Here is a 57,479-nt window from a genome sequence, read left to right as displayed (position 1 = left end):
CTGGTTGTCTAGGCAAACGCACATCCTTTGCCACTTAGCATGGATTTGGGGGCCTTAGCGGGCGGTCTGGGCTGTTTCCCTTTCGAACACACAGCTTAGCCCACATGTTCTGACTCCCGGACTCTGGACCGGCGGTATTCGGAGTTTGATTGGAGTTGGTAGGCGGTGAGGCCCCCGCGTCCATTCAGTGCTCTACCCCCGCAGGTAAACGTCCGAGGCTAGCCCTAAAGCTATTTCGGGGAGAACGAGATATCTCCGGGTTTGATAGGCCTTTCACTCCTATCCACAGGTCATCCCCCCAGTTTTCAACCTAGGTGGGTTCGGCCCTCCACGGGGTCTTACCCCCGCTTCAGCCTGCCCATGGATAGCTCACCCGGCTTCGCGTCTACGGCGCGCGACTGCTCGCCCCATTCGGACTCGCTTTCGCTGCGGCTCGCTTCGTGGCTTAACCTCGCCACGCGCCGTAACTCGCTGGCTCATTCTACAAAAGGCACGCCGTCACGGGCACGAGGCCCGCTCCGACTGCTTGTAGGCAGACGGTTTCAGGTACTATTTCACTCCCCTCCCGGGGTGCTTTTCACCTTTCCCTCACGGTACTGGTCCACTATCGGTCACAGGAGAGTATTTAGGATTGGAGGGTGGACCCCCCAGCTTCCCACCGGGTTTCACGTGTCCGGCGGTACTCAGGGACCACACGGCAGTCCTCGCGGATTCGCGTACGGGGCTCTAACCCTGTCCCGCCGGCCTTCCCATGCCGTTCCGCTTCCGCGCGGTTTTGTAACTGCGCGATGTGTGGCCCTACAACCCCGGCGGCGCCGAAGCGGCCGCCGGTTTGTCCTAGGTCCCCGTTCGCTCGCCACTACTAGGGGAATCTCGATTGATTTCTCTTCCTCGGGGTACTTAGATGTTTCAGTTCCCCCGGTTGCCCCCGCACGGCCTATGTGTTCGGCCGCCGGTGACGGGAAATGACTCCCGCCGGGTTTTCCCATTCGGAGATCCGCGGGTCGAGCGGGCAAGTGCCCCTAACCGCGGCTTATCGCAGCTTGTCGCGTCCTTCGTCGGCTTCCTGTGCCAAGGCATCCACCGTCTGCCCTTACCATCTTCTCTTCGATGGCTCGAACATACTTATCGTATAGATGCGATCTTGAAGAAGAATCTTCGTCACGCTATGCAGCTCTCAAGGTACGGCGGGGGAGTCCCCCGGGGACCGGACACTGCGCGCCTCGCGGCGCGACGAAGAGGCTCAGCGGGAACGGACGGGACGTCCGCCTGTCATCTGTTCTCTCTGGAAGAGGCTTCTCCCTAGAAAGGAGGTGATCCAGCCGCACCTTCCGGTACGGCTACCTTGTTACGACTTCACCCCCCTTACCAACCACACCTTCGGCGCCTCCCTCACGAGGTTGGGCCGACGACTTCGGGTGCAATCGACTCGGGTGGTGTGACGGGCGGTGTGTACAAGGCCCGGGAACATATTCACCGCGGCGTGCTGATCCGCGATTACTAGCAACTCCGACTTCACGGAGGCGGGTTGCAGCCTCCGATCCGAACTGGGACCGGCTTTGGGGATTCGCTCCTGCTCGCGCAGTGGCAGCCCATTGTGCCGGCCATTGTAGCACGTGTGCAGCCCAGGACATAAGGGGCATGATGACTTGACGTCATCCCCACCTTCCTCCGGCTTGACGCCGGCGGTCTCGCATGGGTGCCCGGCCGAACCGCTGGCAACATGCGACGAGGGTTGCGCTCGTTGCGGGACTTAACCCAACATCTCACGACACGAGCTGACGACAGCCATGCACCACCTGTCTAGGCTCCTCTCGGCCACGGCGTTTCCGCCGCTTCACCTAGATGTCAAGCCCTGGTAAGGTTCTTCGCGTTGCTTCGAATTAAGCCACATGCTCCGCTGCTTGTGCGGGCCCCCGTCAATTCCTTTGAGTTTTAGCCTTGCGGCCGTACTCCCCAGGCGGGACACTTAATGCGTTAGCTGCGGCACGGAGGGAGGGTCCCCCCACACCTAGTGTCCATCGTTTACGGCTAGGACTACCAGGGTATCTAATCCTGTTCGCTCCCCTAGCTTTCGCTCCTCAGCGTCAGTTGTGGCCCAGAAGGCCGCCTTCGCCACCGGTGTTCTTCCAAATATCTGCGCATTCCACCGCTACACTTGGAATTCCGCCTTCCCCTACCAAACTCAAGTCCGCCGGTATCGGGAGCGGGCGGGGGTTGAGCCCCCGGATTTGACTCCCGACCTAACGGACCGCCTACGAGCGCTTTACGCCCAATGAATCCGGATAACGCTCGCCCCCTACGTATTACCGCGGCTGCTGGCACGTAGTTAGCCGGGGCTTCTTCTGCAGGTACCGTCAGGTTGCCCCCTCGTCCCTGCTGAAAGCGGTTTACGACCCGAAGGCCTTCGTCCCGCACGCGGCGTCGCTGCGTCAGGCTTTCGCCCATTGCGCAAGATTCCCCACTGCTGCCTCCCGTAGGAGTCTGGGCCGTGTCTCAGTCCCAATCTGGCTGGTCGGTCTCTCAACCCAGCTACCCATAATCGCCTTGGTGGGCCGTTGCCCCACCAACTAGCTAACAGGCCGCGGGCCCATCCCTCGCCGTCTGGGCTTTCCCGCCTCCCCCATGCGGGGGCTGCGGAGTATCCGGTATTACCCACGGTTTCCCGAGGCTGTCCCGGAGCGAGGGGCAGGTTGCCCACGTGTTACTCAGCCGTTCGCCACTTTATGCACACCCGGAGGTGCTTTAACCGTTCGACTTGCATGTGTTAGGCGCGCCGCCAGCGTTCATCCTGAGCCAGGATCGAACTCTCCGTTCAAATCGGGCCGGCGTGAGCCGGCGCTCAATCGATTCTCTCGGCGGTCCGTCCAGACCGAAGATCCCGCTGATCTCGGATTCGCTGAAATTGACGTCTCTGACATGTGTCAGGTCTCGAATTTCGCTAGTCTGTCTTCGTCGATCTTTCGATCGCAGTATCCGGTTCTCAAGGTACTCCCGCGCAGGTCGCGGAGGTCGTCCGCTCCGGCGCGCGGGGAATAACTATACGCTCCCGCCGCGACGGCGGGGCCGGGAATCGGGGCCTACACGATTCCTACACAAACGGGGCTGGGGGCGCTCTCCAGGAACATAGACTACAAAACTGCGGGACGAGGGGAAGCGGCGACGACTATTCCAGTCGACGCTCGCTCCGCATCTGTAGTGCCAACGTGGTCATGCGCTCCCACACCCGATCCGCTTCGTGGCTGCCTGCTCTTTGGGCAGCGCATGTAGCTCAAGCCCCCGCTTAAACAAATGTGTTGGGTTCTGTAGCTATGATTTACGGGCCTTCCCGTGACGACAGCACGCATCCCAAGTACGACATAACGGTCTCAACAGGATGTCAGCTGTTCGAGCATATGGTTCTGCATCAAGGGCTACGCCGCGCCCTTTGCCCAGCCATGAGAGGACATGTGCCTAAATCCAAGCAATGCCTAGTTGCAAACGCCGGAACCGGCCCCCACGCTTACCCTCGTGAAAATGCAATTTCCCACAACCGAGACTGGATGCGGAAGCAAGCCTCCTGGAGCATGGCACCGAGCTTCCCGAGAGTCGCAAGTCCGCTCGATCGCCCCGCTAAATCAATTAGCGCAATCACAGCCAAAAGGACCACACCGAACCGGGACCTCGTGGCCCCAACCAGCAACGAAGCACGGAAGCGGTTCGTATCAAGCAAACAGAGAAGCAATTTGGATAGACACAAGGTCATGCGTCAGGGCCAACTAAAGGAAAACCGGAACAGGATAAAAGCATCATCGGTGCAATAAGTCATATGAGCGACTCAGCGTTAATAAATAATCCGGCCCCGCGCCCCCGACGCGAAAATGCCCCTTGTTGGTCAGCGACGTCCTGCTCTCCCACGGACTACTCCGCAGTACCATCGGCGCTCGGGGGCTTAACTTCCGGGTTCGGAATGGGACCGGGTGTGCCTCCCCTGCCATGGTCGCTGACCAACAAGGGGCATTCTGCTGTCGGGGGCGCGTCGCCGTGCCCTCAGGGCCGCACAGCGTGACGTCGACCTCCCCCAGGACCGCCTCGAGCGCCTGAAAGGAAGAGAAGAGCTCGGCCGATTAGTACCGCTCGGCTCAACCCCTCGCGGGGCTTGCACCTGCGGCCTATCGAACTCGTAGTCTACGAGTGGCCTTACCGAAGGGAGAACTCATCTCGGGACTGGCTTCCCGCTTAGATGCTTTCAGCGGTTATCCGAACCGGACTCAGCTACCGGGCGGTGCCGTTGGTCGACAACCCGTACACCGGAGGTCCGTCCACCCCGGTCCTCTCGTACTAGGGGCAGCCTCCCTCAGTTCTCCTGCGCCCACGGAGGATAGGGACCGAACTGTCTCACGACGTTCTGAACCCAGCTCGCGTACCGCTTTAAATGGCGAACAGCCATACCCTTGGGACCTGCTCCAGCCCCAGGATGCGATGAGCCGACATCGAGGTGCCAAACCTTCCCGTCGATGTGGACTCTTGGGGAAGATCAGCCTGTTATCCCCGGAGTACCTTTTATCCGTTGAGCGACGGCCATACCACGCTGAGCCGCCGGATCACTAGAACCTGGTTTCCCATCTGCTCGACCTGTCCGTCTCGCAGTCAAGCCTGCTTATGCTCTTGCACTCAAAGGGACAGTTGCCGACCGTCCTGAGCAGACCTTACGTGCGCCTCCGTGACTCTTTAGGAGGCGACCGCCCCAGTCAAACTACCCACCTGACACGGTCCCCGCGCCGGATAACGGTCGCGGGTTAGGATGCCAGAACGCCGAGGGTGGTATTCCAAGGGCGACTCCCCAGAGACTGGCGTCCCTGGTTCAGCGTCTCCCACCTATCCTCTACACGGCGAACCGGCAGCCAATGTCAAGCTGCAGTAAAGGTTCACGGGGTCTTTCCGTCCTTCCGCGGGTAAGTCGCATCTTCACGACTAGTGCAATTTCACCGGGTCCATGGTTGAGACAGCGCCCAAATCGTTACGCCTTTCGTGCAGGTCGGAACTTACCCGACAAGGAATTTCGCTACCTTAGGACCGTTATAGTTACGGCCGCCGTTTACCGGGGCTTGGATTCGCCGCTTCGCGCAAGCTGACGGCTCCTCGTGACCTTCCGGCACCGGGCAGGCGTCAGACCCTATACGTCGTCTTACGACTTCAGCAGAGTCCTGTGTTTTTGATAAACAGTCGCTTGGGCCTATTTACTGTGGCCGCCCTGGGCTCGGGGAGCGAGTCCCTCCACCCGAGGCGGCGCCCCTTCTCCCGAAGTTACGGGGCGATTTTGCCGAGTTCCTTAACCATGGTTCTCCCGATCGCCTTGGTATGCTCTACCCACCCACCTGTGTCGGTTTGCGGTACGGGCCCCTGCGGGCTCCCTAGGGGGTTTTCTTGGGAGCATGGGCTCACTGGCTTCGCTCAGTCGCTTCGTCCGGCACCTCAGCCTCCGCGGGCGGCGCGTTTCACTACCGCCCGGCCTACGTGCCATCGCGGGGACGTCCAGAACCCCGTCCAGCTACCCTTCTCCGTCGCCCCATCGGTGATGACGCCCGTTCGGGGGTGCAGGAATGTCAACCTGCTGTGCATCGGCTACGCCTTCCGGCCTCGCCTTAGCTCCCGACTGACCCTGGGAGGATTAGCCTCGCCCAGGAAACCTTGGGTTTACGGCGGCGGCGTTTCCCACGCCGCTCTCGTTACTCATGCCAGCATTCTCACTTCCGGCCGGTCCACCGCGGGTCGCCCCGCGGCTTCGCCCCAGACGGAAAGCTCCCCTACCACTAGTCAAAAGACTAGTCCGCCGCTTCGGCACCATGCTTAGCCCCGTGTATTGTCGGCGCATGTCCACTCGACCAGTGAGCTATTACGCACTCTTTAAATGAATGGCTGCTTCTAAGCCAACATCCTGGTTGTCTAGGCAAACGCACATCCTTTGCCACTTAGCATGGATTTGGGGGCCTTAGCGGGCGGTCTGGGCTGTTTCCCTTTCGAACACACAGCTTAGCCCACATGTTCTGACTCCCGGACTCTGGACCGGCGGTATTCGGAGTTTGATTGGAGTTGGTAGGCGGTGAGGCCCCCGCGTCCATTCAGTGCTCTACCCCCGCAGGTAAACGTCCGAGGCTAGCCCTAAAGCTATTTCGGGGAGAACGAGATATCTCCGGGTTTGATAGGCCTTTCACTCCTATCCACAGGTCATCCCCCCAGTTTTCAACCTAGGTGGGTTCGGCCCTCCACGGGGTCTTACCCCCGCTTCAGCCTGCCCATGGATAGCTCACCCGGCTTCGCGTCTACGGCGCGCGACTGCTCGCCCCATTCGGACTCGCTTTCGCTGCGGCTCGCTTCGTGGCTTAACCTCGCCACGCGCCGTAACTCGCTGGCTCATTCTACAAAAGGCACGCCGTCACGGGCACGAGGCCCGCTCCGACTGCTTGTAGGCAGACGGTTTCAGGTACTATTTCACTCCCCTCCCGGGGTGCTTTTCACCTTTCCCTCACGGTACTGGTCCACTATCGGTCACAGGAGAGTATTTAGGATTGGAGGGTGGACCCCCCAGCTTCCCACCGGGTTTCACGTGTCCGGCGGTACTCAGGGACCACACGGCAGTCCTCGCGGATTCGCGTACGGGGCTCTAACCCTGTCCCGCCGGCCTTCCCATGCCGTTCCGCTTCCGCGCGGTTTTGTAACTGCGCGATGTGTGGCCCTACAACCCCGGCGGCGCCGAAGCGGCCGCCGGTTTGTCCTAGGTCCCCGTTCGCTCGCCACTACTAGGGGAATCTCGATTGATTTCTCTTCCTCGGGGTACTTAGATGTTTCAGTTCCCCCGGTTGCCCCCGCACGGCCTATGTGTTCGGCCGCCGGTGACGGGAAATGACTCCCGCCGGGTTTTCCCATTCGGAGATCCGCGGGTCGAGCGGGCAAGTGCCCCTAACCGCGGCTTATCGCAGCTTGTCGCGTCCTTCGTCGGCTTCCTGTGCCAAGGCATCCACCGTCTGCCCTTACCATCTTCTCTTCGATGGCTCGAACATACTTATCGTATAGATGCGATCTTGAAGAAGAATCTTCGTCACGCTATGCAGCTCTCAAGGTACGGCGGGGGAGTCCCCCGGGGACCGGACACTGCGCGCCTCGCGGCGCGACGAAGAGGCTCAGCGGGAACGGACGGGACGTCCGCCTGTCATCTGTTCTCTCTGGAAGAGGCTTCTCCCTAGAAAGGAGGTGATCCAGCCGCACCTTCCGGTACGGCTACCTTGTTACGACTTCACCCCCCTTACCAACCACACCTTCGGCGCCTCCCTCACGAGGTTGGGCCGACGACTTCGGGTGCAATCGACTCGGGTGGTGTGACGGGCGGTGTGTACAAGGCCCGGGAACATATTCACCGCGGCGTGCTGATCCGCGATTACTAGCAACTCCGACTTCACGGAGGCGGGTTGCAGCCTCCGATCCGAACTGGGACCGGCTTTGGGGATTCGCTCCTGCTCGCGCAGTGGCAGCCCATTGTGCCGGCCATTGTAGCACGTGTGCAGCCCAGGACATAAGGGGCATGATGACTTGACGTCATCCCCACCTTCCTCCGGCTTGACGCCGGCGGTCTCGCATGGGTGCCCGGCCGAACCGCTGGCAACATGCGACGAGGGTTGCGCTCGTTGCGGGACTTAACCCAACATCTCACGACACGAGCTGACGACAGCCATGCACCACCTGTCTAGGCTCCTCTCGGCCACGGCGTTTCCGCCGCTTCACCTAGATGTCAAGCCCTGGTAAGGTTCTTCGCGTTGCTTCGAATTAAGCCACATGCTCCGCTGCTTGTGCGGGCCCCCGTCAATTCCTTTGAGTTTTAGCCTTGCGGCCGTACTCCCCAGGCGGGACACTTAATGCGTTAGCTGCGGCACGGAGGGAGGGTCCCCCCACACCTAGTGTCCATCGTTTACGGCTAGGACTACCAGGGTATCTAATCCTGTTCGCTCCCCTAGCTTTCGCTCCTCAGCGTCAGTTGTGGCCCAGAAGGCCGCCTTCGCCACCGGTGTTCTTCCAAATATCTGCGCATTCCACCGCTACACTTGGAATTCCGCCTTCCCCTACCAAACTCAAGTCCGCCGGTATCGGGAGCGGGCGGGGGTTGAGCCCCCGGATTTGACTCCCGACCTAACGGACCGCCTACGAGCGCTTTACGCCCAATGAATCCGGATAACGCTCGCCCCCTACGTATTACCGCGGCTGCTGGCACGTAGTTAGCCGGGGCTTCTTCTGCAGGTACCGTCAGGTTGCCCCCTCGTCCCTGCTGAAAGCGGTTTACGACCCGAAGGCCTTCGTCCCGCACGCGGCGTCGCTGCGTCAGGCTTTCGCCCATTGCGCAAGATTCCCCACTGCTGCCTCCCGTAGGAGTCTGGGCCGTGTCTCAGTCCCAATCTGGCTGGTCGGTCTCTCAACCCAGCTACCCATAATCGCCTTGGTGGGCCGTTGCCCCACCAACTAGCTAACAGGCCGCGGGCCCATCCCTCGCCGTCTGGGCTTTCCCGCCTCCCCCATGCGGGGGCTGCGGAGTATCCGGTATTACCCACGGTTTCCCGAGGCTGTCCCGGAGCGAGGGGCAGGTTGCCCACGTGTTACTCAGCCGTTCGCCACTTTATGCACACCCGGAGGTGCTTTAACCGTTCGACTTGCATGTGTTAGGCGCGCCGCCAGCGTTCATCCTGAGCCAGGATCGAACTCTCCGTTCAAATCGGGCCGGCGTGAGCCGGCGCTCAATCGATTCTCTCGGCGGTCCGTCCAGACCGAAGATCCCGCTGATCTCGGATTCGCTGAAATTGACGTCTCTGACATGTGTCAGGTCTCGAATTTCGCTAGTCTGTCTTCGTCGATCTTTCGATCGCAGTATCCGGTTCTCAAGGTACTCCCGCGCAGGTCGCGGAGGTCGTCCGCTCCGGCGCGCGGGGAATAACTATACGCTCCCGCCGCGACGGCGGGGCCGGGAATCGGGGCCTACACGATTCCTACACAAACGGGGCTGGGGGCTTTAGATACCGTGCCTTACCAACTCGCATGCAGCGCCAAGCAGTTGGTCGCGCTCACGCTCCGTGGGTGCCTCCGCATATACCCTCACCGCTAGACCGGTACGCGACGGCCTGATGAGCACCCACGAGTCGTCATCAAACTGAAGGCGCAGCCCATCGGCATGGGAGACCTCCACGGGAACCCTCCCGGCCAGGCTCGAGGGGTTCAGTCCCGGCAGCACGTTACGAAACGCCTGGTTTACCGCAGGCTCAAGACGTATGTCGCGCCGCGCATAGCGCATCGAGCCGATCTGGTCGATCAGGGACCTCACAATCCCCGACATCTTGCCGCCCCTCTGGCACAGACGCTCAACGGCCAGCAGGCCTACGAGCAGCCCGTCACGCTCTCTCAGGTGCGTGGGAACACAGATACCGCCATACTCCTCCACCCCCATGAGGACGTCCCCCTCAAGGAGCTCTCTATATATGCGGGGAAATCCCACGGGCACCACGGTGACGTCGCACCCGAGCCGCTCGGCCTGCCGTGTGACGCAGGCCGAGCAGGTCAGGGTCATCACAACTCGCCCGGACATGTCGTGACCCTCTACGAGCTGGCTCATGACCAACGGCGCAAGCTCGCGGGCAGGGACGATCTCCCCGAGCTCGTCGACAACCGCGGCACGGTCACCGTCACCGTCAAGCAGCAGCCCCAGCTGGGCACCATGCACCACGACGGCCTGCTCACAGGCGTCTGCCCACGGATCCCGCGGGTCAGGGTGAATCCCGCCAAAGTCCTCGCGGCGCTCCGCGTGGATTTCAACGACTTCACAGCCCGCCTTGCCGAGCAGGCGCGCAAGATGCTCCGCCCCCGCTCCGTACATGGCGTCAATGACGACCTTGGGCCTCATGGCCGCGATCGCCTCTTGGTCAACAAGCGCAAGCAGCGTGTCAAGGTAGGCTGAGACGAGGTCGCACGTCTCGAAGGCGCCACGCTCGGCCGTGGGGACGGGGGGTATAACCTGCTCTACCTCATCCAGAAACGCCCTAGACGCCGGCCCGCCGTCTGAGCCACGCACGAGCAGGCCTCCATACTCGCAGGAGCGCTCGCTTGCCGTAAGCATGACGACACCGGCGGCACGCTCGTCATGTGCGCACGACCATGCGACGGCGGGAGTTGGGCAGGCGCGGTCCGAGAGCATCACCCCAAGACCGTGCGCAGCAAGAATGCCGGCGGCGACCTGAGCAAACTCCTCCGACCCGTGACGGGTGTCAAAGCCGACATAGACCGTTGCGCCCGGCGAGTCCTCTGACCACAGGAGACCCAGCGCGTCCGCGACGCGCGCGACCCCCTCCTCGTCAAATCCATCCGCGAAACGAGCGTGCCAGCCGTCAACGCCAAAACGGATTATGTCGCCACGCTTATCCAACAAGGTCCGCGTTCTTCTCGCCAAGGGCCTCGCGGAAGGCCCCGACCTGATCGGGGTCGGACAGCGCGATGCGGGCGTTAGTTGCTGCCCAGGCGGCCGGGGTGCCGGTATCGCAGCCCTCGGCAGGGTCCACGACGAGGGCGTACATCTCCTCCTCGGCCAGCAGCCGCTCCATGGCGTCGGTCAGCTGGATCTCGTTGCCGGCACCGGGCCCCTGCGTGGCGAGAAGCTCCATGATGCGGGGGGAGAGCAGGTAGCGCCCAACGATGAACAGGTGCGAGGGCGCATACTCGGGGCGCGGCTTCTCCACGAGCCCCGTGACCTTCCAGACGGCGCCCTCCTGCTCGCCGGTCGCCTCGGCGCCGGGCAGGCTCCCGATGCACGTGCCGGCGATGATGCCGTAGCGGCTCACCTGGTCTGCCGGCACGGGGGCCACGGCAATGACGGACGCGCCGTCGTGCTCACGCGAAACCTCGGCCATGCGCACGCACATCTGACGATCCGGGACAAAGTAGTCGCCCAGGAGGACAAAGAACGGCTCGGAGCCGATCTCGTCGGCGGCCTGCAGCACCGCGTGGCCCAAGCCACGTGCCTCATCCTGGTAGACAAAGGAGACGGGCAGGGTCGAGGCCTCGTGCACCCGGGCGGCCTCGGCGGTCTTGCCGCGCTTGCGCAGCATGGACTCAAAGGCATGGTCAACGGAGAAATACTGCTCGATCTGCGGCTTCTCGTGCGAGTTGACAATGACGACGCCGTCGACGTCTGCCGGCTCAAGGGCCTCCTCCACCACATACTGGATGACCGGCTTGTCAAGCACGGGGAGAAGCTCCTTGGGCGTGCACTTGGTGGCCGGCAGGAAGCGCGTGCCGAGACCTGCGGCGGGGATGATTGCCTTCATGTGATCGGTTCCCTTCGGGTCGATTCGTTTTATGCCCCCGGGAGCCCGGCGGCACTCAAAACATACCCCATTGAGGGCTCCGGGATTCCCTCCCCTCTGCCAGCGGACGAAGAAGCGCGCCCTCCGTTACCCGAAGAGCGCGCTGTCACAGTCGCTACACATCCTTGTAAACTGCCTAAGCTGCCAAGCGCCGAGCCAAGGGGCACCCGTCCGAAACGCCCGACGCCGAGGCCCCTCTCGCCAGGCGCTAGTCGGGGACTGAGATGCCCTGCCGCTCCAGGTAGCCGATCAGCCGCTCCATGGTGTCCTCGGAGAGGACGTGCTCCATCAGACAGGCCTCGGAGTCGGCAACCTCCGGCTCCACGCCAAGATCGCGCTCGAGGAAGAGGCGCAGCGCGCGGTGGGAGCGCCACACCAGGGACGCATAACGGCGACCCTCACCGGTGAGCGTCACGCGCCCATACCGGCTCTGCTCCACCATGCCGCTCTCCTTGAGCGTGGAGAGCGCCTTGTTGACGCTGGCCTTGGAGACGCCCAGCTGCTCCGCCACGTCGACCGAGCGAACCGAGCCGTCACCGTCATCCTTGGTAGAAAGCCGGTAGATGGCCTCCAGATAGTCCTCCCCCGCCCGGCTCAGGGCGTGGTCCTCCTGATTCATGCGCATCGTGTCCTCCAGCCTACGTCACGGTCGCACTGACGGGCAAGCCGCCCTCCTGAGCGTCTGGGCCGCACTCGTTTCGGCCGCGCCATCCCCTCGGGACCGCGGGGAACTCGGCCGTGTCCATAGGAGCGAGAAGAGCCACGCGCTCCTACGCCCACGCGCCCTACGCATCCTCCTCGTCGGGGAGGGTCGTGCGACGAATGCGGGCGCCGAGGGACGCCAGCTTCTCGACGAAGCCCTCGTAGCCGCGGTCGATGTGGTGAATCTCCGAGACGGTGGTGATGCCGTCGGCCACGAGGCCCGCCATCACGAGCGCGGCGCCGCCGCGCAGGTCGGGCGACTTGACCTGGGTCCCCGAGAAGCCGTCGACGCCGTGCACGATGGCGTGGTGCCCCTCGATCACGATGTCGGCGCCCATGCGGGAGAGCTCGCTTGCGAACATGAAGCGGTTCTCGAAGACGTTCTCGGTGATGATGCAGCTCCCCTTGGCCAGCGCGAGCAGGCACATGGTCTGCGCCTGCATGTCCGTGGGGAAGCCCGGGAAGGGAAGCGTCTGGATGTCCGTGGGGACGAGCGGGCGGTCGCGCCAGACGGTGCAGGAGCGCGGCCCGCGCTCGACGGAGGCGCCCATCTGCTCGAACTTCTTGAGGACGAGCCCGAGGTGCTTGGGGTCGAAGCCCGTGACCGTCACGGGGTCTTGGGCAAGCGCGCCGATGGCCAGGAAGGTGCCGGCCTCGATGCGGTCCCCCACCACCTTGTGCGTGACGGGGTACAGCTCGGAGACGCCCTCGACCTCGATGACCGGCGACCCGGCGCCGGAGACCTTGGCCCCCATCTCGTTGAGGAGGTTGGCAAGGTCCACGATCTCCGGCTCGCGCGCGGCGTTGTCGATGGTGGTGGTGCCCTTGGCGAAGACCGAGGCCATCATGAGGTTCTCGGTGGCGCCCACGCTGGCAAACGAGAGGGTCACGGTGTCGCCCACAAGGCCGTGCGGGGCGATCGCGTGAATGTTGCCGTGATCGACCTTGAACTCGACGCCCAGGGCCTCGAGGCCGAGGATGTGCATGTCAATCTTGCGGGCGCCGATGTTGCAGCCGCCTGGCATGGCCACGACAGCCTTCCCGAAGCGGGAGAGGAGCGGTCCTAAAACGGCGGTTGAGGCGCGCATCTGCGCCACGAGGTGATAGGGGGTCTCCCAGGAGTCGACGGTAGAGGTGTCGATGCGCAGCTCATGCTCGTTGACGACCTCGATCGTGGCCCCGATGTTCTTGAGGACCTTGCCCATGACGTGCACGTCCGCGATGTTGGGGACGTTGGTGAGCGTGGTGACGCCCGGCGCCATGATGGTGGCTGCCATGAGCTTGAGCGCCGAGTTCTTGGCGCCCTCGACATGGACCTCACCCGTGACCCGGTGACCGCCCTCTACCTGGATGACATCCATCTGACCTCCGTCTTAACGGGAAGTCGCGGACGCGCTCCCCAATGCCTGCCTCAGCAGAAGATTACACCACTTGATCTTCTTCTCGAAATAGGCCGACCGGTAGTCCCCCTCAGCGATCTTGTCGAGCTCGTCGATGGCCTCGTCACGCGTGCGGCGCACGGTCTCGGGGTCGATGTCGTCGACGCGGCGGGCGTGGTCGGCCAGGATGATGACGCCGTCGTTGTCAATCTCGGCATAGCCGCCGGAGACGACCACGTCAAACTCCGCGCCACCGTCCTCGGGACGCTGGCGGATGCGCACCACGCCGTCACCAAGGGCCACGATCTCCGGCGCGTGGCCGGGCCAGACCCCGAGCTCGCCCGCATAGGTGACGAGCACGAGGTTGGCGACCGGCCCCTCGTAGAGGAGCCGGTCGGGTCGCACGAACTGGCAGTTGAGCTGCGCCATGGGCTACTCCTCCGCCGCCTTGCTCGCCTGCATCTCGTGGGCGCGACGACGCACGTCCTCGATGGTGCCGGCATAGCGGAAGGCCTGCTCGGGGAGGTCGTCGCACTTGCCGTCGACGATCTCGGCGAAGCTGCGGACCGTGTCCTCCACGGTGACGTAGACGCCGGGGTTGCCCGTGAACTTCTCGGCAACGTGGAAGGACTGCGAGAGGAACTGCTGAATCTTGCGGGCGCGCGCCACGACGCGCTGCTGCTCCTCGGAGAGCTCGTCCATGCCGAGGATGGCGATGATGTCCTGGAGGTCGGAGTACTCCTGGAGGGTCTCCTGGACGGCCATGGCCACGCGGTAGTGCTCCTCGCCCACAATCGAGGGGTCAAGGGCGGAGCTGGAGCTCGCCAGCGGGTCGACGGCCGGGTAGATGCCGAGGTCGGTGATGGAGCGGGACAGGACCGTGGTGGCGTCGAGGTGCGTGAACGTGGTGGCCGGCGCCGGGTCCGTGAGGTCGTCCGCGGGCACGTAGACGGCCTGGACCGAGGTGATCGACCCCTCCTTGGTGGAGGTGATGCGCTCCTGCAGCTCGCCCATCTCGGTGGCCAGCGTTGGCTGGTAGCCGACGGCGGAGGGCATGCGGCCGAGAAGGGCCGAGACCTCGGAGCCCGCCTGGGAGAAGCGGAAGATGTTGTCGATGAACAGCAGCACGTCCTGGCCCTGGTCACGGAAGTACTCCGCGGTGGTCAGGCCGGCCAGGGCGACGCGCATACGGGCTCCTGGCGGCTCGTTCATCTGCCCGTAGACCAGGCAGGTCTTGTCGATGACGCCAGACTCGGTCATCTCGAGGTAGAGGTCGGTGCCCTCGCGGGTGCGCTCGCCGACGCCGGTGAAGACCGAGGTGCCGCCGTGCTGCTGGGCGAGGTTGTTGATGAGCTCCTGGATGAGGACCGTCTTGCCGACGCCTGCGCCGCCGAAGAGGCCGGTCTTGCCGCCGCGGACGTAGGGCTCCAGGAGGTCGATGGCCTTGATGCCCGTCTCGAAGATCTCCGTGGTGGTGGTCAGCTCGTCAAAGGCGGGCGCCGGGTGGTGGATCGGGTAGTACTGCACGTCGTCCGGCATGGGCTTGCCGTCGACGGGCTGGCCCATGACGTTCCAGACGCGGCCGAGGGTGGAGGGGCCGACCGGCATCATCATGGGGTGGCCGGTGTCGCGCACCTTAAGGCCGCGCGTGAGGCCGTCGGTGGACGACATGGCGACGGTGCGCACCGTGCCGCCAGGCAGCTGCGACTCCACCTCGAGGATGGTACTCACGTGGCCGACCGGCGTGTCGCCCTCGACGACGAGCGCGGTGTAGATGCCGGGGACCTGGCCGTCGAACTTGACATCGACGACCGGGCCGACGACGCGCACGACCGTGCCGATGCCGACGGTCCGGTTGAGCTTGTGATACGCGGCCTCCTCGAGGGCGGTTCGCGTCTCGTGGTTCTTCTCTGCCATCAGTTGTCCTCCAATGCGGACGCGCCGCCGATGATCTCGTTGAGCTCGGTGGTGATGGAGCCCTGGCGAACGCGGTTGAACGTGCGCTCAAGCGTGCCCAGGACCTCACGGGCGTTGTCGGTCGCGGACTGCATGGCACGGCGGCGTGCGCCGTGCTCCGCGGCAGCCGAGTCGAGCAGCGCGTGGAAGATGACCGTCCTGAAGTAGGCCGGCATAAGGTGCCCCAGGACCTCCTCGGCCGAGGGGTCGAAGGCGAAGTCGGTGTAGGCGGGGCCCTTCACCTGGGAGAGCGCCTCGGGGTCGCGCGGCTTGTTGGGCATCGTGAGCTGCTCTCGCGTGATGGGGAGCAACTGCTCGACGACCTGGGTCTGCTCGACGCGGTTCTTGGCGTGCCAGTAGTAGAGCACCACGCGGTCGATCTCGCCGGAGACATAGCCCCGCATGACGTAGGACGCGATGCGGTCGGCCTGGTCCTGGTTGGGCTCGGACGAGATGCCGACGAACGACATCACCGGCGCGATCTTGCGGTAGGTGAAGTACTCCGTGGGCTTGCGGCCGCAGGTGATGACCGAGGAGTTGACGCCCCTGGCGTGCAGGCGACGCATCTCCGCCTCGACCGCGCGCTGCTGGACGATGTTGAAGCCGCCCGCCAGGCCGCGGTCAGACGCGACGAGGATGAACAGGACGTGCCTCTCCTCGGGGTGGCGCGCCAGCAGCGGCTGCGACGAGTCGAAGCTCGCGCCGGCCACGTTGGCGAGCATGCGCGTGATGGCGTCCTTGTAGGGCTCCGCCTCCTCCGCGCGCTCGAGGGCCCTGCGGATCCGCGCCGTGGAGACCATCTCCATCGTGCGCGTGATCTGCATGGTGCTCCTGATCGAGCTCATGCGCCGCTGTATTTCGCGAAGGTTCGCCATCGCGCGCTACTCCCCCTGCTTCAGCGGGTCGTGGCCGCCGTCGGGCGAGACCGTCTGCTCGGCGTTCTCCTCGACGTCCTCGGCCTTGCGGCGGTTGGGGTACTCCTTGAGGAACTCCTTCTTGTAGCGCGCGATGCGGGCGCGCAGGCGCGCGGAGAGCGCATCGTCGAGCTTGCCACCGAGCACGGACCGACGGAGCTTCGGGCAGCGCTCGGACATGTACTTGGCCAGGCCGTCGCGGAACAGCGTGACGTGGTCGAGATCGATGTCGTCGAGGAGGTCCTCCTTGGCGGCGAAGATCGCGATGATCTGGTCGCAGACGTCAAGCGCCGAGAAGCGCTTCTGCTTGAGCAGCTCCATCATGTGGGCGCCGTGGTTGAGCTGGTACTGCGTGGTGGCGTCGAGGTCGGAGCCGAACTGCGAGAAGGCCTGCTTCTCGCGGTAGGAGGCAAGGTCGAGCCTCAGCGTGCCCACGACCTGCTTCATGGCCGGCACCTGCGCAGCGCCGCCTACGCGGCTGACCGAGATGCCCACGTCCACTGCCGGGCGCTGGCCCTGGAAGAAGAGGTTGGACTGCAGGTAGATCTGGCCGTCGGTGATCGAGATCACGTTGGTGGGGATGTAGGCGGAGACGTCGCCCTCCTGCGTCTCGATGATCGGGAGCGCCGTGAGCGAGCCGCCGCCGTTGGCGTCGGAGAGCTTGCAGGCGCGCTCGAGCAGGCGCGAGTGCAGGTAGAAGATGTCGCCCGGGTAGGCCTCGCGTCCAGGCGGACGGTGCAGCGTCAGCGACATCTGACGGTAGGCTACGGCCTGCTTGGAGAGGTCGTCGTAGACCACGAGGGCGTGGCCGCCGGGGTGCTCGGCGTCGGCCGGGTTGCCGTGCTCGTCGTTGTACATGAAGTACTCGCCGATCGCGGCGCCCGACATCGGGGCGATGTACTGCATGGCCGCGGAGTCGGCCGCCGGGGCGGCCACGATGACTGTCTTGTCCAGGACGCCGTGCTGGCGCAGGGACTCGCGCACCGCGGCGACCGTGGAGGCCTTCTGGCCGATGGCCACGTAGATGCAGACCATGTCCGTGTCGCGCTGGTTGACGATGGCGTCGACGGCGATGGCGGTCTTGCCGGTCTTACGGTCGCCGATGATGAGCTCGCGCTGGCCGCGGCCGATGGGCACCATCGCGTCGATGGCGAGAAGGCCCGTCTGCACGGGCTCGCACACCGGCTGGCGCTCCATGATGCCGGGGGCCTTGAACTCGACGGGGCGTCGGTGGGTGGTGTTGATGGGTCCGAGGCCGTCGATGGGCTGGCCGAGCGGGTTCACCACGCGGCCGAGCATGGCGTGCCCAACCGGGATGTCCATGACGCGACCGGTGGTGCGGCACTCGTCGCCTTCCTTGATGTCCTCGACCTCGCCGAAGAGCACGGCGCCCACGTCGTCCTCGTCAAGGTTCTGCACGAGACCGTAGACGTCGCGGCCGGTGGCCGAGCTGGTGAACTTGAGCAGCTCGCCGGACATGGCGCTCTTGAGGCCAGAGACGCGCGCGATGCCGTCGGCCACCTCGGTGACAACCGAGGCCTCCTGGCGGTCGACCGTCGCGTTGATCTGCGCGAGCTCCTCGCGCAGCGTGCTCATGATCTTCTCGGAGCTAATGCTTTCCATTAATGTTCCTCGCCTTCGATGAAGGTAGACGAGAGGGTCTTGCGAATGTTGGCGAGCTGCGCGCGCACGGAGGCGTCGTAGCGCTTGCCGCGTACCTCGAGCATGATGCCGCCGATGATGGACGGATCAACGCGCTCGACCAGGTAGACCGGGGCGTTGAGGTCCTTCTCGGCCTTTGCCCGGACCTTTGCGCGCAGGTCGTCGTCAAGGGGGACGGCGGTGGTCACGGTCACGGAGACCGTGGTGTCCTGCGCGTCGAGAAGCTCCTTGTAGTGCTTGGCGACCTGCTCGATGAGGCCAAGGTCGTCCTCGCGCTGCATGGCGGCAAGGGTCTCGAGGACCTCGGGCGAGAACTTCTTGGCGTGCTGCCACTGCACGAGGTCGGAGTTGGCCCTCCCCTCGGAGCGGGCGGCCTCGAGGAGCGCCCGGGTGTACGCCTCGATCTTCTCGGCGTTGCCGCGCCTACTTGTCGTCGACATCGGGGGCTCCCACTTCCGCGAGGTACTTCTCGGCGAGCTTGCGCTGCTCTTCCTCGGAGAGGTCGTTGCCGATGATCTTGCTCGCGATCTCCACGGAGAGGTCCACGACGGAGCTGGAGAGCTCAATCATGGCCTTGTGGCGCTCGGAGTCGACGGCGCCGTGCGCCTTTGCGATGATGTCGGCGGCCTCGCGCTGGGCCTTGGCGAGCACCTCGGAGCGGACCTCCTCGGCCTCCTTCTTTGCCTTGGCGACGATGGCCTCCGCCTCGTGGTGCGCCTCGAGGATCTTGCCCTCGTAGCTCTTCGCCTCCTGGGCTGCCTCGAGCTTGGAGCGCTCGGCGGCGTCGAGGTCGTCCTGGATCTTGGCCTGGCGCTTCTCCATCATGGACAGGACCTGCGGCCACACGAGCTTGGCCAGCACCGCCCAGATGATGAGGAAGGCGATGAGCGCGGGGATGAACTCGGCGGGCTTGGGCAGGAGGATGTCCGCGCCGACCGCGGACTCCTCGGCAAGCGCCACCGTGGGCAGGGAGCAGACGGACGCCGCAGCGACGCCAAACGCCCCCAGACCGGCCGCGAGCCTTCTCGAAGTTTTCTTCATGCTTGCCTCCAACTTGCCTCCTGCGACAGCCTACTTGACGATGAGGCTGACGACGAAGCCGATGAGGGCGAGGGCCTCGACGAAGGCCGAGCCCAGGATGAAGACCGTGAACAGACGGCCCTGGACCTCGGGCTGGCGAGCCATGCCCTGAGCGACGCCACTAGCAGCGAGACCAATGCCGATACCAGCGCCGATAACGCCAAGACCGTAACCAACGACACCGAGAGCTCCCACTGTTCCTCCTTTGTCATTCGCCCGTCCTTGTAGCTGGGCGAGTTTCAAACCAAACTGCTATGCACTGCGGGCCGGGCCCGCGGGTTGCCAAGGGGCGCGCCTACTCCTCGTCGGACTCTGCGATCTGGATGTAGACGGCGGTGAGCAGGGCAAAGACGTACGCCTGGATGGCGGCGACCATAATCTCGACCACGTAGATGACGAGCAGGATGCCGACCCATAGCACCGAGGCGCCCGCCTGGACGGCCGTGGCCGCGGAGAACGCCTGGACCATCGGCTCGAAGAAGAGCGAGGCGAGAATGGCGAACGTGCCCATGACGACGTGGCCGGCGAAGAGGTTGCAGAAGAGTCGCACGGCCAGCGTGATGAGGCGCAGGATCGTGGAGAAGACCTCGATGAGCCACACGAGGGCGTTGAGCGGGAAGGCAACGCCGGCCGGCGCGAGGCTCTTGGCGTAGCCGAGCGCGCCGTGCTTCTTGACGCCGCACGCGATGAAGTAGACGAACGAGCAGATGGCCAGAGCCGCGGTGGTAGAGATGGTGCCGGTGCCCGGCTTGCAGCCCGGGATGATGCCCACGAGGTTGTTGGCGAGCACCACCAGGAAGAGGGACGCGATGAACGGGAAGTGGCGCTTCCAGGAGTCCCCGAGCAGTCCCTTGCACATGTCGTCACGGACGAACTCGACGAGGAACTCCATGCCGTTGACGAAGAAGCCCCGCGGGACGAGGCTCTGTGCCTGGCGCTTCTTGAAGACGAAGAGCACCACGAGCATCAGCACGACGGCCACGGCAAACCAGAACGAGTACTGCGTGAAGCCGACGGTGTCCAGGTTCCCAACGATGGGCTGCGAGGTGAAGCTGCTGACGAGCTCGTTTACCTCATCGCCTAGGCTGTCCAACGGATTGCCCACGCTACGTCCTCCCCTCAAGCCCGTGGCCCGCCGTTGGCGGCCCGCCAGGCCCTTACCGCCTCGACCGCCCAGAAGAGCAGGAAGAGAGCGACCATCGAACATGCAAAGGCGAGAAAGACGTCCTCGGCGAGGGCGTACGCCACGGCCAGGGCCAGAAGCAGCGCCAGGTACGAGACCATGACGCTCGCGATCCCGGCGGCGACGCTCACCTTTGCGCCCCTTTTGAGCGCCCGCTCAAAGAGGACGGCGGCGGGAACGCAGCCCGCCACGCCGACGAGACCACCGACGATAAGTGCGGCCGGAAGACCCATCGGCACCCTCCCTGAGAGGATTTCAAAAGTACGAGTAGTCTAGCCCTCCCGCCGAAATCGTCAAGGGGTCTGTCATGGTGCGAATGCATTTCGTCACAAACATTTACGACGGCAGACCGGCCCCGCGCACGCGATGGCGCGGGGCCGGCACAAGGTTCTTCTCGCCATGAAAGACGCAGCTAGATGGCGCTACTTGGTGCCGTAGATGCGGTCGCCGGCGTCGCCGAGGCCCGGCAGGATGTAGGCGTGCTCGTTCAGGCAGCGGTCGAGCGCGCAGGTGTAGAGGCGGACGTCAGGGTCGAAGTCCAGCACGGCGCGCACGCCCTCGGGCGCCGAGACGAGCGTGAGGGCGCGGACGTCCTTCACGCCCGCCTCCCGCAGGAACTGGATGGCGGCGGTGAGCGAGCCGCCCGTGGCGAGCATCGGGTCCACGATCAGGCAGGTGCGGTTCTCGATGTCGTCCGGGAACTTGCAGTAGTACTGGTGCGGCTCGTGGGTCACGGGGTCGCGGTACATCCCCACGTGCCCCACGCGCGCCGAGGGGACGAGCTCGAGGATGCCGTCGACCATGCCGAGGCCCGCGCGCAGGATCGGGATGATCGCAACCTTCTTGCCCGCGAGGCGCTTGCAGGTGGTAGTCTCCAGCGGGGTCTCCACCTCGACGTCCTCGAGCGGGAAGTCGCGCATGGCCTCGTAGCCCTCGAAGATGGCGAGCTCTGTCACGAGCTCGCGGAACTGCTTGGTGCCCGTGCTCTTGTCGCGCAGGATGTGGAGCTTGTGCCGCACGAGCGGGTGGTCGATGACGGTGAAGCGCTGCGGGTCGAACTGGTCTGCCATAGGGGCTCCTTCGGTCTCGTCGGACGTTGGCGTGCGGGGCGTGACAGGGGGACAGGGCGGTGACAACTCCTCCGTCCCCCTGGCTCACAGCTCGGGGTAGAGGGGGTGGGCCTGGAGCATCTCGCGGACCTCGGCGGCCACGCGCTCGGAGACCGCGCTCTTGCCGAGGGAGCCCACGACCTCGCCGATCAGCTGGCCCACGCGCTCGCACTCCTGCTCGGTGAAGCCGCGCGTGGTGACGGCCGCGGACCCCACGCGGATGCCGCTCGTGACAAAGGGGGAACGCGTCTCACCGGGGATCGTGTTCTTGTTGACAGTGATGCCCACCTCGTCGAGGGCGCGCTCGGCGTCCCTGCCCGTGACGTCGCCCGCCGGCGTGAGGTCGACGAGCAGCAGGTGGTTGTCGGTGCCGCCGGAGACCAGACGCAGCCCGGCCGCCTCCATGCCCCGGCCGAGCGCCTTCGCGTTGGCGAGGACGGCGTCGGCGTAGGCGGCGAACTCCGGGCGTAGCGCCTCGCCGAAGGCCACGGCCTTGCCGGCGATGACGTGCTCGAGCGGGCCTCCCTGGCTGCCCGGGAAGACCGCCGAGTCGAGCTTCTTGGCGAGCGCGTCGTCGTTCGAGAGGATGAGCCCGCCACGCGGGCCGCGCAGGGTCTTGTGCGTGGTGGAGGTGACCACGTCCGCGCAGGGGACCGGGCTCGGGTGGCGCCCGGTGGCCACGAGACCGGCGATGTGGGCCATGTCCACCATGAGGGCCGCGCCCACCGAGTGCGCGATCTCGGCGAAGCGCTCGAAGTCGATGACGCGCGGGTAGGCCGAGGCGCCGGCGATGATCACCTTCGGGCGCTCGCGGCGCGCGAGCTCCTCCACGGCGTCGTAGTCGATCCGCTCGGTCTTCTCGTCAACGCCATAGGAGACCACGTGGTAGAGCCTGCCGGAGAAGTTGGCCGGCGAGCCGTGCGTGAGGTGGCCGCCATTGTCGAGCGCCATGCCCATGATGGTGTCGCCGGGCGTGGCGAGGGCGGAGAGGGCTGCGTAGTTTGCCTGCGCGCCCGAGTGGGGCTGCACGTTGGCGTGGGCGGCGCCGAAGAGGCGGCACGCGCGGTCGCGGGCGAGGTTCTCCACCTCGTCAACGGCCCAGCAGCCGCCGTAGTAGCGCTTGCCGGGCAGGCCCTCGGCGTACTTGTTGGTGAGGGGCGTGCCCACGGCCTCCATCACCGCCAGGGAGACGAAGTTCTCCGAGGCGATGAGTTCGATCGAGGAGCGCTGGCGGCGCAGCTCGTCCTCAACGGCGGAAAAGACCTCGGGGTCGGACGCGCTCAGGTGGTCATAAGTCATGGAACCCCCTCCTTTTTGGCACGACGCCCGCGCGGGGCGGGCGTCGGTCGGGTCTTTGCGGGCTACATCCCAAAGTCGGCGGGGACGCCGGCGAAGTCTGGGTCGTCCTCGCGCATGATCTTCTCGACGCGGCCCGTGTGGCGGCCGCCGGCGAACTCGGTGGTGAGGAAGGTGTCGACGATCGCCTCGTTGTCCATGAGCGAGACGAAGCGCCCCGAGAGGCCGATCACGTTTGCGTTGTTGTGCTCGCGGCAGAGGCGCGCGAACTCGACGGACTGGATGGGCACCGCGCGCACGCCGGGGACCTTGTCGGCCGTCATGGCGATGCCGAGGCCGGTGCCGCAGATGAGCACGCCGCGGTCGGCCTTGCCGGAGGCCACCAGGCGCGCGACCTTGTCGGCGAAGTCGGGGTAGTCGCAGCGGGCGTCCGTGGCGGGGCCGCAGTCAACGACCTCGTGGCCCAGCGAGCGCAGGTGCTCGATGATCGGGGCCTTCTGCAGGAATCCGGCGTGGTCGGAGCCGATGGCGATGCGCATGGGGTCTCCCCTCGTTGGTGGCGGGTGGTTCCTGTCTAGGGTACCACGCGCGACGAGGCGGCACGCCGGGTCGGCAGGCGGGCGGACGGGCGGCGCGCGCCGTCAGCCACGCACGGCGAGAAGAACCTCGGCCTCCGTGAGGGCGCCGGCGCGCAGGACGCGCGGGGCCTCGCCCGTGGCGTCGACGATGGTGGAGGCCACGCCCACCGGCGCGGGGCCGGCGTCGAGCACGAGGTCGGCCGCCGCCACGATGCCGGGCTCCACGCCGTGGCCCGAGGTGGCCGCCGGCGCGCCGTGGGTGTTGGCGCTCGTCTGGGCGAGCGGCGTCCCGAGGGCGCGCACGATCTGGCGGCAGAGCTTCGAGCCCGGCACGCGCAGGGCGATGGTGGGGCCGTCCGGGCCGGGCTGGGCGTACTCGGGCGGCACGGCGGCCGAGGCCCGCACCACGAGGGTCAGGGCGCCGGGCCAGAGGGCGTCGGCCAGGCGGCGGGCCCAGGCGGGGACGCCCTCGCCGTAGACGGTGAGGTCGAGCGCGTCCGCCACGAACCACGGGAGGGTCTGCGTGCGCTCGCGGCGCTTGATGTCGAAGATGCGGCCGTGGGCGGGGTTTTGGGGCGTGGCCGCGCAGGCAAGCCCGTAGACGGAGTCCGTGGGCAGCACGAGCACGCCGCCCGAGCGGGCCACCTCCGCGGCGCGCGCCACGACCTCCGGGTCCGGCGCAGCCTGGCTGACGGTAAGAACGGCTCCCATGGCTAGGCCTCCCTCACGGCGACGAGCACGCGCGGACGGTGCGTGAGGTCCTCGCGCACCTCCACGGACGCCCACCCGCCCTGGGCGCGCACGAGCTCGGCCGCCTGGTCGAGCGACTCCTCGAAGAGCTCCACGGCGAGTATGCCGCCCGGCGCGAGCGCCCGCGGGGCAAGCTCTAGCAGCCGGCGGAACACGTCGAGCCCGTCGGCCCCGCCGTCAAGGGCGAGCGCGGGCTCGTGGTCTCTGACCTCGGCGGGAACCTCGCTCTGCAGGACGGCCGTGGGAATGTAGGGCGGGTTTGAGACAAGAACCGAGAAGGACCCCATGAGCTCGGGATCCACGCCGGAGGCCAGGTCGCACAGGACCAGGTCCACCCGATCCTCAAGCGAGAGGGCATCGCGGTTGCGCTCCGCGAGCGCGATGGCGCGCTCCGAGAGGTCGGTGGCGGTGACGTGCGTCTCCGGACGCTCCGAGGCTATGGAGAGCGCGATGCAGCCGGTGCCGGTGCCCACCTCGAGCACGCGGACGGGGGCCGGGGGCTCCGCGGCGTCGGGGGCATCCGTGGCGCCCTCTGCGCCGAGGTTCTTCTCGCCGGGGGCCTTCTGGGCGGAGGGTGCGGAGGCCGCTCCCCCGCCGCGTCGCACGAGGGCCGCGTCGACGCCCTCGAGGGCCGCGTCCACGAGGATCTCCGTCTCCGGGCGCGGGATGAGCACGCCCTGCTCGCAGCGCAGCACGATGTGGCGGAAGGGCATCTCGCCGGTCACGTACTGGAGCGGCTCGCCGGCGGCGCGACGCTCGATGGCGGCGTGCATGGCGGCGAGCTCGCCTGCCTCCAACGGCTTGTCGAAGTTGACGTAGAGCTCCACGCGGGAGAGCCCGGTCACGTTGGCGAGCAGCCACTCCGCGGAGAGGCGCGGGTGCTCGTCCCCCTTGCGGCCCAGGTAGCCGCTCGTCCAGTCCAGGACGCGCTTGATGGTCCAGGGCTCGGCCGCGGGCACGGCTACACCGCCTGGGCGAGCTTCTCGGCGCGCTCGGCGGCCGCGAGGGCCTCAATCACGCTGGAGAGCGAGTCCCCCAGCAGCACGCCGTTGTAGGTGGAGTTGAAGCCGATGCGGTGGTCGGTCACGCGGTCCTGCGGCTGGTTGTAGGTGCGGATCTTCTCCGAGCGGTTGCCGTGGCCGATCTGGGAGAGGCGCGCGGCGCCCTGCTCGGCCTGCTGCTTCTCCAGCTCCATCTCGTAGAGGCGGGCACGCAGCATCTGCATGCAGACCTCGCGGTTCTGAATCTGGGAGCGCTGGTCCTGGGACTGCACCACGGTGTTGGTGGGCAGGTGGGTGATGCGCACCGCCGAGTAGGTGGTGTTGACGCACTGTCCGCCGGGGCCGGAGGCGCAGTAGGTGTCGATGCGCAGGTCGCCGGGGTCGATCTGGATATCGATCTCGTCGGCCTCGGGAAGGACGGCCACCGTGGCCGTGGAGGTCTGGATGCGACCCTGGCTCTCGGTCTTGGGCACGCGCTGGACGCGGTGCACGCCGGACTCGTACTTGAGCACGGAGTAGACCTTGTCGCCGGAGACCTTGAACTCGATGGTCTTGAAGCCGCCCGCCTCGCTCGGGGAGGACGAGAGGATCTGGATCTTCCAGCCGCGCCCCTCGCAGAAGCGCTGGTACATCTTGAAGAGGTCGCCCGCGAAGATGGCCGCCTCGTCGCCGCCCACGCCTGCGCGGATCTCGACGATGGTGTCCTTCTCGTCGTTGGGGTCGGCCGGGATGAGCAGGAACTTGATCTCGTCCTCGAGCTCGGGGAGCTTGGCCTCGTTGGCGGAGATGTCCTCCTGGAGCATGGCCTTGTCCTCGGCGTCGGCCTCGTGGAGCATCTCCTTGGCGGCCTCGATGTCGTCGAGCGCCTGGAGGTACTCGCGGGCGCGGGTCACGAGCTCGGCCTGGCTGGCGTGCTCCTTGGCCAGGCGCGCGTACTCCTTGGGATCGGCCAGGACGTCAGGGTCCAGGAGCTTCTTCTCGAGCTCCTCGTAGGCCGCGATGATCTTGCTGAGCTTGTCTCGCATGGGTGTCTCCTTGTGGGTGGCGGCCGCTCGCGGCGGCAGGCAGATAGGTGCGTCGGGCTAGCGCTGTGCGCCGGCGACGCGGCTAGAGCATGTCAAACCTTGGGTACACGGCCCCTCCCACAGTCGGGCGACTACGCGCCTTGCGATGCTTGAACCTTCATATCATACCCCGCGCGCGGCCCTTGGGAGCGAGCGCCCGCCGCTTCACAGAAAAGGGCGCCCAGCCGCCGCGATGAGCCAAAAGGGGACGGGCCCCTTCTGGCTCATGTGCGACACTAGAGGCACCGACAGAAGGAGCATCCATGGCAGACCCCGGGGACGGCGAGAAGAGCAGGCGCGAGGACGCGGCCACCGATGCGCGCGAGGAGGCGCCGACGGAGCGGCTGGCACCGGAGGGGCCGGCAGCCGAGGAGGAGCCCGACGGGCTGGACGCCACCCTCGATGAGCTTGAGCTGGGAGCGGCGCCGGACGTAGGCGCCGGCCCCGCCGCCGACGAGGCGCCCGAGGCGACCGCGCCGCGCCCGACGCCCGCGGAGGCGCCCCGCCCGCCCGAGCAGGAGCCCAGCGGCGTGCGGGCCCGCGTGGCCGCGTTCGGCGCGCTTGTCCGTGGGCATCTCGTGACGAGCGTTCTTCTCGCCGTCATTGCGGTGGCGGCCGCGGCGTTTCTGGCGCTTGCGCTCTCCCACGCGACCGCCGTGCCGGACCAGACGACCATCGAGGCGGACGCTCGCGAGCGGATGGCAGCGCCCGCCTACTCCGGCGGCACCTACGGCGCCGACGACGTGGTGGTGACGCGCGGCGTCGAGGTGCGCTCCGTGTCGCGCTCCGCCACGGCGCCGGAGGGCTCCGAGGCGCGCTTCGGGGCGTCCGGCTACGCGGAGGCGGAGGTCGTGGTCACCTACGGTGGGTCCACGGTGAGCGCCAGCCTGGGCGCCACGCTTGCCTACGCCCAGGTAGACGGTACGTGGGAGGGCATCTCCGGAAGCGATGCCACAACGGGGGCGCTTGCCTGGCACGCCACGACAGGCGTGGACCAGCAGAAGGTGCTCCGCAACGTCCGTCTGGTCCTGAGACGGGCGGACGAGCTCACGGGAAGCGCCGACGGAGGGGCCGATGGCTCGGGGGACGGCGCCGCGCAGGGCGTCAGCCTCGAGGAGATCTACGCCGACTCCGACGTGACCATAGAGAGCGAGTCCTTTGACGAGGACGCGCAGACCGACACGCTGGAGATCACCTGCTCGAGGACGGGGGCGTTCGAGAGCTACGTCTGCCGCATGACCGTCACGTTTTCCTTTGGGCAGTCGAGCGGGCGGTGGGAGATCTCCTCGGTCGAGGTGGCCGACGGCGCGCGCGAGCGTAGCTTCGAGCCGATCATGGGCAGCTGGCAGGGCGCCTTCCAGCGTCAGGACACCGACGGTACCAAGTGCCTGGCCGGGCGCTCGGCGGGGCTGACGATCACCCTGGATTCCAGCTCGACCACCGACGGCGTGACCCGGCTCTCCGGCACGCTGAGCGGTCTTGCCCACTATCACGCCCGCCCCGACGACGACACCGACTCCTGCGACGGTGACACCCCGCTCGAGGCCGTGCCCTTCCAGGCGACGCTCGTGGGCGGCCACAACGACGCGACGGGCAGCGACCTGACCTTCGTGGCGACGCTCCCCGAGGACGTGGGCGGCACCGTAACCCTCACGCTGGGCTTTGGTACCGAGGACGACCCCGGCGCGGTGGTGGCGCTCGTTCAGACCACCTACCCGCACACCGGCTCGATCCTGTTCATCCCCTATGAGGAGACGCTTACCTACACGGACGTCTTCTCCCTCACGCGCGCGGAGTAGCGGCCAACGTCGAGGGCGACGCTGACGGCAAAAAGAACGCGTGGGCTCGGGGCGCCGGCCTGCTTACGGAAATGCAGCCAGTGCGCGCTCGGGGCATCGACGCACTAACGGAAACGCGGTCGGCGCGCTTACGGCTCCGAAGCGCTTACGAAATCGAGGTCAACGTCGGCCGCGACGGTGTAGCTGCTTATGGAATGACGGTTGTTGCGAACTCAAGGTTCTTCTCGCCTGCAACAGCCGGAAAGTCGTAAGCGCAGAACACCTCGGATGTGCGTTGGCCATGTTTCTGTAAGCACAGGCACGACCGCACGACGCATCAACCGTGTTCCCGTAAGCACCTTTGATCGGAACGCCCTCATTTGCCGAGTTTTCGTAAGCGCGCCCGATTCGCGCCGGTCCGCCCGGCCCGCAAGCCCGCACCTGGCCCGACGCACACAAAAGCGCCCCGCGAAGAGCATGCTCCGCGGGGCGCCCCGTCATGCGATGTAGTGCTCTGCGAGCTACTCGGCCTCGGTGGCCTCCGGCTCGGCAGCGGCCTCCTCGGCGGGAGCCTCAGCAGCAGCCTTGGCAGCCTCGGCCTCGGCCTTCTTGGCGTACTCGGCGGCACGCTTGGCCTTCTCAGCAGCCTTGGCCTCCTTGGCGGCCTTCTTGGCAGCGACCTCCTCGGCAGCCTTGGCGGCACGGGCTGCCTTGGCCTCCTCGGCCTTCTTGAGCTGGGCAGCGGCGGCGCCACCGAACTTGTCGGCGAAGCGCTGGACGCGGCCGCCGGTGTCGACGAGCTTCTGCTGGCCGGTGTAGAACGGGTGGCACTTGTCGCAGAGGTCGACCGTGATCTCGCTCTTGGTGGAGCGGGTCTTCCAGGTGTTGCCGCAGGTGCAGCGGACAGTGCACTCCACGTAGTCGGGGTGGATACCTTGCTTCATGGCAGGACTCCTCTTCTTCGGTCCTGGTTTCCGACCAGGACAGGGGTTCGTCTTGGTTCCGACCAAGACACAATAGCCGTATGACTATATCAGAAAGCCTGTGAGACGTCTGTGGAGATTTGCCACGGAGCGCGCGGTGGCAGGCAGCACAGGATGCCGGAGGCATGCCCGACGCGTCGGGAGCGGGCAGGATCGCCCTGGTTTTGCAATTCCCACGTAAGTGTGACAAAGCCTCCTCCGTATTTGCAATTTGGCCGTAAGTGTGACGCGTTTTTGCTCATCATGCGTCCGTTGTCTGTTTTTTATTTCATTTATTATCTATTTTCCTGCAGCTTTCCTCCCCCCGCTACCCAATGGGCCGGGAAAATGCGTCACAGTTATGACCGAATTGCAAATGAGAGTGCCTCATCTTCACACTTACGAGCAAATTGCAAATTTACCCGGGCGCCGTAGCGCCATGAACCGCGGGGCGGAGGGCCGCTCGCCGCCGGTCACCTGGCAGCGACGCAGGGAAATGCGTAGGATGGGCTGCGAGACACAGACCAGGAGGTGCCCCATGTTCCTTGCCATCGACGTCGGCAACACGCAGACCACCCTGGGCCTCTTTGACGAGGCCGGCGCGCTCGCGCGGGGGTGGCGCATGTCGACGGACGCCACGGACACCTCCGACATGCTACACGCGCGCCTCTTCTCGTTCTTCATGAAAGACGGGATGGAGCTCGCCCGCGTGGCCGAGGCCGGGGTGGCCAGTGTGGTGCCCGCGCTCGAGCGGGCGTGGCGCAAGTGCCTGGAGGCGCACCTTGGGCACCGCCCGCTCGTCGTGCGTCCGGGCGAGCCCTACGGCATGGAGATCGCGATGCCCAACCCGCGCCAGGTCGGCGCCGACCGCATCGCCAACGCCATTGCGGCGCGCACCACCTACGGGGCGCCTGTCATCGTGGTTGACTTTGGCACCGCCACGAACATCGACGTGGTCGACGAGCTGGGCCGCTACCGTGGCGGAGCCATCTCTCCCGGCGTCATGCTCTCCGCGGGGGCGCTCGTCTCGCGCGCGGCCCGGCTTGCGAGCGTGCCCATCGAGGCTCCCGAGCACGCCCTCGGCGACACCACCGAGACGGCCATGCAGTCCGGCCTCGTGATTGGTGCGGCCGCCCAGGCCGAGGGCCTCGTGAGCCGCATCAAGGACGAGCTTGGCGCCCCCAACGCCACAGTGGTGGCAACCGGCGGCCTCGCGCGCACGGTAGGGGCGGCAACGAGCCTCTTTGACGCCATCGACCCCGACCTCACCCTGCGTGGCATACGTGAGATCTGGCTCTGGAAGCAAGGTCAGCGGTAGCAGGCGCGGGACGTGCGGGCAGCTCTATGTAAAGTCACGCTTCTCTGGTCGAAAACGTGACGTTGCATAGAGTTGGTCTCGTTAAACTCGTCCAAAGTCACGCTTCTGGGTCGAAAAACGTGACTCCGCGTAGAGCCAGAGCCAGCAAGCCCGGCGAGAAGAACCTCAGCGCGCGGCCCGAAGCTCGGCCTGCTCGGGGGCGATCTCCAGCTCTTGGGCGCCGCCCTCAAGACGCACCGTGGCGCGGCCCCAGACGTCGACGCCCGCAAGCTCGCCGCGCCCGATGACGCGCCCGCCACGCACCACCTCCACAGGTTCCCCCATGCCGAGCAGGGCATCAAAGTAGTCGCCAAGTACGGGTGCGAGCGGACCGGCGGCGGCACCAGCAGACACGGCCGCCGCCCACTCGTCCACGGCATCACAGACCACGCGCTCAAGAGCGGCGGGCTCGGACGGCAGGTCCACCTCACCTGCGGGCTCGAGGTCGCAGGTCACGAAGACGCCCTCGTCGTCGTAGCCGGCTCGGGCGCGGACAAGGACAAGCGGCTCGCCCTCGGCCGAGGTCACGGCGTGCGGCCAGCTCACGCGGCCGCCGAATGCCTGCGCCACCGCGAGGGCAGCCACGAACGGCACGCCCGTCACAAAGCCCATCGGCACGCCGGGACGCAGCGTGACCGTGGCGACCTGAAGGCCCCTCTCGCCTACTCCCATGCGATCTCCCCAAGGTCCGCGGTGACGTGGCCCACGCGCTCGTCGCGCGGGGTCACGGGCACGCCGGCGTGCGCGAGGAAGCGCTCCGGGTCGTGCATGAGGTCCTCCATCGGCACGAGCACGTAGTCGCGCTCGCCGAGGCGCGGGTGCGGCAGGGTGAGACGGCTGCCGGCGTGGCGCTCGCCCTCCACCCACATGAGGTCGCAGTCGATGGTGCGCGGGCCGTTGCCCGGCTTCTTGGCGCCGCGCCCGCCCTTAGCAGAGGCGCCCTTCCCATCCGAGGCGGCCGAGTCCTTAGGCCGGATGCGCCCGAGCTCGTTTTCCACCTCAAGCAGCTTGTCCATGAGCACTAGCGGGTGGAGCTCGGTGCGAATCTCGGCCACGGCGTTGGCCACCGGTGTGGCAATGCCATAGGCGGGCTCGGTCTCGTAGGCGTGGGAGACGCTCACCACGCATGTGAGCGGGATCTCGTCGATGAGCTGGGCGGCACGCGCGAGGTTGGCCACGCGGTTGCCCACGTTAGAGCCCAGGCTCACAAAGCCCTGGCGCGCGTCCTTGTGCGAGACGGCCCAGTAGGCGTTCACGGCCTGGGACACGGACGCAACGTTGTGGACGCGCAGGATGCGGGCACCGTTCTCGATGGCCGAGATGCAGATGCCGGCCGTGGCGGCGTCTCGCGAGACGGCGTCGACCACCCCGGCGACGGCGCCCACGAAGCGCTTGCGCGAGACCGCGCACATGAGCGGGTAGCCCATCGAGGCCATCGAGCGCGTGGCGCGCTGGATGACCACGTCCTCGTCGGCAAACTTGTCAAAGCCGGCGCCCGGGTCCATGCAGATGCGCTCGCGCGACACGCCGGCGCGCATGAGGGTGCGCGCCTGGTCGCCGAGAAACCCCATGACCTGCCGCATGATCGGCGCCTCCTCGGGCAGCGTGAAGCGACGCTGCGAGGTCACGGGGCGCGGCAGGCGGCTGCCCGAGGGGCGCGACTCGTCGAGCGTGACCTGCCGGCGCGGCGTGTGCGTTCCGAGTCCGCCCTGGTTCCAGTGCATGACGACGCAGCCGCAGTCGGTGTCAGCCGCCACCTGGACCATCTCGGGGTCGGTGAAGCCGGAGACGTCGTTGACGATGGCGGCGCCCAGGCGCACGCACATGCGGGCGACGTCGGCATGACGCGTGTCAACGGAGACGACGGCGCCCGCACCCACGAGCTCGCGCACCACCGGCACGATGCGCTCGGCCTCCTCCTTGGAGCTGACCGGCTTGTGGCCGGGCCGTGTGGACTCCCCGCCCACGTCGATGATGTCGGCGCCTTCGTCCAGCATCTCGAGGCCACGCGCGATGGCCGCCTCGTGGTCGAGGTTCTCCCCGCCGTCAGAGAAGGAGTCCGGGGTCACGTTGAGGATCCCCATGATGCGCGGCCGCGTGAGCGAAAGCTCGTGCGCACCGCAGTGCCAGGTCCCGTAGTTCTCTCGTAGCATGGCGTCCTCCCTGAGGCGTGTTCCGTTCGACCATTGTACCCGCCGGGCCGCTGCCGCGAGAACCGGCGCCCGCTCAGAAACTGAAGGCGGCGGCGATGTCGCACGCGCAGACCAGGTCGGCGCCGGAGTCCGCCGGGGTCGAGTCCCGGTTGACAATCACGAGCTCGTCCCCCTGGAAGTAGTTCACGAGCCCGGCGGCGGGGTACACCACAAGTGACGTCCCCCCAATGACCAGCAGGTCAGCCGCCGCTATGGCCTCAACGCTGGCGAGAAGAACCTGCTCGTCGAGCTGCTCGCCGTAGAGCACCACGTCGGGCTTCACGAGGCCGCCGCACTTCTCGCAGTGCGGGACGCCCGCGGTCCGCATGACCCACTCCGCCGGGTAGACGGCGCCGCATTCCTGGCAGACGTTGCGGTGGACCGAGCCGTGGAGCTCGTGGACCGTACACGATCCGGCAGCCTGGTGCAGGCCGTCGATGTTCTGGGTGACCACCGCGGCGAGGTGCCCGGCCGCCTCGAGCTCGGCGAGCTTGACGTGCGCCTGGTTGGGGCGCGCCGTGAGACAGATCATGCGCTCCCGGTAGAAGTCGTAGAACTCCTTCGTGTGGGAGACGAAGAAGCCGTGCGAGAGCATCTCCTCGGGCGGGTACGCGAAGTGCTGGTGATAGAGGCCGTCAGCACTGCGGAAGTCGGGGATGCCGCTGGCCGTGGAGACGCCGGCGCCGCCGAAGAAGACGGCGCTCTTTGCCGCGGCGAAGCGCTCGGCGAGCACGGAAGCGGCATCGGTGGGATCGGTTATCGTGCGTGCCATGTGATGACCTCCTTGTGTGGGGCGGCAAGCGTACCTGACCGCCTGGGCCCATGGTAGCGCCACGTGAAGAATCCGTTTGGGACGGTTCGCCCGGCCTTGGGAGGGGCATAAGAGTCAGGTGTTGTGCACTCTGTGTCGGCACTACCGTCAAAGGAGGTCCCATGGAAGAGCTCTCAAGCAACGTGTTCGACTGCGCCCTCGTGTTCGAGGGGGGCGGATACCGCGGGACCTTCTCCGCGGGCGTCGCAAACGTCCTGCTTGAGCAGGGCATCTACTTTGACTACGTCTGCGGGCTCTCCGCCGGGGCAAGCAACACCGTCAACTACCTCTCGCGCGACCGCTGGCGCGTGGAGCACTCCTTTGTCCTGTCGGGCCGGGCGCGCCGGGCGGTGGGTCTGTCCTCGATTGTGCGCGGCAAGGGCTACTTTGACGCCGACTACATCTACGACCGGGCCGCAAAGGACGGGACCTGGCCCTTCAGGTGGGACACGTTCCGCGCAAACCCCGCACGCCTCTGCATCCAGGCATTCGAGCGCGACACCGGGCGCACCGTGCGCTTTCGCCGCGAGGACATGACCGACCAGCAGCGCCTGATGGACCTCGTCCGGGCGAGCTCGACGCTGCCCGGCATGATGAAGCCACGCCCCGTCGACGGCGTCACGCTCATGGACGGCGGCCTCGGCACGGGCGCCGGCATCCCGGTGGGCATGGCCGAGGAGGACGGCTTCGACCGCTTCCTCTTTGTGGCAACGCGCCCGCGCGGCTACCGCAAGACGGGGCTCTCCCCCAGGGACGAGCGCCTCTACCGGCTGGTCTCGCGGGACTACCCCTACCTCAGGAAGGCCCTGCTCACGCGCTCGGAGCGCTATAACGCGGAGCTCGAGCGCGTGGAGCGCATGGCCGAGGAGGGGCGCTGCCTGATCATCTACCCCGACCAGATGCTCGTGGAGAGCGGGACCGCGGACCCGCGCAAGCAGGCCGAGGAGTACCAGATCGGCCACGAGCAGGCCCAGCGCGAGCTTCCGCGGATCCGGGAGTTCCTCTTTGGCGCGCCGGACGCTGGCCCGACCGGCCCGGTCGACCCGGACGAGGGAACCGGCTACATTACGCTAGGATAGTCACGCCGGGAGCTGCGCCGTCCGCCGACGACGGCCCCAACGGACGCGCCCGGCGGCATCTCGCCCTGTGGAAAGGACCCCCATGTCAGACGCCCGCGAGCTGCGCCTCATCTCCTGGAACGTCAACGGCCTGCGCGCCGTCATGAAGAAGGACCCGAGCTTCGTCGACGTGGTGGAGGCGTGCGACGCGGACGTCTTCGCCGTTCAGGAGACCAAGCTCCAGGAGGGCCAGATCAAGCTCGACCTGCCGGGATACCACCAGACGTGGAGCTACGCCGAGCGCAAGGGGTACTCGGGCACCGCGGTGTTCTCGCGCGAGGAGCCGCTGCGGGTGATTCACGAGATCGGCGCGCCGGAGGCGGACAACGAGGGGCGCGTCTGTGCGCTCGAGTTCCCGAGCTACTGGTTCGTGGACGTCTACACGCCCAACGCACAGAACGAGCTCGCGCGCATCGACACGCGCCTGGCCTGGGACAGCTGCTACCGAGAGTTCCTCTGCGGCCTCGCCGCCGAGAAGCCCGTGGTGACCTGCGGGGACTTCAACGTGGCACACGAGGAGATCGACCTCAAGAACCCGGGCCCCAACCGTGGCAACGCGGGCTTTTCCGACGAGGAGCGCGAGAGCTTCACCCGGCTGCTCGACGCCGGCTTCACCGACACCTTCCGCGCACGCCATCCTGACCTGACCGGCGCCTACAGCTGGTGGAGCTACCGCTTCAACGCGCGCAAGAACAACGCGGGCTGGCGCATCGACTACTTCCTCGTGAGCAACGACATCGCCGACCGCGTGACCGGGGCGTCGATCCTCTCCGAGGTCTACGGCTCGGACCACTGTCCCGTGGAGCTCACGATCAAGCTATAGGGAGCTGCACGGCAGCGCTCTGTCGCCAAAGCTCACTCCCCGAACTCAGGGACCTCCAACCCCGCCCCCGCCATCGCGGCGAGAAACGCTTCGGCCGAGCGCGTGGCGATGAGCTCCTGCGGGAAGCCGATCTCCTCAAGCATGGCCAGGGCCGTCGGCGTGCGACCCACCGCATGGCTCACGTGCGCGTCCGTGTTCACCACGACCTGGCATCCCTGCTCCGCGCACGCCCGGGCGATCTCGCGGCAGCTCGTCCACGTGTGGCCGGAGCCGCCGGTGCCCTCGAGGCTGTGCTCGTTGATCTCTATGAGCTTGCCCCGGCACGCAGCCTCGCCCACCACCTCGCGAACGTCAAACGGGACGCCCGCGCGCCCGGTATGCCCCAGCACGAGCACCTTGGGCTGTGCGAGAGCACCGAGGTACATCTGAGTGGTCTGCTCGATCGTGGCGTCCTTGGCAAAGTCCTTGTAGTGCACGCTCGCGATCACGTAGTCGCAGCTCGACGTAGCACGGTCAAAGAGCGAGCGGGGCGTGCGGTAGCGCGCCCCCGTGATGGTCTCCGTGACCTCGATGTCCTGCCCGAAGAGCCTCCCGTCGAGCGTGCGGATGTCCGCCTCGGCCCCGTGGAGCAGGCGGACGCCCTCCCACGTGCGCGGCCAGATGCCCATGTTGATGAAGTGCTGGTAGTCGCGCAGGTCGGCGTGATGGAGGTCCGTGTTCGGGAAGAGCATGTCAGAGAAGTGGTCCGTCACGCCCAGGAGCTCCAGCCCCGCCTCGTGCGCGGCGAGCACGTTCTCCCGCAGCGTCGAGTACGCATGGCGCGAGTAGAGCGTGTGCGTGTGCACGTCACAGCGGTTCTGCAGCATGTGAGTCCTCCGCCCCGCTTTGGCTAGCGATAGCTGGCGGCGAGCTTCTCCCAGGCGGGCAGCGAGTTCACGATCGTCTCGTGGGAGACGCAGTAGCCCACGCGGACCCATCCCGGGCAGCCGAAGGAGTCGGACGGGACGGGCAGCAGCTCAAGCGCCTTGGCACGCTCGAAGAACGCGCCCGCGTCCGGCTCGAGCGCCTTGACCCAGAGGTAGAACGCGCCCTCGGGCTCGATGAACTCGTAGCCCAGGCGGCTCAGGCCCTCGGTGAGCGCACGGCGGTTCTCGGCGTAGGCCTCTACGTCGCTCGGGCAGTCCACGCAGTCGATCAGCACGCGCTGGAAGAGCGCCGGCGCGCAGACGAAGCCCAGCTTGCGGCCAGCGCCCGCCACGGCCAGCAGCAGGTCGTCGTGCTCGGGGTTGGTGGGCGGCACCAGCACCCAGCCGATGCGCTCGCCCGGCAGCGAGAGGCTCTTGGAGTAGCTGTAGCACACGATGGTACGGTCGTAGACGGCGGGCACCCAGGGCACCTCGGCGCCGTAGGTGATCTCACGGTAGGGCTCGTCCGCCACGAGGTAGATGGTGGTGCCCAGGCGCTCCCCCGCCTCGTGCAGGGCGACGGCGAGCGCCTCGAGGTTCTGGCGGGAGTACACCGAGCCCACCGGGTTGTTCGGCGAGTTGATCACCACGGCCTTGGTGCGCTCGTTGATCGCGGCCGCCACGGCGTCCACGTCCACCTGGAACGTCGTGGCATCAGCCATGACCTCCACGCAGGTGGCGCCGGAGGTCTCGATCCACACGCGGTACTCCGGGAAGTACGGCGCGACGACGATGACCTCGTCGCCGGAGTTGACGATGGCGTTGAACGTGATGGAGAGCGACGCCGCGGCACCGCAGGTGAGGTAGAGGTCGTCCGCGGAGGCCGCGCCCTCGCCGAAGCGGCGGGAGAGGCTTGCGGCCACGGCCGCGCGTGCGGCGGGCAGGCCGTTGGCGGGTGTGTAGCCGTGGAGCTGCGTGGCCGGCAGCGCAAGGCTCTTCTCGATGGAGGCGCGCACGGCGTCCGGCGCGGGGATGGAGGGGTTGCCCAGCGAGAAGTCAAAGACGTTCTCGGCGCCGATCTCGGCCTTGCGCGCGCCCGCGTAGGCGGAGATCTCGCGGATGGATGACTTCTGCGCGCCGTACGCGCGGCTCGTCTCGTTGATGGACATGGGTGCCCCTTTCGTTCGCTGACTGCCCCACATTGTACGCGCCCGGGCCGCCAGACGGGCCGGGCGAGAAGGTCCGGCGCTCAGACAGTCCTCGCCGCGCACAGGGCGCGCGTCTGCGGAACTCGCGGCGGACCTTCTCGCCCGGCCAGACACGTCAACGCAGCCGGAAGGCGACGGGACAAGGCCCGCCGCGAGTTCTTGCCGAGCGCTCTTCTCGGCAAGCTGTCTGAGCGCCGGGTCTTGTCCCGGCGGCTTCCGGCGGGCGAGCGCCGGACCTTCTCGCCGGCCCCGGGGCTACTCGTCCTGTTCGCTCCGCTCGTTGGCCTCGTACTCGTCCCAGGTGTTGTTGAGCAGGGCGTTCACGGCGTCGCCCTCGACGGTCTCGCGCTCAAGGAGCACGCGCGCCATGGTGTCCATCTGGTCGCGGCGGGCGCCCAGGACCGTGCGGGCGCGCTCGTGGCCCTCACGCATGATGCGCTCCACCTCGTCGTCGATGCGCTTGGCGGTCTCGGCGGAGTAGTCCTGGTGGTTGGCGTAATCGCGGCCCAGGAAGACCTCGTGCTGCGCCTCGCCGAAGACCTGCGCGCCCAGCTCCTCGCTCATGCCGTAGCGCGTGACCATCGTGCGCGCGAGCTTGGTGGCGCGCTCGAGATCGTTGCTCGCTCCGGTGGTGACGTCGTCGCAGAAGAGCTCCTCGGCCGTGCGGCCGCCCAGGAGCACCGCAATCTGGTCGAGCATGCCGTCACGCGTCTCCAGGAAGTGGTCCTCCTCGGGGACCTGCATGGTGTAGCCGAGCGCCTGGCCGCGGCTCACGATGCTGATCTTGTGGATGGGGTCGGAGTTCTCCAGGACGTGGCCCACCAGGGCGTGGCCGCTCTCGTGGTAGGCGATGACGCGGCGCTCCTTCTCCGTGATGACGCGGCTCTTGCGCTCGGGGCCGGCCATGACGCGCTCCATGGCCTCCTCCAGCTCGTCCGGGCCGATCTTCTCAAGGTGGCGGCGCGCGGCGAGCAGCGCGGCCTCGTTCACGAGGTTGGCGAGGTCGGCGCCCGTGAAGCCCGGCGTCACCTTGGCCAGCCGCTCGAAGTCGACCCCGTCGGCAAAGGGCTTGCCCTGGGCGTGCACCTCGAGGATCTTCTCGCGGCCGACCACGTCGGGGCGGTCCACCGTGACGCGACGGTCGAAGCGGCCGGGACGCAGCAGCGCCGGGTCGAGGATGTCCGGGCGGTTTGTGGCGGCGATGAGGATGACCGAGGAGTTGTCCTCGAAGCCGTCCATCTCGACGAGCAGCTGGTTGAGGGTCTGCTCGCGCTCGTCGTGCCCGCCGCCGAGGCCGGCTCCGCGCTGGCGGCCCACCGCGTCGATCTCGTCGATGAAGACGATGCAGGGCGCCGCCTCCTTGGCCTGCTTGAAGAGGTCGCGCACGCGCGAGGCGCCCACACCCACGAACATCTCCACGAAGTCGGAGCCCGAGATGGAGAAAAACGGCACGCCCGCCTCACCAGCCACGGCCTTGGCCAAGAGCGTCTTGCCCGTGCCCGGAGGGCCCACCAGCAGCACGCCGCGTGGGATGCGGGCACCCATCTTGTGGTAGCGCTCCGGCTCGGACAGGAAGTCGCGCACCTCCTGGAGCTCCTCCACCGCCTCGTCGATGCCCGCAACGTCGGCAAACGTGACCTTGGGACGCTCCTCCTCGGCGGTGAGCGCCTTCGTCTTGGAGAAGGACATCGTGCGGTCCTGCTGGCCGGACATGCGGCTCATGTAGTAGACGAACACGCCCACCAGAAGCAGCGTGGGCACCACGGAGACGAGGACGGTCTCGAGCAGCCCCGAGTCCGAGGTGTCGATGGTGTAGGTGACGTCGGGGTGGTCGGCCATGAGCTCGGCCAGCGAGTCGGAGCCAACGTAGACGCTCGTATAAGGCGTGAGCTGGTCATCGTTGCCCTTCTCGGCGCCCTCGGACCAGTACGAGCCGGTGAGCGAGCCGTCGGAGGTGTGGTAGGTCACGTCATCGACGCGCCCGTCCTTCACTGCGGTCACGAACTCGTTGGTGGGCAGCACGTCCGGCTGGCTCCCGCCCCCCAAAAGGCCGCGCCCCATAGTGAAGAGCAGGTATGCCACGATGACCACGACGATGAGCGTGGAGATGACAGCCGAGCGCGGCGTCCGGCCGTGCGGCGTCTGGGGCTGGTGGTTGTTCTGGGGGCCGTTCTGTTCTGGCACGCACTTCTCCTTGCCGTCCCGAGCGGCGAGAAGAACGAGGGCCCGCCGCCCGCTGGGCGCGGACGCGCGGGCACAGGTTCTTCTCGCCGGGCGGGGCTACTTCTTCTTGTAGACCTCGGGCCTGAGGATGCCGATGTAGGGAAGGTTGCGGTAGCGCTCGGCAAAGTCGAGGCCGTAGCCCACGATGAACTCGTCCGGCACGTGAGCCCCCACGTAGCGCGGGGTGATGGCCGGGGTGTTGTCGGCAACATCCTTGACGAGGAAGGCCGCCACCTCCACGGAGGCGGGGTTGCGGCTCTCCAGCAGGCGCACGAGGTAGGACAGGGTGAGGCCGGAGTCGAGGATGTCCTCCACGATGATCACGTCGCGGCCCTCGATCTTGGTGTCGAGGTCCTTGACGATCCGCACCACGCCGGAGCTCTTGAAGCCCTCGCCGTAGCTGGAGACGGCCATGAAGTCGATGGCCATCGGGCAGGTGATGGCGCGCATGAGGTCGGCCGTGAACACCACGGCGCCGCGCAGCACGGCCACGACCAGCGGGTTCTTGTCGGCATAGTCGGCAGAGATCTGCGCGCCCATGCGCCGGACGATACCCTGGATGTCCTCCTCGCTGAACAGAATCTCACTCACGTCAGGGTGCATCTCCGTGGCCATGGCACTCCCCTTTCTGCGGGACGCCGTCCCGCCCGTGGGCTCTCGCCCCCTCAGTCCTCTGGAACTGCAAGCATACCGCAGCGAGGGCGGCCTACGTGGCGCGCAGGAGCGTCAATTCCAGAAGCCAGCGCGTGGCGGGCGTGCAACGGACGCGCTCGTCGGCGCGCAGCGGGGCCACCCACACGATCCGCCCGGTGGGCGAGGCGCGCACCACGGGCACGAGCGGGCGCTCCGGCAGCGGCACGCGGGCCTCCCCCAGAAGGTCGGACACCTTCTTGGACTGGCCGTGCATCCCCAGGGGGCAGAGCACGTCGCCGGGGTGTGGCGCGTCCACCCAGAGCCGGCCGCCGCGGGCCGGGTCCACGCCCGCCGCCGGCGCGTCAAGCAGGACCGACTTGCCCTCCCACTCCAGCGCGTGGGCGCGGGCGCGCGCCGCGACGTCGGCGCCCGGCTCGGCCTCCACCACGCGCGCCGCGAGCACCCGGCCGTCGGGGAGCGCGAGGCGGCCCGGCACCTCCAGCCACGCCGCCTGGGGCGCCGGCGCGTCCGTGCGCCCCCGTATGGCGAGAAGCCCGTGGCTCACGCGCACGTCCACGCCCAACGGGATGGTGAGCGAGCCCTCGCCGTCCGCGACGACCCGCAGCACGCCGGCCACGTGGCGCGCCTCAAGGCGGGCCTCCGGGCACACGGCGAGCAGGGACTGGCGCACCACGCGCCGCGCGATCGCCACCTCAGACGCCGCGAGCCGCGCGGCGTCCAGCACCAGGAGCCCCGCGTCCTCGCGGCGCGTGAGGTCGCGCAGGGTGCGGGCGGCCACGGCGGTGAGGTAGGCGTCCTCGTCCGAAAGGATGTCGCAAGTGGTGGCGAGGCTCGCCGTGAGGCGGGGGTTTCGCCGGCGCGCGGCGGGCATGATCTCGTGGCGCACGTAGGCGCGCAGGTAGTGGGTGTCGGCGTTGGTGTCGTCCTCGCGCCAGACGATGCCGCGCATGCGCAGCAGGTCGCAGAGCTCGTCGTGCGTGCGGTCCAGCAGCGGCCGGACGATCCGGTTGCGCCGGCGCGGGATGGACGAGAGCCCGGAGGCCCCGGTGCCGCGGATGGCGTTCATGAAGAAGGTCTCCGCACGGTCGTCGGCGGTGTGGGCGGTGAGAATCCGCGCGGCCGAGCGCGGGGTGCCGAACTGCTCGGAGAGCTCGTTGGCCAGGCGCGTGGCCTCGGCGTAGCGCACCGCGCGGCCCGCGTTCTCCACGTTGCCGTCCGTCCGCTCGGCGATGGCGGCCACGTCCACGCGGCGAATGGTGCAGGGGATGCCGTAGCGTCCGGCGAGGTCCCGCACGAACTCCTCGTCCTCCTCGGCGTCTATGCCGCGCAGGCGGTGGTTGACGTGCAGCACGTGGAGTCGCTCGCGGGCGATGCGCGCCTGGCCGCGACCGTCGTCGATGTCCAGGGCAGAGGTGGCCGCCAGCACGAGCAGCGCCGTCGAGTCCGCGCCGCCGGAGACCATGAGCACCACCGGCGCGGCAAGCCCCTCGTCAACCTGGCCGCTCGGCCGCTCGAAGCGGCTCCGCGAGGTTGCGTATCGGCGAGAAACGCTTGGCATGCACGGCCTCCAAACCTACCCTAGAGAGTCGGGCGCGGCACCTTTGTGGCAATCGCACGCCCATGAACAAGTGTACGACACCGAGAGGACGCCCATGACCCCCGAGATTCACCTGCACGTGCTGGCCAGCGGCTCAAAGGGCAACGCCGCCGTGGTGGAGGGCCCGGGCGGCATGGTGCTGGTGGACTGCGGGATCTCCCGGCGCGCGCTGATGGGCCGCGCCGGCGAGCTCGGGGTGGACATGGGGCGCGTGAGCGCGGTGGTGCTCACGCACGAGCACTCCGACCACGTGGCCGGCCTCACGGTCTTCTGCAACCACTTCGAGGGCGAGCTCGTGGCCACGGCGGGGACCGTGGGGGCGCGCAGCTACCTGAGCGGCCTGCCGTTCACGATCGTGGGCCACTCCGACGAGGTCGAGCTTGCCGGGATGCGCTTGCGCACGTTCCCCACCTCGCACGACGTGGCAGACCCCGTGGGTCTGCGCTTCTCCACGGACGACGACGCGCTCGGCTACTGCACGGACACCGGCGAGCTGGGGCCCGAGGCGCTCGAGGCCCTGTCCGGCGTGCGCGTGCTGGCGCTTGAGTCCAACCACGACGAGCACATGCTCGCCACCGGCCCCTACCCCGCCTACCTCAAGGCGCGCGTGGGCGGGCCGACCGGCCACCTCTCCAACGCGCAGGCCGCCGCGGCGCTGGAGCAGCTCGTGGGACCGGACACGGAGACGGTGGTTGCCATGCACCTCTCTCAGGAGAACAACCGGCCGAGCGTCGCGGTGCGCACGCTGGCCGAGGCGGTGGGGGCCGAGGTCCGCGCCGGCGAGGACGGCCGGCCCGAGGCCCGCACGCCCGACGGCCGCCTCACGATCTGCTGCGCCGCACAGGACTGGCCGCTCTCGGTGTGGTAGGCGGGAGGCCCTTCTCGCCGGGTAACGCCCCCTTCCTGCCGGACAGGTCTCGACCACACACAGAAGGGGCCGGCCCCGAAGGACCGGCCCCGCTGAAGGCATCTACGCGTCGGCTGTAGCTAGTCGATGGCAATCTTGGTGACGTTGGTCTTTTCCTGCTGCTTGGGGACGTTCACCGTGAGGACGCCGCCCTCGAGCTTGGCGGACAGGCCGGAGACCGCGGCGTCCTTGAGGTACACGCCGCGCGTGGCGCTCCACTCGCCGCTCTCCTTGTAGAGGTAGTTCTTGTTCTTCTCCTCGTCGGACTCCTTCTTGTCCACGGAGACGGAGAGGCGGCCCTCGTTGAGCTCAACGTCAATCTCGTCACGCTTGACGCCCGGGAGCTCGGCGGTGACGACGTACCTGTCACCGGCATCCTCGACGTTCATCTTGAAGCCCGCGTTACCGGTGGACAGCGCCGCGAACGGGGCGTCAAAGAAGCGGTCGATGTCATCAAAGGGCCAGTTGCGAAGTGCGCGAGTGTAAGGGATCATGCTTGCCATTGTTATCACTCCTCCGTGATGCGGGCGCCTGTTTTTCCGGCGCCCTTGTTGCTCATGGTTACTTGTTCCCCCGCGCGCGAAGTTTATGCGTCAGACTCGAAGTTTTCTGAGCGTCACATACTCATCATATCTAAGCGTGTATGGCTTAGATTTCTGAAAGCTACTGGCACTGGGCCATGGGGCGGGAGGGACGGGGCAAATACGCGCTTGGTGGCGAGAAGAACGCACGTCGCCTGCGGGACGCATCGCCCACGCCCCGGCTTTCCTTACGGTTTGTATGGTCTTTCCGACGGGGTCCCACCCCCGCCCGGGCTGCTCTATCATGGTAGGCACTGCCCGCACGAACGGCATCGGAGATTCACATGAGCGAAGACAACGAGCTCGAGAACGAGGTCACGGAGCCCGAGGCGGCGCCCGCGGAGCGCACGCCCTACGTCCGCCAGCGACCGGCCCACCGCAGCGTGGAGCCCATCGATGACTTTGCGCTCGAGGAGGGCGAGCCCGAGACCTTTGCCCATGACTCCGGCTTCACCACGCGCGGGGGCGCCTTCTCGGGGCGCGCGTACCGTCGCTCCCGAGCCGAGGGGGCCCAGCTCAGGCGAGACCTCCACTATGGTCAGTACCTGGAGATTCCCAAGGGCCGTCGGGACATCTTCGCCTCTCGCGAGCGCAAGACCCGCATCAAGACGGCCCTAGCGGCCATTGCGGTGCTCGCGATTCTTGCGGTGGTGGTGTTCGTGCTGTGGGAGTACATGCAGACCAACTGGGGCGCCACGAGCTAGGTCGGCTAGGCCCACGACCTCACGGCGGAAGGGGCGTGCCGCGCGCGGGGCTTCCTCCCCGACGGCGCGGCCTGATGCCCTACGCCCAGGGGTCGCGCTCGAAGAGCGGCTCTGGGTCCGGGCGGCGATCGGAGTACGGGTCGTAGCCGTCGTCGTCCTCGTTCTCGGCGCGGATGAACTCGTCACGCGCGGGCGCCGGGGCGTGCGTCGCCGCCGGGGCGGCCGACGCCGGGACGGGAGCCGCCGTCCGCTCGTTCTTCTCGCCAGACGTGCCGTTGTCAGCCATGCAGATCACTCCGTAAAGAGGTCGGTGGCGGCCACGTAGTCGCAGACGCGCCCGCCGTAGCCCGAGAGGCCGATGCCCGAGAAGTGCTCCGTGGGCGCCGCAAGCGCCACCACCTTGGTGGAGCCCTCGTAGCCGCCGATGATGACGGCCCAGGTGTAGTCCTCCTGGCGCCCGTACCCGCAGATGAAGTGCGGCATGTCCTCGGGACGCTCCTGCGGCATCTCGATCGAGTCCTGCGTGCAGGTGTCTATGAGGCCGTCGAGCCCGCACGCCGCCATCACGGCACGCACGCCGGCCTCGCTCTCTGCGGTACCGCCCTCCGGAACGGACGCAGACGAGAACACGTAGCGCACCCCGCCGATCCCGGCGCCCTCGGCCAGCACGTCGGTGGTCGACTCAGCACCATAGCTGGCGCTCTCCGGGGTGTCAGAGACCTTGAGGACGTCCCCGTCGGCGTCCGCGTACGCCGCGTCGGCATGGCCGCCGGAAGCGTAGATCGAGGCGTGCGTGGGCGAGAAGCCCTCGTCCGCAAGGTAGGCGGAGATCTCCTGCGGCGTGGCGTCAAAGTAGGCGAGCAGATCCCACGGCTCGGACGGATAGGGCGTGGAGACGGAGAGCTCCACGGTCGAGCCGGCGTCCACGCGTTCGCCGACGCCGGGGCTCACGCCCACCACGGTGTTCTTCTCCGCGTCGGACTCCACGTAGGTCACGCTGGACGCCAGCCCCTCGGAGTCGAGCAGGGCCTGGGCGTCCTGGACGCTCATGCCCTCCACGTTGGGCACGGTGAAGGGCTGCGCCACGGTGAGCGTCACGGTGTCCGAGGACACGAACGGCTCGCCGGCGGCGGGGCTCACCTCCACGACGGTCCCCTCGGCCTCCGAGGAGTTGCGGTAGGTGATCTCGATGTTGTAGGCGCCCGCGTCCCGAAGCGCGGACTCGGCGGACTCAACGTCCTTGCCCACGACCTCGGGAATCACGCGCTCGGCAGCCACGGTGATGGTGGCGCCCGCGGAGGTGTCCGCGCGCACGCCGGGCTCGGGGCTACAGGAGAGGACGGTGCCGAAGTCGTCGTCGCCGGGCTGGTAGTCCACCGTCACGGCAAAGCCGAGCGCCTCGAGGGCGTCGGTGGCCTCCTGCTCGCTCATGCCCACGACCGACGGCACGGTGCGGCCGCCCCAGAGCTCCTGGTCGTAGGTGTACCACGCCACGCCCGCAGCGGCGGCGACCAGGGCGAGCACCAGCAGGACGACCGCCCAGCGCGGCAGGCGGCGCTTGCGCTCGGGCAGGCTCTCGACCGGCGAGGGGATGGAGACCATCGGCTGCGCCTCGGTGAGGTCGGCGGCCACGGCCGGCGAGAAGTACGGGTCGTCCAAGGCGTCGATGCCGTCCCTCGCGGGGACGGCGGACGGGACGACCTTCGTGGGTGAGGAGACCGCGGGAGGGGCGGCCGTCGTGGGCGCGGAGCCCGCAGCGTCGTCGAGCGAGATCGTGGGGAGCGCGTCCGCGGACGGGACGCGGCGCGTCGGGACGGCGTCGGGACCGGCGGCGGCCGCCAGCTGCGTGGCGTACGGATCGGGCGGCATAGCGGGGTCGGGCGCGGCGGCCAGGACCGTGGCGTCGGGGTCCGGGCTCGCAAGGACCGTGGCGTCGGAATCGGTGCCGGGCGCGGCGGCCAGGACCGTGGCGTCGGGGCCTGGCGCCGCGGCGGGATCGGGCACGGCGATGGGCCGCCGCCCCAGGTTCTTCTCGTCACGCTCTTCCACCGCGCACCTCCCGTGTTCTCAACCGTCTTTTGACATGGTAGCGCGCGGGGCACGACAAAGGGGCGAAGGCCCGGCATGAGCCTCCGCCCCCTGCGGTCTGTCCCGTTTTGCTACGCCGTCTGGCTACTCCATGGCGTCGGGCTCGATGGGCTCGTCCTCGGAGTCGGGCGCCGCCGGGCCGCCGGCGCGCCGGCGCTCAGACGCCGCGTCGTCGCGCGCGGCGAAGAGCCGGTCGTCGTCGCCCACGTCCACGCGGACCACGTCACCCTCGCCGAGCTTGCCGTCGATGATGAGGTTGGCCACGTTGTCGACCACCTGGCGCTGGATGAGGCGCTTGAGCGGGCGCGCGCCGTAGACCGGGTCGAGCCCGTCAAGGGAGAGCGACTGCTTGGCCGCCGGCGTGAGCTCCAGCTGGATGCGGTCGCGCTCGAGGCGCTTGCGGACGTCCTTGAGCTGGATGTCCACGATCTTCTCGATGTCCTCGAGGCCGAGGGCGTGGAAGACCACCACGTCGTCGATGCGGTTCAGGAACTCCGGCTTGAAGGTCTGGCGCAGGGCGTCGTTGACCTGGCGCTGGACCTCCTCCGGGTCGCTCGAGGCGTTGACGCCGGCGATGTACTGGCTGCCCACGTTGGACGTCATGATGATGATCGTGTTCTTGAAGCTCACTACGCGGCCCTGGCCGTCCGTGAGGCGACCGTCGTCGAGCACCTGCAGCAGGATGTTGAAGACGTCGGGGTGCGCCTTCTCCATCTCGTCCAGCAGGATGACGCTGTACGGACGCCGGCGCACGGCCTCCGTGAGCTGGCCGCCCTCGTCGTAGCCCACGTATCCCGGGGGCGCGCCGATGAGCCGCTGGACGCTGAACTTCTCCATGTACTCGGACATGTCGATGCGCACGAGCGCGCGCTCGTCGTCAAAGAGGCAGTCGGCGAGCGCCTTGGCGAGCTCGGTCTTGCCCACGCCGGTGGGGCCGAGGAAGAAGAAGCTGCCGATCGGGCGGTCAGGGTCGGAGAGGCCGGCGCGGCTGCGGCGCACGGCGGCGGCAACGGCGGAGACGGCCTCGTCCTGGCCCACGACGCGCTTGTGGAGCTCGGCCTCGAGGTTCTTGAGCTTGTCCATCTCGCCCTGCATCATCTTGGACACGGGCACGCCCGTCCACGCGGAGACCACCTCGGCGATCTCCTCGGAGGTGACCTCCTCCTTGAGCAGGCCGCCCGCCTCCTGCTTGGCGGTGAGCGCGGCCTCAGCCTCGTCGTACTGCTTCTGCAGGCTTGGGATCGTGGAGTAGCGCAGCTCGGAGGCGCGCGCGAGGTCGCCCTCGCGGGTCACGCGCTCCATCTCGGTCTTGGCGTCCTCGATCTTGGACTTGAGGTCCTGCACGCGGTCGATGGCGCCCTTCTCATTCTCCCAGCTGGCCTTCATGCCGTCGAGCTTCTCGCGGGTGGTGGCTATCTCGCCGCGCAGGGTGGCGAGGCGCTCCTTGGAGGCCTCGTCCTCCTCCTTCATGAGAGCCTGCTCCTCGATCTGCATCTGGGTGAGCTGGCGGTCCACGGCGTCGATGTCGGCCGGCATGGAGTCGAGCTCCATGCGCAGGCGGCTCGCCGCCTCGTCCACCAGGTCGATGGCCTTGTCCGGCAGGAACCTGTCGGAGATGTAGCGGTTGGAGAGGTCTGCGGCGCTCACCAGCGCGGAGTCCGTGATGCGGACGCGGTGGTGCTGCTCGTAGCGCTCCTTGAGGCCGCGCAGGATGGAGATCGTGTCCTCCACCGTGGGCTCGGAGACCATGACGGTCTGGAAGCGGCGGGCAAGGGCAGCGTCCTTCTCGATGTACTTGCGGTACTCGTCGAGCGTGGTGGCACCGATGGCATGAAGCTCGCCGCGGGCCAGGGCCGGCTTCAGGATGTTGCCGGCGTCCATGGAGCCCTCCGTGGCGCCCGCGCCCACGATGGTGTGCAGCTCGTCGATGAACAGGATGATCCTGCCGTCGGACTTCTCGACCTCCTTGAGCACGGACTTCAGGCGGTCCTCGAACTCGCCGCGGTACTTGGCGCCCGCCACCAGCGCGGACATGTCGAGCTCGATGATGTCCTTGTCGCGCAGGGTGGACGGCACGTCCCCGTTGACGATGCGCTGGGCCAGGCCCTCCACGATGGCGGTCTTGCCCACGCCCGGCTCACCGATGAGGACGGGGTTGTTCTTGGTGCGGCGGCTGAGCACCTGGATGGTGCGGCGGATCTCCTCAACGCGGCCGATGACCGGGTCGAGCTTGCCCTGGCGCGCGAGGTCGGTCACGTTGCGGCCGTACTTCTCCAGCGCCTCGAACTCCGGCTTGGAGTCCTGGCTGGTCACGCGCTCGTCACCGCGCAGGGAGTTGTAGGCCTCCTCCACGCGCTTGCCCGTGACGCCGGCGGCCTTGAGGATGGAGCCGGCCTCGGTCTTGTCGTCCGCGAGCGCGCAGAGCAGGTGCTCCGAGGTGACGTAGGAGTCCCCCATCTTGCTGGCGAGCTTCTCCGCCGCGTTGCCCACGCGCACGGTGGCATCGCCCATGCCGAGCTGCGCGGTGTCGCCGGAGACCTGCGGCTGGCGCGCGATGGCCTCGTCCACCTGGCCCTCGATGACGGCCGGGTCCGCGCCCACACGCTCGATGATGGCGCGCAGGTTCTGCTCGCCGGAGCTGAGCAGCGCCTTGAGCACGTGCACGGGCATGAGCTGGCCCGCGTTGGCATCCGTCGCGATGCCGATGGCGGCCTGCAGCGCCTCCTGCGCCGTGACCGCCCACTTGTCGAGTCTCATAATTGCCCCCTTTGGGTTCGCTGTTAGTCAACAGCTATTCTTCCCGCGAGAGCTGGGGCTTATACGCAAATCTAAGTCTCTATGTAATAGATTTTCTGCATGGCGCGATTTATCGCGGGATGCGGGCGCGGGGTCGCGGGCCGGCTCGCTCTAGGTCACGGTTCCGAGCTCAGAGGCGTGACTTAGAGCGAGCTGGCACGACGCGGCTCGTTCGATGTCACGCTTTGGAGCTCAGAAGCGTGACTTTAAGCGAGTTGCGCGCAAACAAAACGGCGAGAAGAACCTCGAGCTGAGGTTCTTCTCGCCGGGTTCTTCTCGCCGGGGGTTGGGGCCGCTAGGCGTCGCCCTCGTCGTCGGAGCTGCCCAGCAGGAGCCTCCGCATGACCTGCTCGGGGTTGGAGGAGGCGTCGTAGCGGGCCAGCGTGGTGATGCGCTCCTTGACGCGGAACTCGTGGACCTCCTCCTCGAGCTCGCGCACGCGGTCACGCAGCTCGTCGAGCTCGCGCTCCCGCTCCTGCATGCGCTCGCGCATGTCGAGGATGCGGACCACGCCGGCGAGGTTGATGCCCTCGTCGGTGAGCTTGGATATGAGGTTGAGCCGGTCGATGTCGGCCCGCGAGTAGAGGCGGGTGTTGCCGCGCGAGCGGCCGGGCGTGACGAGGCCCTTCTGCTCGTAGACGCGCAGGGTCTGCGGGTGCATGCCCGTGAGCTCGGCCGCCACGCTGATCATGTAGAGGGGCTTGTCGCGGTCCTCGCCGCGGCCGAGCTCGCGCGGGCGGTCGCCCTCCTCGCTACCGGTGCGTGCCATAGCGGTTGACCTCCTCGCGGTAGTCGCGCGTGTCCGCGTCACGCAGGGCCTCCAGCGCGTCACGCTCCTTCTTGCTCAGCATGGTCGGGACCTTCACGCGCACGGTCACGTAGAGCGCGCCGCGCGTGCCCTTGCGCTTGACGTTGGGCGCGCCGAGGTCGCGGAAGCGGAAGGTCTTGCCGTCCTGCGTGCCGGCGGGCACCTTGAGGCGCACCTCGGTGCCGTCGGGCGTGGGCACGTCCACCGTGGCGCCCAGCGTGGCCTCGTAGATGGAGAGCGGGAGCTCCATGCGCACGTCCGCGCCGTCGCGCTTGAACACGGGATGTTCGGCCACGTGCGTGGTGATCACGAGGTCGCCGCGGTCGCCGCCGTTGGTGCCGTACTCGCCGCGGCCGCGGTAGCGAAGCTTGCCGCCGTTCACCGCGCCGGCCGGGATCTTGATGGTGAGCGTCTGCTCCTCGCCCGTGGAGGGGATCCGGTAGGTCGCCCTGCGGGTGGCGCCGCGGAAGGCCTCCTCGGCGGAGACGTCGACGGACATCGTGAGGTCGCTGCCCTTGGTGGGGCGATTCGCCGCGCGCGCCCCGGCCGCGCCGCCGAAGATTGACGAGAAGTCGAAGCCGCCGAACGCGCCGTCGCCGTTGCGCATGTTGTTGAAGATGTCGGACCAGTCGCCGCCCACGTTGGTGGTATAGGTGTAGCGGCCGCGCCCGCCCGAGCCACCGAAGTCGGCCCCGGGGATGCCGCCGAACATCAGCATCTGGTCGTACTCGCGACGCTTCTGCGGGTCGGACAGCGTGGTGTAGGCCTCGCTGATCTCCTTGAACTTCTGCTCGTCGCCGCCGGCATCGGGGTGGTACTTCGCGGCAAGCTTGCGGAACGCCTTCTTTATCTCGTCCTCGGAAGCGTCGCGCTTCACGCCCAGAACGTCGTAGAAACTCTTTTTAGTAGCCATGGCCTCTGCACGAGCCCCCTTTCGGTCTCTGCTCTGCGCGGACGGGCCCCGGGCACCTTGCCGGCGCCCGGCCCTCCGCCAAAAGTCGCGCCCGAACCTCAGGCTCGGGCGCGTGGGATTACCGGTTCTTATCCGTCGCCTCGTCGGGCGCGCCCTTCTCGGCATCCGCTCCGCCCGCCTCGGACGGCTCCTCCGCGGGCCGCTTGGGGCCGCCGTAGGTCACCGTCACCATGGCGGTGCGGATGACCTTGTCGCCCATCTTATAGCCCTTCTGGTAGACCTGGGCCACCGTCTCGTCGTAGGCGTCCTTGTCCTCCACGCGGCCGACGGCCTGGTGGGACAGCGGCTCGAACGGCTGGCCGGCGGGGTCGATGGGCTCGACGCCCTCCTTGGCGAGAACCGCGAGCATCTTGGCGTGGACCGCCGAGACGCCCTCAACGAACTGCTGCATCTGCGTGGTCTGCGCCTCGGCGTCGGTGGAGCCGGCGTGCTCAATGGCACGCTCGAGGTCGTCGATCACGGGGAGCAGGTCGCACACGAGCTTCTCTGCGGCACGCTCCTTCTCGGCGATGCGCTCCGCGGCGGTGCGGCGGCGGTAGTTGTCCCAGTCCGCCTGCAGGCGCACGAGCCGGTCCTTGGCGTCGGCGGCCTCCTTCTTTGCGGCCTCGATCTCATCCTCCACGGACGCGAGCTTCTTCTGGAGCTCGTCGCGCTCGGCGCGAATCTTGCCGGCGTCGGCCGCGAGCTCGCGCTCGGCGGCCTCCTCGCCGGCACGGATGGCAGCCTCCACGCGGGCGCGCTCCTCGTCCGGGTCGAGCTCGTCGGAGCCTGCCGGGGCCTCGGCGCCAGCGTCGGACTCCGCGCTCGGCGCGGCCCCGTCCTGCGGCTCGGCCGCCTCGGCCTCGCTCACCTCGTCCGGCTCGACGGCCTCGTCCTTCTCGTCCTCAACCTCGATGGGCACCTTCACGTCACCCTCCTCTAGAGCCTCGATGATACGAAGGGGCTGTCCCCTTGTATCAAGGGGCGGCCGCGCAGCCGTGGCCGCCCCTTGTCTTCACTCAGACTGCGCGGTCGCGCAGACTACTTGTTGTTGTCGTCGTCGACGACCTCGTAGTCGGCGTCCACGACGTCGCTCGCGGAGCCGTTGCCGGCGTCGGAGCCGCCGTTGCTGGTCTGCTCCTGCGTGGAGGCGTAGACGACCTCGGCGAGCTTGTGGCCGACCTCCTGGAGCTTGTCGCCGGCGGCGCGGATGGCGTCCACGTCGGTACCGTCGAGGGCCTTCTTGGCCTCGGCCACGGCGTCCTCGGCCTGCTTCTTCTGGTCGGCCGGAACCTTGTCGCCCAGGTCCTTCAGGGTCTGCTCGGTGGAGTAGGCCAGGGAGTCGACCTGGTTGCGGACCTCGATCTCGTCCTTGTGTTTCTTGTCCTCCTCGGCGTGGGCCTCGGCGTCCTTGACCATGCGGTCGACCTCGTCGTCGGAGAGGGCGGTGGAGCCGGAGATGGTGATCTGCTGGCTCTTGCCGGTGGCCTTGTCCTTGGCGGTGACCTTCACGATGCCGTTGGCGTCGATGTCGAAGGTGACCTCGATCTGCGGCACGCCGCGGCGAGCGGCCGGGATGCCGGTCAGGTTGAACTTGCCGAGGGACTTGTTGTCCGCGGCCATCTCACGCTCGCCCTGCAGGACGTTGATCTCGACGGACGTCTGGTTGTCGGCGGCCGTGGAGTAGATCTCGGTCTTGGAGGTCGGAATCGTGGTGTTGCGGTCGATCATCTTGGTCATGACGCCGCCCATGGTCTCGACGCCCAGGGACAGCGGCGTGACGTCGAGCAGCAGGATGCCCGAGACATCGCCGGTGAGGACGCCGCCCTGGACGGCCGCGCCGTCGGCGACGACCTCGTCCGGGTTCACGGACATGTTCGGCTGCTTGCCGGTCATCTGCTTGACGAGCTCCTGCACGGCGGGCATACGGCTGGAGCCGCCAACGAGGATGACCTCGTTGACCTCGGAGATCTGCAGGTTGGCGTCACGCAGAGCCTTGGTGACGGGCTCCTTGCAGCGGTCGAGCAGGTCGCGCGTGATGCGCTCGAACTCGGCGCGGGTCAGTGTGTAGTCGAGGTGCTTCGGGCCGGTGGCGTCAGCGGTGATGAACGGCAGGTTGATCTGGGCCTGCTGGGCGGAGGAGAGCTCCTTCTTGGCGTTCTCCGCGGCCTCCTTCAGGCGCTGCAGGGCCATCGGGTCCTTGCGCAGGTCGATGCCATTGTCAGCCTGGAACTTGTCAGCCAGCCAGTCGATGACGCGCTGGTCCCAGTCGTCGCCGCCGAGGTGGTTGTCGCCGTTGGTGGCCAGGACCTCGACGACGCCGTCGGCAAGGTCGAGCAGGGAGACGTCGAAGGTGCCGCCGCCGAGGTCGAACACGAGGACCTTCTGGTCGATGCCCTTCTTGTCAAGGCCGTAGGCAAGCGCGGCGGCCGTCGGCTCGTTGACGATGCGCTGGACGTTGAGGCCAGCAATCTTGCCGGCGTCCTTGGTGGCCTGACGCTGGGCGTCGTTGAAGTAGGCCGGGACGGTGATGACGGCGTCAGTGACCGGCTCCCCAAGGTACTTCTCGGCGTCGGCCTTCATCTTGGAGAGGATCATGGCGCTGATCTGCTCCGGGGTGAAGTCCTCGCCGTCGATCTCCACGACGGCACGGGAGCCGGTGCCGCTCTTGACCTTGTACGGGACGGTCTTGAGCTCGGAGGTCACCTCGTCGTAACGGCGACCCATGAAGCGCTTGATCGAGAAGACCGTGTTGGTGGGGTTGGTGACGGCCTGGTTCTTGGCCGCCTTGCCGACGATGCGGTCGCCGTCGGCGCGGAAGCCGACGACGGACGGGGTGGTGCGGTCGCCCTCGGCGTTGACGATGATCGTGGGCTCGCCGCCCTCGAGGACCGCCATCGCGGAGTTGGTGGTGCCCAGATCGATGCCGAGAATCTTGCCCATGGTTGCTCTCCTTCTCCTGCGCCGGGCCGCGTGCGCCCGGGTCGCGTGGTTTACGTTTCTGTACGCTTGAGTTTATCCCCCATGCGTTGCGATTCTATACATAATCTAAGTCTCCACACATTAGATTTTTTGACGCAGGGATTTGAGGTGGCGGAGCAGGGCGAAAACGTGGGGTCTCGGCGTGCGGTGGGGCGTGACGGAGGGCGGGCGATGGGGCAGCAGGGGCTCTTGCCCAGGGGGCCGGGCTCGCTTGCGGGCGGCGCCGGGGCCCGATTGGCGGGTGCCGGAAAAATAATCCACATTTGAAGAGGCCCGGCTAATCGCCAACTGGCGTTTTGTCGAATTCACAAAACCAAATGTGGATTAATTTCAGCGCGGCCGCGCATCCCGGCGCCGGACGCCGGGCCCGCGGCCGCTACAGCAGCCGGTGCGCGAAGCGACCGTTCTCGTAGACGCCGTAGCTGGCCGTGCCGTCCTTGGGGATGCCCACGGAGCCGGGGTTGAAGACCCACGCGCCCGGGTGCGACGAGCTCGCCTCGTTGACCTTGATGTGCGTGTGGCCGTAGACGAAGGCCGAGCGCTCCGGCAGCGCGGGCCACCTGTCCACGCTGTTGTGGTAGCCGGGCCCGTAGACGTGGCCGTGCGTGAGGAAGAGCGTCACGCCGGCTGCCTCGTCAAAGAGGACGTTGTGGTCGGCCATGCAGGGGAATCCGAGCACCATCTGGTCGACCTCGGCCTCGCAGTTGCCGCGCACGGCGATGACCTGCGGCGCCAGGGAGTTGAGCATCTCGATGACGCGCTTGGGCTCGTAGTCTGCGGGAAGGTTGTTGCGAGGCCCGTGATAGAGCAGGTCGCCGAGAAGAACCACGCGGTCGGGACGCTCCTCCCGAATGGCGGCCATGAGGCGCGCGCAGGCGTCGGCGGCACCGTGGATGTCGGATGCGATGACGAGCTTCATCTGGGGCTCCCTCCCCTGCGGCGGTCGGCCTTGGCGGCAGGCGCCGGCCAGGCCCTACGCGCTGAATTGTACGCCCGCGACGGCGCGCGCAAGGGCGTCGACGGTCGCCTCGGGCGCCACGACGACCTGGTAGCCGTGCGCGCGGGCGTGCGCGGCTGTGCGCTCCCCCAGGCAGACGGCAACAAGGCGCCAGGAGGGCGCGTCCGGGAAGAGGTGCGCGAAGCCCTCCACGGTGGACCCGCTCGTGAAGGTGACCGCGTCGACCGCGCCGGCGGCAAGCGCCGCGGCCAGCCCCTCGGGCGCAGGCTCCGGGGCAAGGACGGTCTCGTAGGCGGCCACGTCCTCGTAGGGCACGCCCGCGGCGTCGAGCGCGTCAGGCAGGTCGGCCGTTCCGGCCGCAGCGCGGAAGAGCAGCGCGCAATCGCCCGGGGCGGCCGCCTCGGCAAGCGCGACGCCGAGGTGCGCGCCATCGTAGACCGCGGGCACGAGGTCGGCGCGCACACCCCGTCGCGCGAGCTCGGCCGCCGTTGCGGAGCCGATCGCCGCGACGCGCGCGCCCGCGAGCCAGCGGACGTCCCGGCCCGCCGCGTCCAGGGCGGCCATGAGACAGCGCACGCCGAAGGTGCTCGTGAGGACCACCCACGAGAATTCCGGCACGCGCTCCACGACCGGGGCGAGAAGAACGGGCGGAACCGAACGCGTCTCCACACACGGCACGAGGTCCACGCGTGCGCCGAGGGCGGCGAGCCGCGCGGCCAGGCCCTCCGCGCGGTCGCGCGGGCGCGTCACGATAACGCGGCGCCCGGCGAGGGGCAGACGGGAGTGGAAGTCGAGGTGGGGCGCAAGCGCGCAGACCGCGCCCACCACGAGGACGGCCGGGCTCTCCACGGCCGCGGCGCGGGCACGCCCCTCGATCGTTGCCAGCGTCCCGTCAATGCGGCGCTGCTCAGGAAGGCTGCCGCGCTCGATGACGGCAGCCGGGGTCTGGGGGTCCATGCCCGCAGCGGCAAGCCCCGCGCAGACCTCGCCCAGCGTGGAGACCGCCATGAGGAAGACGAGCGTGCCGCCCGCCCGCACGAGCGCCCCAAAGTCGATGTCCAGCGGCTCCCCGGCGCGGCGGTGCGCAGTCACCACGTGGAAGGAGGACGCGCAGCGCCGGTCCGTCACGGGGACGCCGGCAAGCGCCGGCACGGCGACGGCGCTCGTGACGCCGGGGACCACCTCAAAGGGGACACCCGCCTCACGGAGCCGGCACGCCTCCTCTCCGCCGCGCCCAAAGACGTACGGGTCCCCGCCCTTGAGGCGCACCACGAGCCCGCCGACGCCCACGCGACGGGCCTCCTCCACCAGCAGCTCGTTGATCTGTCCCTGCGGAACGGGGTGGTTTCCGGCATGCTTGCCCACGTCGACAAGACGGGCGTGAGGCGCGGCAAGCGCAAGCGTCGCGGGCGAGACGAGCCGATCGTACACCACCACGTCCGCGCGGTTGAGAAGATCGCGGGCGCGCACCGTGAGCAGGCCCGGGTCGCCGGGGCCCGCACCCACGAGCGCAACGAGGGCGCAGCCGGAGGCCGGCGTGCAGCCCGTATCCGGCGCGCGCCCGACACCTGCCGTGCATCCGTCTCCCGCCGCGCCGCCACGTTCTTCTCGCCGGCGGACGAGCTCCTGATCAGTGGTTGCCACGGTCCCGCACCTCCCTGCCCAGGCGCGCCGCCACCGCCTCGGCCTCCTCCGGCGCGCAGACGACCTCCCGCCTGCCGCCGTAGAAGACGGAGAGCCGCAGCCTGCCGTCCTTCTCGATGCGCGCGTAGGCGCCGACGGGCGAGGCGCAGGTGGCGCCGAGGGCGCGGGTGAACGCCCGCTCGGCACGCACGCAGAGGTGCGCCGCCGCGTCTCCGTAGCCATCGAGCTCGGGGCGCGGCTCTCCCGCCCGCGCGCACAGCGCCATGGCGCCCTGACCGGCGGCCGGGACCATCTCGTCGGGCGAGAGCACGCGGCTTGCGCGGCCCTCGAGGCCCAGCCGTCGCAGGCCAGCCATGGCCAGGACCAGGGCGCAGAAGCCTCCCCGGTCGAGCTTCTCCAGGCGCGTGGGCACGCTCCCGCGCACCGACTCAACGCGAAGGCTCGGCCCGAAGAGCGCCTGCAGCTGGACGCGGCGGCGCGCGGACGAGCAGCCCACGGGCAGGCCGGTCGCCGCCAGGCGCGCCACGAGGTCGGCGTCGGGAAGGCCCTCGGGCAGCGGCCCTGCGCCCGCGGGGAGGACGAGGGCGTCGCGCGGGTCCTCGCGCGGCGAGCAAGCCGCCACCACAACGCCCGGCGAGAGCTCGGCGGGCAGGTCCTTGTAGCTGTGAACGGCGAGGTCGATGCGGCCCTCGAGCAGCGCGCGGTCGAGCTCCTGCACGAAGAGGCCCTTGCCACCCACCTCCTCGAGCGGGCGGTCGAGGACGACGTCGCCCGCGGTGGTGTAGCCGACCACCTCGCAGCGGACCTCCGGGTGGAGCCGCGTGATGCCCTGCGCCACTAGCTCCGCCTGGACCATCGCCAGCCGGCTGCGCCGGGTCCCGATCCTCACGACCGTCATTCCACGTCCCCCCAAGCCCTCTCCGTCCAGCCAAGGTCGCCACGCACGACCGCGGCGGCAGCCGACACGAGCGCGTGCTCCCCCGCGCGCGACACCACGCCCGCAACGAGGCGGTCGGTCTCGCAGAGCGCGGGGAACGCGAAGCTCCCCTCCGCCGGGGCGTCCGCGACGCTCACCGGGATGCCGGCCGCCCGGCACCGGCGCGCCACGAGCGCGTTGACGGCGCGATTGCTTGTTGCGGCCACTACGAGGCGCATGCCCTCCTCGTCGCCGGGCTCGTAGGCGCGGGCCAGGCAGCGCGCGCCCTCGGGCCCCGTGCCGTGCGGGTCCACCACGCACACCTGCGCCCCGTGGGCGAGCAGGGCCTTCGCCCGCCGGCTCCCCACCGCCCCGCAGCCCACGACAAGGCAGGGCGCGCCCGTGAGGTCGACGAAGAGGGGGAAGCGTCCGGGGTGCGCCCTGCCTTGTCGTGGGCTGCGGGGCGGTG

The 57,479-nt window shown here is 67.8% G+C and carries 46 protein-coding genes and 5 rRNA genes (1 of these 51 running past the window's edge); 6 read left to right on the top strand and 45 right to left on the bottom strand.

From position 1 onward, the window contains the following. The 24 genes from H9X80_RS04010 to prfA all read right to left on the bottom strand — a co-directional run. Window positions 1-1,107, bottom strand: a 23S ribosomal RNA gene (locus tag H9X80_RS04010) (it extends 1,831 nt beyond the left edge of the window). A gap of 199 nt (window positions 1,108-1,306) precedes the next feature. Further along, window positions 1,307-2,818: ribosomal RNA gene (locus tag H9X80_RS04005) — 16S ribosomal RNA — on the bottom strand. A 1,054-nt stretch (window positions 2,819-3,872) separates the two neighbouring features. Next, a 5S ribosomal RNA gene (gene rrf, locus H9X80_RS04000) occupies window positions 3,873-3,987 on the bottom strand. A 99-nt stretch (window positions 3,988-4,086) separates the two neighbouring features. Then, window positions 4,087-7,024 (bottom strand): 23S ribosomal RNA (locus H9X80_RS03995). 199 nt (window positions 7,025-7,223) lie between these two features. Then, window positions 7,224-8,735, bottom strand: a 16S ribosomal RNA gene (locus tag H9X80_RS03990). The 16S, 23S and 5S rRNA genes sit together here, the layout of an rRNA operon. Before the next feature lie 296 nt (window positions 8,736-9,031). Further along, window positions 9,032-10,435, bottom strand: coding sequence for a phosphoglucomutase (locus H9X80_RS03985; RefSeq protein ID WP_204793055.1), 1,404 nt, complete (start codon window positions 10,433-10,435; stop codon window positions 9,032-9,034). Continuing rightward, window positions 10,428-11,333, bottom strand: coding sequence for a UTP--glucose-1-phosphate uridylyltransferase (locus tag H9X80_RS03980; protein WP_204793054.1), 906 nt, complete (start codon window positions 11,331-11,333; stop codon window positions 10,428-10,430). Before H9X80_RS03980 ends, H9X80_RS03985 begins: the two co-directional genes overlap by 8 nt. 247 nt (window positions 11,334-11,580) lie before the next feature. Beyond that, window positions 11,581-11,997, bottom strand: coding sequence for a metal-dependent transcriptional regulator (locus H9X80_RS03975; protein ID WP_428832967.1), 417 nt, complete (start codon window positions 11,995-11,997; stop codon window positions 11,581-11,583). 160 nt (window positions 11,998-12,157) lie between these two features. Next, complete coding sequence (gene murA / locus H9X80_RS03970) at window positions 12,158-13,435, bottom strand: UDP-N-acetylglucosamine 1-carboxyvinyltransferase (protein ID WP_204793053.1); 1,278 nt, start codon at window positions 13,433-13,435, stop codon at window positions 12,158-12,160. Window positions 13,436-13,447: 12 nt separating this feature from the next. Continuing rightward, window positions 13,448-13,882 carry an ATP synthase F1 subunit epsilon gene (atpC, locus tag H9X80_RS03965; protein WP_204793052.1) on the bottom strand — a complete coding sequence of 145 codons (435 nt, stop codon included), beginning with the start codon at window positions 13,880-13,882 and terminating at the stop codon, window positions 13,448-13,450. Between the two features lie 3 nt (window positions 13,883-13,885). Next, the gene (atpD, locus tag H9X80_RS03960; RefSeq protein ID WP_204793051.1) at window positions 13,886-15,370 is read right to left on the bottom strand and encodes a F0F1 ATP synthase subunit beta; all 1,485 of its coding nucleotides are present in this window, start codon (window positions 15,368-15,370) and stop codon (window positions 13,886-13,888) included. Further along, window positions 15,370-16,284, bottom strand: a complete 915-nt coding sequence (gene atpG / locus H9X80_RS03955) for an ATP synthase F1 subunit gamma (protein ID WP_204793050.1) — start codon at window positions 16,282-16,284, stop codon at window positions 15,370-15,372. Before atpG ends, atpD begins: the two co-directional genes overlap by 1 nt. A gap of 6 nt (window positions 16,285-16,290) precedes the next feature. Then, window positions 16,291-17,946 carry a F0F1 ATP synthase subunit alpha gene (atpA, locus tag H9X80_RS03950; RefSeq protein WP_204793049.1) on the bottom strand — a complete coding sequence of 552 codons (1,656 nt, stop codon included), beginning with the start codon at window positions 17,944-17,946 and terminating at the stop codon, window positions 16,291-16,293. Further along, complete coding sequence (locus tag H9X80_RS03945) at window positions 17,946-18,425, bottom strand: F0F1 ATP synthase subunit delta (protein WP_204793048.1); 480 nt, start codon at window positions 18,423-18,425, stop codon at window positions 17,946-17,948. The genes atpA and H9X80_RS03945 overlap by 1 nt, the downstream gene beginning before the upstream one ends. Beyond that, the gene (gene atpF, locus H9X80_RS03940) at window positions 18,409-19,026 is read right to left on the bottom strand and encodes a F0F1 ATP synthase subunit B (RefSeq protein WP_204793047.1); all 618 of its coding nucleotides are present in this window, start codon (window positions 19,024-19,026) and stop codon (window positions 18,409-18,411) included. Before atpF ends, H9X80_RS03945 begins: the two co-directional genes overlap by 17 nt. Window positions 19,027-19,056: 30 nt before the next feature. Further along, window positions 19,057-19,260 (bottom strand): ATP synthase F0 subunit C, encoded by a 204-nt coding sequence (atpE, locus tag H9X80_RS03935; protein WP_075278954.1) that lies wholly within the window; start codon window positions 19,258-19,260, stop codon window positions 19,057-19,059. Between the two features lie 100 nt (window positions 19,261-19,360). Continuing rightward, the gene (gene atpB / locus H9X80_RS03930; protein WP_342590864.1) at window positions 19,361-20,170 is read right to left on the bottom strand and encodes a F0F1 ATP synthase subunit A; all 810 of its coding nucleotides are present in this window, start codon (window positions 20,168-20,170) and stop codon (window positions 19,361-19,363) included. Between the two features lie 14 nt (window positions 20,171-20,184). Beyond that, on the bottom strand, window positions 20,185-20,481 hold the full coding sequence (locus tag H9X80_RS03925) for a hypothetical protein (protein WP_204793045.1): 297 nt from the start codon (window positions 20,479-20,481) through the stop codon (window positions 20,185-20,187). A gap of 189 nt (window positions 20,482-20,670) precedes the next feature. Continuing rightward, window positions 20,671-21,318 (bottom strand): uracil phosphoribosyltransferase, encoded by a 648-nt coding sequence (gene upp, locus H9X80_RS03920; protein ID WP_204793044.1) that lies wholly within the window; start codon window positions 21,316-21,318, stop codon window positions 20,671-20,673. Window positions 21,319-21,402: 84 nt separating this feature from the next. Next, window positions 21,403-22,656 (bottom strand): serine hydroxymethyltransferase, encoded by a 1,254-nt coding sequence (gene glyA / locus H9X80_RS03915; RefSeq protein ID WP_204793043.1) that lies wholly within the window; start codon window positions 22,654-22,656, stop codon window positions 21,403-21,405. Between the two features lie 62 nt (window positions 22,657-22,718). Then, window positions 22,719-23,192: a ribose 5-phosphate isomerase B gene (rpiB, locus tag H9X80_RS03910; RefSeq protein ID WP_204793042.1), complete on the bottom strand. Its 474-nt coding sequence runs from the start codon at window positions 23,190-23,192 to the stop codon at window positions 22,719-22,721. A 102-nt stretch (window positions 23,193-23,294) separates the two neighbouring features. After that, on the bottom strand, window positions 23,295-23,942 hold the full coding sequence (locus H9X80_RS03905; RefSeq protein ID WP_204793041.1) for an L-threonylcarbamoyladenylate synthase: 648 nt from the start codon (window positions 23,940-23,942) through the stop codon (window positions 23,295-23,297). A 2-nt stretch (window positions 23,943-23,944) separates the two neighbouring features. Continuing rightward, window positions 23,945-24,940: a HemK family protein methyltransferase gene (locus H9X80_RS03900; protein ID WP_204793040.1), complete on the bottom strand. Its 996-nt coding sequence runs from the start codon at window positions 24,938-24,940 to the stop codon at window positions 23,945-23,947. A 2-nt stretch (window positions 24,941-24,942) separates the two neighbouring features. Next, window positions 24,943-26,007, bottom strand: a complete 1,065-nt coding sequence (gene prfA, locus H9X80_RS03895) for a peptide chain release factor 1 (RefSeq protein WP_204793039.1) — start codon at window positions 26,005-26,007, stop codon at window positions 24,943-24,945. A 302-nt stretch (window positions 26,008-26,309) separates the two neighbouring features. On the opposite strand from prfA, the gene H9X80_RS03890 reads away from it, so the two are divergent. Then, a complete protein-coding gene (locus H9X80_RS03890) occupies window positions 26,310-27,845 on the top strand; it encodes a hypothetical protein (RefSeq protein ID WP_204793038.1) in 1,536 nt (511 codons plus the stop codon). Window positions 27,846-28,345: 500 nt separating this feature from the next. Here the strand turns inward: H9X80_RS03890 and rpmE are convergent, their stop codons facing one another. Beyond that, window positions 28,346-28,768 carry a 50S ribosomal protein L31 gene (gene rpmE, locus H9X80_RS03885; protein WP_204793037.1) on the bottom strand — a complete coding sequence of 141 codons (423 nt, stop codon included), beginning with the start codon at window positions 28,766-28,768 and terminating at the stop codon, window positions 28,346-28,348. A 556-nt stretch (window positions 28,769-29,324) separates the two neighbouring features. On the opposite strand from rpmE, the gene H9X80_RS03880 reads away from it, so the two are divergent. Further along, complete coding sequence (locus H9X80_RS03880; protein ID WP_204793036.1) at window positions 29,325-30,104, top strand: type III pantothenate kinase; 780 nt, start codon at window positions 29,325-29,327, stop codon at window positions 30,102-30,104. A gap of 165 nt (window positions 30,105-30,269) precedes the next feature. Here the strand turns inward: H9X80_RS03880 and H9X80_RS03875 are convergent, their stop codons facing one another. The 3 genes from H9X80_RS03875 to H9X80_RS03865 form a co-directional block, all read right to left on the bottom strand. Further along, window positions 30,270-30,815 carry a hypothetical protein gene (locus H9X80_RS03875; RefSeq protein ID WP_204793035.1) on the bottom strand — a complete coding sequence of 182 codons (546 nt, stop codon included), beginning with the start codon at window positions 30,813-30,815 and terminating at the stop codon, window positions 30,270-30,272. After that, window positions 30,806-32,296: a dihydropteroate synthase gene (gene folP, locus H9X80_RS03870; RefSeq protein WP_204793034.1), complete on the bottom strand. Its 1,491-nt coding sequence runs from the start codon at window positions 32,294-32,296 to the stop codon at window positions 30,806-30,808. The genes H9X80_RS03875 and folP overlap by 10 nt, the downstream gene beginning before the upstream one ends. A 73-nt stretch (window positions 32,297-32,369) precedes the next feature. Continuing rightward, window positions 32,370-33,107: an NAD-dependent protein deacylase gene (locus H9X80_RS03865; protein WP_204793033.1), complete on the bottom strand. Its 738-nt coding sequence runs from the start codon at window positions 33,105-33,107 to the stop codon at window positions 32,370-32,372. Window positions 33,108-33,268: 161 nt separating this feature from the next. On the opposite strand from H9X80_RS03865, the gene H9X80_RS03860 reads away from it, so the two are divergent. Further along, entirely contained in the window at window positions 33,269-34,225 is a 957-nt protein-coding gene (locus tag H9X80_RS03860) for a patatin-like phospholipase family protein (RefSeq protein WP_204793032.1), read from the top strand. An 82-nt stretch (window positions 34,226-34,307) separates the two neighbouring features. Further along, on the top strand, window positions 34,308-35,087 hold the full coding sequence (locus H9X80_RS03855; protein ID WP_204793031.1) for an exodeoxyribonuclease III: 780 nt from the start codon (window positions 34,308-34,310) through the stop codon (window positions 35,085-35,087). Between the two features lie 32 nt (window positions 35,088-35,119). Here the strand turns inward: H9X80_RS03855 and H9X80_RS03850 are convergent, their stop codons facing one another. The 5 genes from H9X80_RS03850 to tilS all read right to left on the bottom strand — a co-directional run bounded on the left by H9X80_RS03850 (window position 35,120) and on the right by tilS (window position 41,635). Continuing rightward, the gene (locus tag H9X80_RS03850) at window positions 35,120-35,953 is read right to left on the bottom strand and encodes a phosphatase (protein ID WP_204793030.1); all 834 of its coding nucleotides are present in this window, start codon (window positions 35,951-35,953) and stop codon (window positions 35,120-35,122) included. A gap of 23 nt (window positions 35,954-35,976) precedes the next feature. Continuing rightward, complete coding sequence (locus tag H9X80_RS03845; RefSeq protein WP_204793029.1) at window positions 35,977-37,161, bottom strand: pyridoxal phosphate-dependent aminotransferase; 1,185 nt, start codon at window positions 37,159-37,161, stop codon at window positions 35,977-35,979. A 294-nt stretch (window positions 37,162-37,455) separates the two neighbouring features. Then, window positions 37,456-39,384, bottom strand: coding sequence for an ATP-dependent zinc metalloprotease FtsH (gene ftsH, locus H9X80_RS03840; protein ID WP_342590863.1), 1,929 nt, complete (start codon window positions 39,382-39,384; stop codon window positions 37,456-37,458). Window positions 39,385-39,480: 96 nt separating this feature from the next. Next, window positions 39,481-40,038: a hypoxanthine phosphoribosyltransferase gene (gene hpt / locus H9X80_RS03835; RefSeq protein ID WP_204793028.1), complete on the bottom strand. Its 558-nt coding sequence runs from the start codon at window positions 40,036-40,038 to the stop codon at window positions 39,481-39,483. A gap of 91 nt (window positions 40,039-40,129) precedes the next feature. Continuing rightward, complete coding sequence (gene tilS / locus H9X80_RS03830) at window positions 40,130-41,635, bottom strand: tRNA lysidine(34) synthetase TilS (RefSeq protein WP_204793027.1); 1,506 nt, start codon at window positions 41,633-41,635, stop codon at window positions 40,130-40,132. 94 nt (window positions 41,636-41,729) lie between these two features. Between tilS and H9X80_RS03825 the strand changes: the two genes are divergently transcribed. Then, window positions 41,730-42,542: an MBL fold metallo-hydrolase gene (locus tag H9X80_RS03825; protein WP_204793026.1), complete on the top strand. Its 813-nt coding sequence runs from the start codon at window positions 41,730-41,732 to the stop codon at window positions 42,540-42,542. 119 nt (window positions 42,543-42,661) lie between these two features. Here the strand turns inward: H9X80_RS03825 and H9X80_RS03820 are convergent, their stop codons facing one another. Further along, window positions 42,662-43,084 (bottom strand): Hsp20/alpha crystallin family protein, encoded by a 423-nt coding sequence (locus tag H9X80_RS03820; RefSeq protein WP_204793025.1) that lies wholly within the window; start codon window positions 43,082-43,084, stop codon window positions 42,662-42,664. Window positions 43,085-43,446: 362 nt separating this feature from the next. Between H9X80_RS03820 and H9X80_RS03815 the strand changes: the two genes are divergently transcribed. After that, window positions 43,447-43,866, top strand: coding sequence for a hypothetical protein (locus H9X80_RS03815; protein ID WP_204793024.1), 420 nt, complete (start codon window positions 43,447-43,449; stop codon window positions 43,864-43,866). 79 nt (window positions 43,867-43,945) lie between these two features. On the opposite strand, the gene H9X80_RS03810 is transcribed toward H9X80_RS03815, so the two are convergent. The 11 genes from H9X80_RS03810 to H9X80_RS03760 form a co-directional block, all read right to left on the bottom strand. After that, complete coding sequence (locus H9X80_RS03810) at window positions 43,946-44,152, bottom strand: hypothetical protein (protein WP_204793101.1); 207 nt, start codon at window positions 44,150-44,152, stop codon at window positions 43,946-43,948. Window positions 44,153-44,157: 5 nt separating this feature from the next. Next, a complete protein-coding gene (locus H9X80_RS09075) occupies window positions 44,158-45,915 on the bottom strand; it encodes a PASTA domain-containing protein (protein ID WP_204793023.1) in 1,758 nt (585 codons plus the stop codon). Window positions 45,916-46,038: 123 nt separating this feature from the next. Further along, on the bottom strand, window positions 46,039-48,711 hold the full coding sequence (clpB, locus tag H9X80_RS03800; RefSeq protein WP_204793022.1) for an ATP-dependent chaperone ClpB: 2,673 nt from the start codon (window positions 48,709-48,711) through the stop codon (window positions 46,039-46,041). A 334-nt stretch (window positions 48,712-49,045) separates the two neighbouring features. Then, on the bottom strand, window positions 49,046-49,519 hold the full coding sequence (locus tag H9X80_RS03795; protein WP_204793021.1) for a heat shock protein transcriptional repressor HspR: 474 nt from the start codon (window positions 49,517-49,519) through the stop codon (window positions 49,046-49,048). After that, a complete protein-coding gene (locus H9X80_RS03790; protein WP_204793020.1) occupies window positions 49,503-50,471 on the bottom strand; it encodes a DnaJ C-terminal domain-containing protein in 969 nt (322 codons plus the stop codon). The genes H9X80_RS03795 and H9X80_RS03790 overlap by 17 nt, the downstream gene beginning before the upstream one ends. Before the next feature lie 118 nt (window positions 50,472-50,589). Beyond that, window positions 50,590-51,438 carry a nucleotide exchange factor GrpE gene (grpE, locus tag H9X80_RS03785; RefSeq protein WP_204793019.1) on the bottom strand — a complete coding sequence of 283 codons (849 nt, stop codon included), beginning with the start codon at window positions 51,436-51,438 and terminating at the stop codon, window positions 50,590-50,592. A 113-nt stretch (window positions 51,439-51,551) separates the two neighbouring features. Beyond that, window positions 51,552-53,453, bottom strand: coding sequence for a molecular chaperone DnaK (gene dnaK, locus H9X80_RS03780; protein WP_204793018.1), 1,902 nt, complete (start codon window positions 53,451-53,453; stop codon window positions 51,552-51,554). Between the two features lie 415 nt (window positions 53,454-53,868). Beyond that, on the bottom strand, window positions 53,869-54,411 hold the full coding sequence (gene yfcE, locus H9X80_RS03775) for a phosphodiesterase (protein WP_204793017.1): 543 nt from the start codon (window positions 54,409-54,411) through the stop codon (window positions 53,869-53,871). Window positions 54,412-54,465: 54 nt separating this feature from the next. Further along, window positions 54,466-56,094 (bottom strand): uroporphyrinogen-III C-methyltransferase, encoded by a 1,629-nt coding sequence (cobA, locus tag H9X80_RS09365; protein ID WP_204793016.1) that lies wholly within the window; start codon window positions 56,092-56,094, stop codon window positions 54,466-54,468. After that, entirely contained in the window at window positions 56,081-56,992 is a 912-nt protein-coding gene (hemC, locus tag H9X80_RS03765; RefSeq protein WP_204793015.1) for a hydroxymethylbilane synthase, read from the bottom strand. The genes cobA and hemC overlap by 14 nt, the downstream gene beginning before the upstream one ends. Further along, window positions 56,989-57,479: precorrin-2 dehydrogenase/sirohydrochlorin ferrochelatase family protein (locus H9X80_RS03760; protein WP_204793014.1), on the bottom strand; the 491-nt coding region annotated here is incomplete at its 5' end. The genes hemC and H9X80_RS03760, both read right to left, overlap by 4 nt.

The organism is Olsenella profusa (assembly GCF_016900315.1).
GTDB classification, from domain to species: Bacteria; Actinomycetota; Coriobacteriia; order Coriobacteriales; family Atopobiaceae; genus Thermophilibacter; species Thermophilibacter profusus_A.
This window is presented reverse-complemented; position numbering and strand designations above follow the sequence as displayed.

What these genes read in the sequence shown, in the direction of transcription:
- H9X80_RS03980 (WP_204793054.1), bottom strand. Translation starts at nt 11,333, where the DNA reads ATGAAGGCAATCATCCCCGCCGCAGGTCTCGGCACGCGCTTCCTGCCG.
- H9X80_RS03975 (WP_428832967.1), bottom strand. Translation starts at nt 11,997, where the DNA reads ATGCGCATGAATCAGGAGGACCACGCCCTGAGCCGGGCGGGGGAGGAC.
- murA (WP_204793053.1), bottom strand. Translation starts at nt 13,435, where the DNA reads ATGGATGTCATCCAGGTAGAGGGCGGTCACCGGGTCACGGGTGAGGTC.
- atpC (WP_204793052.1), bottom strand. Translation starts at nt 13,882, where the DNA reads ATGGCGCAGCTCAACTGCCAGTTCGTGCGACCCGACCGGCTCCTCTAC.
- atpD (WP_204793051.1), bottom strand. Translation starts at nt 15,370, where the DNA reads ATGGCAGAGAAGAACCACGAGACGCGAACCGCCCTCGAGGAGGCCGCG.
- atpG (WP_204793050.1), bottom strand. Translation starts at nt 16,284, where the DNA reads ATGGCGAACCTTCGCGAAATACAGCGGCGCATGAGCTCGATCAGGAGC.
- atpA (WP_204793049.1), bottom strand. Translation starts at nt 17,946, where the DNA reads ATGGAAAGCATTAGCTCCGAGAAGATCATGAGCACGCTGCGCGAGGAG.
- H9X80_RS03945 (WP_204793048.1), bottom strand. Translation starts at nt 18,425, where the DNA reads ATGTCGACGACAAGTAGGCGCGGCAACGCCGAGAAGATCGAGGCGTAC.
- atpF (WP_204793047.1), bottom strand. Translation starts at nt 19,026, where the DNA reads ATGAAGAAAACTTCGAGAAGGCTCGCGGCCGGTCTGGGGGCGTTTGGC.
- H9X80_RS03925 (WP_204793045.1), bottom strand. Translation starts at nt 20,481, where the DNA reads ATGGGTCTTCCGGCCGCACTTATCGTCGGTGGTCTCGTCGGCGTGGCG.
- upp (WP_204793044.1), bottom strand. Translation starts at nt 21,318, where the DNA reads ATGGCAGACCAGTTCGACCCGCAGCGCTTCACCGTCATCGACCACCCG.
- glyA (WP_204793043.1), bottom strand. Translation starts at nt 22,656, where the DNA reads ATGACTTATGACCACCTGAGCGCGTCCGACCCCGAGGTCTTTTCCGCC.
- rpiB (WP_204793042.1), bottom strand. Translation starts at nt 23,192, where the DNA reads ATGCGCATCGCCATCGGCTCCGACCACGCCGGATTCCTGCAGAAGGCC.
- H9X80_RS03905 (WP_204793041.1), bottom strand. Translation starts at nt 23,942, where the DNA reads ATGGGAGCCGTTCTTACCGTCAGCCAGGCTGCGCCGGACCCGGAGGTC.
- prfA (WP_204793039.1), bottom strand. Translation starts at nt 26,007, where the DNA reads ATGCGAGACAAGCTCAGCAAGATCATCGCGGCCTACGAGGAGCTCGAG.
- H9X80_RS03890 (WP_204793038.1), top strand. Translation starts at nt 26,310, where the DNA reads ATGGCAGACCCCGGGGACGGCGAGAAGAGCAGGCGCGAGGACGCGGCC.
- rpmE (WP_204793037.1), bottom strand. Translation starts at nt 28,768, where the DNA reads ATGAAGCAAGGTATCCACCCCGACTACGTGGAGTGCACTGTCCGCTGC.
- H9X80_RS03880 (WP_204793036.1), top strand. Translation starts at nt 29,325, where the DNA reads ATGTTCCTTGCCATCGACGTCGGCAACACGCAGACCACCCTGGGCCTC.
- H9X80_RS03875 (WP_204793035.1), bottom strand. Translation starts at nt 30,815, where the DNA reads ATGGGAGTAGGCGAGAGGGGCCTTCAGGTCGCCACGGTCACGCTGCGT.
- folP (WP_204793034.1), bottom strand. Translation starts at nt 32,296, where the DNA reads ATGCTACGAGAGAACTACGGGACCTGGCACTGCGGTGCGCACGAGCTT.
- H9X80_RS03865 (WP_204793033.1), bottom strand. Translation starts at nt 33,107, where the DNA reads ATGGCACGCACGATAACCGATCCCACCGATGCCGCTTCCGTGCTCGCC.
- H9X80_RS03860 (WP_204793032.1), top strand. Translation starts at nt 33,269, where the DNA reads ATGGAAGAGCTCTCAAGCAACGTGTTCGACTGCGCCCTCGTGTTCGAG.
- H9X80_RS03855 (WP_204793031.1), top strand. Translation starts at nt 34,308, where the DNA reads ATGTCAGACGCCCGCGAGCTGCGCCTCATCTCCTGGAACGTCAACGGC.
- H9X80_RS03850 (WP_204793030.1), bottom strand. Translation starts at nt 35,953, where the DNA reads ATGCTGCAGAACCGCTGTGACGTGCACACGCACACGCTCTACTCGCGC.
- H9X80_RS03845 (WP_204793029.1), bottom strand. Translation starts at nt 37,161, where the DNA reads ATGTCCATCAACGAGACGAGCCGCGCGTACGGCGCGCAGAAGTCATCC.
- hpt (WP_204793028.1), bottom strand. Translation starts at nt 40,038, where the DNA reads ATGGCCACGGAGATGCACCCTGACGTGAGTGAGATTCTGTTCAGCGAG.
- tilS (WP_204793027.1), bottom strand. Translation starts at nt 41,635, where the DNA reads ATGCCAAGCGTTTCTCGCCGATACGCAACCTCGCGGAGCCGCTTCGAG.
- H9X80_RS03825 (WP_204793026.1), top strand. Translation starts at nt 41,730, where the DNA reads ATGACCCCCGAGATTCACCTGCACGTGCTGGCCAGCGGCTCAAAGGGC.
- H9X80_RS03820 (WP_204793025.1), bottom strand. Translation starts at nt 43,084, where the DNA reads ATGGCAAGCATGATCCCTTACACTCGCGCACTTCGCAACTGGCCCTTT.
- H9X80_RS03815 (WP_204793024.1), top strand. Translation starts at nt 43,447, where the DNA reads ATGAGCGAAGACAACGAGCTCGAGAACGAGGTCACGGAGCCCGAGGCG.
- H9X80_RS03810 (WP_204793101.1), bottom strand. Translation starts at nt 44,152, where the DNA reads ATGGCTGACAACGGCACGTCTGGCGAGAAGAACGAGCGGACGGCGGCT.
- clpB (WP_204793022.1), bottom strand. Translation starts at nt 48,711, where the DNA reads ATGAGACTCGACAAGTGGGCGGTCACGGCGCAGGAGGCGCTGCAGGCC.
- H9X80_RS03795 (WP_204793021.1), bottom strand. Translation starts at nt 49,519, where the DNA reads ATGGCACGCACCGGTAGCGAGGAGGGCGACCGCCCGCGCGAGCTCGGC.
- H9X80_RS03790 (WP_204793020.1), bottom strand. Translation starts at nt 50,471, where the DNA reads ATGGCTACTAAAAAGAGTTTCTACGACGTTCTGGGCGTGAAGCGCGAC.
- dnaK (WP_204793018.1), bottom strand. Translation starts at nt 53,453, where the DNA reads ATGGGCAAGATTCTCGGCATCGATCTGGGCACCACCAACTCCGCGATG.
- yfcE (WP_204793017.1), bottom strand. Translation starts at nt 54,411, where the DNA reads ATGAAGCTCGTCATCGCATCCGACATCCACGGTGCCGCCGACGCCTGC.
- hemC (WP_204793015.1), bottom strand. Translation starts at nt 56,992, where the DNA reads ATGACGGTCGTGAGGATCGGGACCCGGCGCAGCCGGCTGGCGATGGTC.